This is a genomic window from Nonomuraea sp. NPDC003201, from assembly GCF_053590415.1.
This window is the reverse complement of record NZ_JBSFTC010000045.1, coordinates 1-53,461: the sequence shown is the minus strand read 5'-3', so window position 1 is coordinate 53,461 and position 53,461 is coordinate 1. Positions and strand designations below refer to the sequence as shown.

At 70.2% G+C, this 53,461-nt stretch carries 56 protein-coding genes and 1 tRNA gene; 27 read left to right on the top strand and 30 right to left on the bottom strand.

Annotated features, from left to right (window positions below):
* Nucleotides 1-58: 58 nt before the first annotated feature.
* Nucleotides 59-1,036 carry a helix-turn-helix transcriptional regulator gene (locus ACWDX9_RS19150; RefSeq protein ID WP_449955483.1) on the bottom strand — a complete coding sequence of 326 codons (978 nt, stop codon included), beginning with the start codon at nt 1,034-1,036 and terminating at the stop codon, nt 59-61.
* Nucleotides 1,037-1,082: 46 nt separating this feature from the next.
* On the opposite strand from ACWDX9_RS19150, the gene ACWDX9_RS19145 reads away from it, so the two are divergent.
* The gene (locus ACWDX9_RS19145; protein ID WP_449955480.1) at nt 1,083-1,535 is read left to right on the top strand and encodes a hypothetical protein; all 453 of its coding nucleotides are present in this window, start codon (nt 1,083-1,085) and stop codon (nt 1,533-1,535) included.
* On the opposite strand, the gene ACWDX9_RS19140 is transcribed toward ACWDX9_RS19145, so the two are convergent.
* The 8 genes from ACWDX9_RS19140 to ACWDX9_RS19105 form a co-directional block, all read right to left on the bottom strand.
* Nucleotides 1,532-1,765, bottom strand: coding sequence for a hypothetical protein (locus ACWDX9_RS19140; RefSeq protein WP_449955478.1), 234 nt, complete (start codon nt 1,763-1,765; stop codon nt 1,532-1,534). The two genes, ACWDX9_RS19145 and ACWDX9_RS19140, sit on opposite strands and share 4 nt — an antisense overlap.
* A gap of 257 nt (nt 1,766-2,022) precedes the next feature.
* Nucleotides 2,023-2,424: a hypothetical protein gene (locus ACWDX9_RS19135; RefSeq protein ID WP_449955475.1), complete on the bottom strand. Its 402-nt coding sequence runs from the start codon at nt 2,422-2,424 to the stop codon at nt 2,023-2,025.
* A gap of 77 nt (nt 2,425-2,501) precedes the next feature.
* A complete protein-coding gene (nhaA, locus tag ACWDX9_RS19130; RefSeq protein WP_449955472.1) occupies nt 2,502-4,298 on the bottom strand; it encodes a Na+/H+ antiporter NhaA in 1,797 nt (598 codons plus the stop codon).
* A gap of 40 nt (nt 4,299-4,338) precedes the next feature.
* A complete protein-coding gene (locus ACWDX9_RS19125) occupies nt 4,339-5,022 on the bottom strand; it encodes a GAP family protein (protein ID WP_449955469.1) in 684 nt (227 codons plus the stop codon).
* Between the two features lie 121 nt (nt 5,023-5,143).
* The gene (locus tag ACWDX9_RS19120; protein ID WP_449955466.1) at nt 5,144-6,514 is read right to left on the bottom strand and encodes a Dyp-type peroxidase; all 1,371 of its coding nucleotides are present in this window, start codon (nt 6,512-6,514) and stop codon (nt 5,144-5,146) included.
* A gap of 152 nt (nt 6,515-6,666) precedes the next feature.
* A complete protein-coding gene (locus ACWDX9_RS19115; protein ID WP_449955463.1) occupies nt 6,667-7,671 on the bottom strand; it encodes a lytic polysaccharide monooxygenase auxiliary activity family 9 protein in 1,005 nt (334 codons plus the stop codon).
* A 41-nt stretch (nt 7,672-7,712) separates the two neighbouring features.
* Nucleotides 7,713-9,011: a sensor histidine kinase gene (locus tag ACWDX9_RS19110; RefSeq protein ID WP_449955461.1), complete on the bottom strand. Its 1,299-nt coding sequence runs from the start codon at nt 9,009-9,011 to the stop codon at nt 7,713-7,715.
* 63 nt (nt 9,012-9,074) lie between these two features.
* Nucleotides 9,075-9,752 (bottom strand): response regulator transcription factor, encoded by a 678-nt coding sequence (locus tag ACWDX9_RS19105; protein WP_363966498.1) that lies wholly within the window; start codon nt 9,750-9,752, stop codon nt 9,075-9,077.
* A gap of 40 nt (nt 9,753-9,792) precedes the next feature.
* Between ACWDX9_RS19105 and ACWDX9_RS19100 the strand changes: the two genes are divergently transcribed.
* The gene (locus ACWDX9_RS19100) at nt 9,793-10,272 is read left to right on the top strand and encodes a hypothetical protein (protein ID WP_449955458.1); all 480 of its coding nucleotides are present in this window, start codon (nt 9,793-9,795) and stop codon (nt 10,270-10,272) included.
* 93 nt (nt 10,273-10,365) lie between these two features.
* Nucleotides 10,366-10,815: a hypothetical protein gene (locus ACWDX9_RS19095; RefSeq protein ID WP_449955455.1), complete on the top strand. Its 450-nt coding sequence runs from the start codon at nt 10,366-10,368 to the stop codon at nt 10,813-10,815.
* Here the strand turns inward: ACWDX9_RS19095 and ACWDX9_RS19090 are convergent.
* Both ACWDX9_RS19090 and ACWDX9_RS19085 read right to left on the bottom strand, forming a co-directional pair.
* On the bottom strand, nt 10,760-11,254 hold the full coding sequence (locus tag ACWDX9_RS19090) for a DUF523 domain-containing protein (protein WP_449955452.1): 495 nt from the start codon (nt 11,252-11,254) through the stop codon (nt 10,760-10,762). The two genes, ACWDX9_RS19095 and ACWDX9_RS19090, sit on opposite strands and share 56 nt — an antisense overlap.
* Nucleotides 11,224-12,579 carry a DHA2 family efflux MFS transporter permease subunit gene (locus ACWDX9_RS19085; RefSeq protein WP_449955449.1) on the bottom strand — a complete coding sequence of 452 codons (1,356 nt, stop codon included), beginning with the start codon at nt 12,577-12,579 and terminating at the stop codon, nt 11,224-11,226. The genes ACWDX9_RS19090 and ACWDX9_RS19085 overlap by 31 nt, the downstream gene beginning before the upstream one ends.
* Before the next feature lie 43 nt (nt 12,580-12,622).
* Between ACWDX9_RS19085 and ACWDX9_RS19080 the strand changes: the two genes are divergently transcribed.
* The 7 genes from ACWDX9_RS19080 to ACWDX9_RS19050 all read left to right on the top strand — a co-directional run bounded on the left by ACWDX9_RS19080 (nt 12,623) and on the right by ACWDX9_RS19050 (nt 17,168).
* On the top strand, nt 12,623-13,312 hold the full coding sequence (locus ACWDX9_RS19080; RefSeq protein ID WP_449955446.1) for a TetR/AcrR family transcriptional regulator: 690 nt from the start codon (nt 12,623-12,625) through the stop codon (nt 13,310-13,312).
* A gap of 66 nt (nt 13,313-13,378) precedes the next feature.
* Complete coding sequence (locus ACWDX9_RS19075; RefSeq protein WP_350740632.1) at nt 13,379-13,741, top strand: hypothetical protein; 363 nt, start codon at nt 13,379-13,381, stop codon at nt 13,739-13,741.
* A complete protein-coding gene (locus ACWDX9_RS19070) occupies nt 13,738-14,118 on the top strand; it encodes a hypothetical protein (RefSeq protein WP_449955444.1) in 381 nt (126 codons plus the stop codon). The genes ACWDX9_RS19075 and ACWDX9_RS19070 overlap by 4 nt, the downstream gene beginning before the upstream one ends.
* A 140-nt stretch (nt 14,119-14,258) precedes the next feature.
* Nucleotides 14,259-15,488 (top strand): CynX/NimT family MFS transporter, encoded by a 1,230-nt coding sequence (locus tag ACWDX9_RS19065; protein ID WP_449955441.1) that lies wholly within the window; start codon nt 14,259-14,261, stop codon nt 15,486-15,488.
* Complete coding sequence (locus ACWDX9_RS19060) at nt 15,485-16,315, top strand: metal-dependent hydrolase (protein ID WP_449955439.1); 831 nt, start codon at nt 15,485-15,487, stop codon at nt 16,313-16,315. Before ACWDX9_RS19065 ends, ACWDX9_RS19060 begins: the two co-directional genes overlap by 4 nt.
* Before the next feature lie 102 nt (nt 16,316-16,417).
* Complete coding sequence (locus tag ACWDX9_RS19055; protein ID WP_449955436.1) at nt 16,418-16,633, top strand: RNA polymerase subunit sigma-70; 216 nt, start codon at nt 16,418-16,420, stop codon at nt 16,631-16,633.
* Nucleotides 16,634-16,637: 4 nt separating this feature from the next.
* Nucleotides 16,638-17,168, top strand: a complete 531-nt coding sequence (locus tag ACWDX9_RS19050; protein ID WP_449955433.1) for a Clp protease N-terminal domain-containing protein — start codon at nt 16,638-16,640, stop codon at nt 17,166-17,168.
* An 11-nt stretch (nt 17,169-17,179) separates the two neighbouring features.
* On the opposite strand, the gene sigJ is transcribed toward ACWDX9_RS19050, so the two are convergent.
* A complete protein-coding gene (gene sigJ, locus ACWDX9_RS19045) occupies nt 17,180-18,070 on the bottom strand; it encodes an RNA polymerase sigma factor SigJ (RefSeq protein WP_449955431.1) in 891 nt (296 codons plus the stop codon).
* A 75-nt stretch (nt 18,071-18,145) separates the two neighbouring features.
* Here sigJ and ACWDX9_RS19040 point away from each other — a divergent pair.
* Nucleotides 18,146-18,218 (top strand) — tRNA-Ala (locus ACWDX9_RS19040).
* Nucleotides 18,219-18,465: 247 nt separating this feature from the next.
* Here the strand turns inward: ACWDX9_RS19040 and ACWDX9_RS19035 are convergent.
* The 6 genes from ACWDX9_RS19035 to ACWDX9_RS19010 all read right to left on the bottom strand — a co-directional run bounded on the left by ACWDX9_RS19035 (nt 18,466) and on the right by ACWDX9_RS19010 (nt 24,309).
* A complete protein-coding gene (locus ACWDX9_RS19035; protein WP_449955428.1) occupies nt 18,466-20,004 on the bottom strand; it encodes a TfuA-like protein in 1,539 nt (512 codons plus the stop codon).
* A complete protein-coding gene (locus ACWDX9_RS19030; RefSeq protein WP_449955425.1) occupies nt 20,004-21,188 on the bottom strand; it encodes a YcaO-like family protein in 1,185 nt (394 codons plus the stop codon). The genes ACWDX9_RS19035 and ACWDX9_RS19030 overlap by 1 nt, the downstream gene beginning before the upstream one ends.
* A gap of 48 nt (nt 21,189-21,236) precedes the next feature.
* On the bottom strand, nt 21,237-21,377 hold the full coding sequence (locus ACWDX9_RS19025) for a hypothetical protein (RefSeq protein ID WP_431916418.1): 141 nt from the start codon (nt 21,375-21,377) through the stop codon (nt 21,237-21,239).
* 117 nt (nt 21,378-21,494) lie between these two features.
* A complete protein-coding gene (locus ACWDX9_RS19020) occupies nt 21,495-22,544 on the bottom strand; it encodes an L-histidine N(alpha)-methyltransferase (RefSeq protein WP_449955421.1) in 1,050 nt (349 codons plus the stop codon).
* 364 nt (nt 22,545-22,908) lie between these two features.
* Complete coding sequence (locus ACWDX9_RS19015; RefSeq protein ID WP_449955417.1) at nt 22,909-23,982, bottom strand: pentapeptide repeat-containing protein; 1,074 nt, start codon at nt 23,980-23,982, stop codon at nt 22,909-22,911.
* Between the two features lie 147 nt (nt 23,983-24,129).
* On the bottom strand, nt 24,130-24,309 hold the full coding sequence (locus ACWDX9_RS19010; RefSeq protein WP_350740609.1) for a hypothetical protein: 180 nt from the start codon (nt 24,307-24,309) through the stop codon (nt 24,130-24,132).
* Nucleotides 24,310-24,487: 178 nt separating this feature from the next.
* Here ACWDX9_RS19010 and ACWDX9_RS19005 point away from each other — a divergent pair, with 178 nt between their 5' ends.
* Nucleotides 24,488-26,212 (top strand): BTAD domain-containing putative transcriptional regulator, encoded by a 1,725-nt coding sequence (locus ACWDX9_RS19005; protein WP_449955414.1) that lies wholly within the window; start codon nt 24,488-24,490, stop codon nt 26,210-26,212.
* On the opposite strand, the gene ACWDX9_RS19000 is transcribed toward ACWDX9_RS19005, so the two are convergent.
* Genes ACWDX9_RS19000 through ACWDX9_RS18990 form a run of 3 tightly spaced genes read right to left on the bottom strand, consistent with a single transcriptional unit; the run spans nt 26,196 to nt 28,998 of the window.
* Nucleotides 26,196-26,618, bottom strand: coding sequence for a S26 family signal peptidase (locus ACWDX9_RS19000; RefSeq protein ID WP_449955411.1), 423 nt, complete (start codon nt 26,616-26,618; stop codon nt 26,196-26,198). The two genes, ACWDX9_RS19005 and ACWDX9_RS19000, sit on opposite strands and share 17 nt — an antisense overlap.
* Nucleotides 26,615-28,444 carry an ABC transporter ATP-binding protein gene (locus tag ACWDX9_RS18995; protein ID WP_449955408.1) on the bottom strand — a complete coding sequence of 610 codons (1,830 nt, stop codon included), beginning with the start codon at nt 28,442-28,444 and terminating at the stop codon, nt 26,615-26,617. The genes ACWDX9_RS19000 and ACWDX9_RS18995 overlap by 4 nt, the downstream gene beginning before the upstream one ends.
* Nucleotides 28,445-28,446: 2 nt before the next feature.
* A complete protein-coding gene (locus ACWDX9_RS18990) occupies nt 28,447-28,998 on the bottom strand; it encodes a TlpA family protein disulfide reductase (protein ID WP_449955405.1) in 552 nt (183 codons plus the stop codon).
* A 147-nt stretch (nt 28,999-29,145) separates the two neighbouring features.
* Here ACWDX9_RS18990 and ACWDX9_RS18985 point away from each other — a divergent pair, with 147 nt between their 5' ends.
* Nucleotides 29,146-29,328, top strand: coding sequence for a hypothetical protein (locus ACWDX9_RS18985; protein WP_185078139.1), 183 nt, complete (start codon nt 29,146-29,148; stop codon nt 29,326-29,328).
* A 55-nt stretch (nt 29,329-29,383) separates the two neighbouring features.
* On the opposite strand, the gene ACWDX9_RS18980 is transcribed toward ACWDX9_RS18985, so the two are convergent.
* Nucleotides 29,384-30,316, bottom strand: coding sequence for a hypothetical protein (locus ACWDX9_RS18980; protein ID WP_449955403.1), 933 nt, complete (start codon nt 30,314-30,316; stop codon nt 29,384-29,386).
* A 130-nt stretch (nt 30,317-30,446) separates the two neighbouring features.
* On the opposite strand from ACWDX9_RS18980, the gene ACWDX9_RS18975 reads away from it, so the two are divergent.
* Entirely contained in the window at nt 30,447-30,959 is a 513-nt protein-coding gene (locus ACWDX9_RS18975; protein ID WP_397372275.1) for a SigE family RNA polymerase sigma factor, read from the top strand.
* The gene (locus ACWDX9_RS18970) at nt 30,946-31,692 is read left to right on the top strand and encodes a hypothetical protein (RefSeq protein ID WP_449955400.1); all 747 of its coding nucleotides are present in this window, start codon (nt 30,946-30,948) and stop codon (nt 31,690-31,692) included. The genes ACWDX9_RS18975 and ACWDX9_RS18970 overlap by 14 nt, the downstream gene beginning before the upstream one ends.
* Before the next feature lie 9 nt (nt 31,693-31,701).
* Here the strand turns inward: ACWDX9_RS18970 and ACWDX9_RS18965 are convergent, their stop codons facing one another.
* On the bottom strand, nt 31,702-32,802 hold the full coding sequence (locus tag ACWDX9_RS18965; protein ID WP_449955397.1) for an SGNH/GDSL hydrolase family protein: 1,101 nt from the start codon (nt 32,800-32,802) through the stop codon (nt 31,702-31,704).
* Nucleotides 32,803-33,000: 198 nt separating this feature from the next.
* Here ACWDX9_RS18965 and ACWDX9_RS18960 point away from each other — a divergent pair, with 198 nt between their 5' ends.
* A complete protein-coding gene (locus ACWDX9_RS18960; RefSeq protein ID WP_449955394.1) occupies nt 33,001-33,432 on the top strand; it encodes a GNAT family N-acetyltransferase in 432 nt (143 codons plus the stop codon).
* Between the two features lie 4 nt (nt 33,433-33,436).
* On the opposite strand, the gene ACWDX9_RS18955 is transcribed toward ACWDX9_RS18960, so the two are convergent.
* Nucleotides 33,437-33,826 (bottom strand): VOC family protein, encoded by a 390-nt coding sequence (locus tag ACWDX9_RS18955; protein ID WP_449955391.1) that lies wholly within the window; start codon nt 33,824-33,826, stop codon nt 33,437-33,439.
* A 90-nt stretch (nt 33,827-33,916) separates the two neighbouring features.
* On the opposite strand from ACWDX9_RS18955, the gene ACWDX9_RS18950 reads away from it, so the two are divergent.
* Nucleotides 33,917-34,861: a helix-turn-helix transcriptional regulator gene (locus ACWDX9_RS18950; RefSeq protein ID WP_449955387.1), complete on the top strand. Its 945-nt coding sequence runs from the start codon at nt 33,917-33,919 to the stop codon at nt 34,859-34,861.
* A 19-nt stretch (nt 34,862-34,880) separates the two neighbouring features.
* Here the strand turns inward: ACWDX9_RS18950 and ACWDX9_RS18945 are convergent, their stop codons facing one another.
* The 3 genes from ACWDX9_RS18945 to pdxR all read right to left on the bottom strand — a co-directional run bounded on the left by ACWDX9_RS18945 (nt 34,881) and on the right by pdxR (nt 38,191).
* Nucleotides 34,881-36,344 (bottom strand): pyridoxal-dependent decarboxylase, encoded by a 1,464-nt coding sequence (locus ACWDX9_RS18945; RefSeq protein ID WP_449955385.1) that lies wholly within the window; start codon nt 36,342-36,344, stop codon nt 34,881-34,883.
* 101 nt (nt 36,345-36,445) lie between these two features.
* The gene (locus ACWDX9_RS18940) at nt 36,446-36,649 is read right to left on the bottom strand and encodes a DUF4236 domain-containing protein (protein WP_355204864.1); all 204 of its coding nucleotides are present in this window, start codon (nt 36,647-36,649) and stop codon (nt 36,446-36,448) included.
* 51 nt (nt 36,650-36,700) lie between these two features.
* Nucleotides 36,701-38,191, bottom strand: a complete 1,491-nt coding sequence (gene pdxR, locus ACWDX9_RS18935) for a MocR-like pyridoxine biosynthesis transcription factor PdxR (RefSeq protein ID WP_449955382.1) — start codon at nt 38,189-38,191, stop codon at nt 36,701-36,703.
* 78 nt (nt 38,192-38,269) lie between these two features.
* On the opposite strand from pdxR, the gene ACWDX9_RS18930 reads away from it, so the two are divergent.
* A complete protein-coding gene (locus tag ACWDX9_RS18930; protein WP_449955379.1) occupies nt 38,270-39,043 on the top strand; it encodes a metallophosphoesterase in 774 nt (257 codons plus the stop codon).
* Between the two features lie 39 nt (nt 39,044-39,082).
* Here the strand turns inward: ACWDX9_RS18930 and ACWDX9_RS18925 are convergent, their stop codons facing one another.
* Genes ACWDX9_RS18925 through ACWDX9_RS18915 form a run of 3 tightly spaced genes read right to left on the bottom strand, consistent with a single transcriptional unit; the run spans nt 39,083 to nt 41,401 of the window.
* Complete coding sequence (locus ACWDX9_RS18925) at nt 39,083-39,289, bottom strand: alpha-L-arabinofuranosidase C-terminal domain-containing protein (protein WP_449955376.1); 207 nt, start codon at nt 39,287-39,289, stop codon at nt 39,083-39,085.
* 57 nt (nt 39,290-39,346) lie between these two features.
* Nucleotides 39,347-40,732, bottom strand: coding sequence for an RNA-guided endonuclease InsQ/TnpB family protein (locus ACWDX9_RS18920; RefSeq protein ID WP_449955373.1), 1,386 nt, complete (start codon nt 40,730-40,732; stop codon nt 39,347-39,349).
* Between the two features lie 39 nt (nt 40,733-40,771).
* Nucleotides 40,772-41,401: a beta-xylosidase family glycoside hydrolase gene (locus ACWDX9_RS18915; protein ID WP_449955370.1), complete on the bottom strand. Its 630-nt coding sequence runs from the start codon at nt 41,399-41,401 to the stop codon at nt 40,772-40,774.
* 336 nt (nt 41,402-41,737) lie between these two features.
* Between ACWDX9_RS18915 and ACWDX9_RS18910 the strand changes: the two genes are divergently transcribed.
* The 9 genes from ACWDX9_RS18910 to araB all read left to right on the top strand — a co-directional run.
* Nucleotides 41,738-42,709 carry an ABC transporter substrate-binding protein gene (locus tag ACWDX9_RS18910; protein ID WP_350741722.1) on the top strand — a complete coding sequence of 324 codons (972 nt, stop codon included), beginning with the start codon at nt 41,738-41,740 and terminating at the stop codon, nt 42,707-42,709.
* 265 nt (nt 42,710-42,974) lie between these two features.
* Nucleotides 42,975-44,486: a sugar ABC transporter ATP-binding protein gene (locus ACWDX9_RS18905; RefSeq protein ID WP_449955367.1), complete on the top strand. Its 1,512-nt coding sequence runs from the start codon at nt 42,975-42,977 to the stop codon at nt 44,484-44,486.
* Nucleotides 44,483-45,496 carry an ABC transporter permease gene (locus tag ACWDX9_RS18900; RefSeq protein ID WP_355204847.1) on the top strand — a complete coding sequence of 338 codons (1,014 nt, stop codon included), beginning with the start codon at nt 44,483-44,485 and terminating at the stop codon, nt 45,494-45,496. The genes ACWDX9_RS18905 and ACWDX9_RS18900 overlap by 4 nt, the downstream gene beginning before the upstream one ends.
* A complete protein-coding gene (gene yjfF / locus ACWDX9_RS18895) occupies nt 45,493-46,476 on the top strand; it encodes a galactofuranose ABC transporter, permease protein YjfF (protein WP_185078126.1) in 984 nt (327 codons plus the stop codon). Before ACWDX9_RS18900 ends, yjfF begins: the two co-directional genes overlap by 4 nt.
* 193 nt (nt 46,477-46,669) lie before the next feature.
* Nucleotides 46,670-47,785: a multiple monosaccharide ABC transporter substrate-binding protein gene (chvE, locus tag ACWDX9_RS18890; RefSeq protein WP_363966434.1), complete on the top strand. Its 1,116-nt coding sequence runs from the start codon at nt 46,670-46,672 to the stop codon at nt 47,783-47,785.
* 59 nt (nt 47,786-47,844) lie between these two features.
* A complete protein-coding gene (gene mmsA, locus ACWDX9_RS18885; RefSeq protein WP_350741732.1) occupies nt 47,845-49,377 on the top strand; it encodes a multiple monosaccharide ABC transporter ATP-binding protein in 1,533 nt (510 codons plus the stop codon).
* Nucleotides 49,374-50,633, top strand: a complete 1,260-nt coding sequence (gene mmsB, locus ACWDX9_RS18880) for a multiple monosaccharide ABC transporter permease (protein WP_449955363.1) — start codon at nt 49,374-49,376, stop codon at nt 50,631-50,633. Before mmsA ends, mmsB begins: the two co-directional genes overlap by 4 nt.
* Nucleotides 50,634-50,697: 64 nt before the next feature.
* Nucleotides 50,698-51,681, top strand: coding sequence for a LacI family DNA-binding transcriptional regulator (locus ACWDX9_RS18875; protein ID WP_449955489.1), 984 nt, complete (start codon nt 50,698-50,700; stop codon nt 51,679-51,681).
* Between the two features lie 58 nt (nt 51,682-51,739).
* Nucleotides 51,740-53,461, top strand: a 1,722-nt coding sequence (araB, locus tag ACWDX9_RS18870; RefSeq protein WP_449955486.1) for a ribulokinase, incomplete at its 3' end; no start/stop codon positions are given.

The window sequence follows — 53,461 nt, the reverse complement described above, 5'->3', positions numbered from 1 at the left end:
GCTCAGGTGGGGCGGCGGCTCAGGCGGCGGGGAGCGACGGCTCAGGTGGGGCGGCGGCTCAGGCGGGGCGGTAGCGGGCGGCGAGCTCGGCGGCGGTGGTGGCCATGCGGTCGCGCAGTTCGGCGGGGGCGAGCACCTCGGCGTCCGTGCCCAGCCGCAGGAACTCGGCGAGCGCGTGCTCGATCGACTCGATCGGCACCGTGACCCGCGTCCAGCCCTCCTCGTCGGGCGGCTGCGCGCTCTCCCTGGCCGCCGCCACCACGCCGGGGGTCATGAGGTCCGGCACGCGTTCGACGCCGCGCGGCGACAGCCGGAGCACCGCCTCGCCCCGCCGCAGCCGGGCCTCGAACTCGGCCAGGTACCCCTGCCAGTAAGCCGCCAAGTCGAAGCCGTCCGGCCTGGTGAAGCCCTCGGGGAGCGGGTGCAGGTCGAGGATCTGCGAGACGCGGTAGGTGCGCACGTCCTCGCCCGTCCGCGCGACGAGATACCACCGCCCGGCCTTGACGACCAGCCCGTACGGGTCCAGCCGCCGCTCCACCTCCTGGGGCGCCTTCCAGCGGCGGTATCTGACCTGGATGCGGCGCTTGTTCCAGACGGCGTCGGCCACGGCGGACAGGTAGGTCACCGGCTCCTGGTCGCGGTACCAGGTGGGCGCGTCGAGGTGGAAGCGCTCCTGGATGCGCCCGGCGCGGTCGCGGAGCTCGACCGGCAGCGCGGCCATGAGCTTGAGCTGCGCGGCCGTGACCACCGCGCCCAGCCCCAGCTCCGCCGCCGGACCCGGCAGGCCGGCCAGGAACAGCGACTCGGCCTCGTCGGTCGTCAGCCCGGTGAGCCGGGTGCGGTAGCCGTCGAGCAGCTGGTAGCCGCCCTTCGGGCCCGCGTCGCCGTACAGGGGGATGCCGGCGGAGTGGAGGGACTCGACGTCGCGGTAGATGGTGCGTACCGAGACCTCCAGCCGCTCGGCCAGAGCCTGCGCCGTCATCCGCCCGCGCGTCTGCAGGAGCAGGAGGATCGAGACCAGGCGGGAAGCACGCACATTCACTGACACTACCTGTCAGTGACCACCGCCTACCGTCGCCCGCATGAACGATTTCGACTTTCTCGCCGGCCACTGGAACGTCGACAACCGCCGGCTCGTGAAGTCGCTCGCCGGCAGCGACGAATGGGACGAGTTCCCCGGCCGTTCGGTCGCCACCCGGCACTTCGACGGGGCGGCCAGCTTCGACGAGATCACGTTCCCGACCAAGGGGTCCAGCGGGCTGACGGTGCGCGTGTACAACCCCGAGTCGCGGCAGTGGGCCATCTACTGGGCCAGCAGCACGAGGGGCACGCTCGACAGCTCGCCCATGGTGGGCGAGTTCGAGGGGGACCGGGGCGAGTTCTACGGGGAGGAGACGTATGAGGGCAGGCAGGTGCGGTGCCGGTTCATCTGGACGGTGCTCGGCCCGGACGCGGCCCGCTGGGAGCAGGCGTACTCGGCGGACGACGGCCTGACCTGGGAGACGAACTGGACGATGGACTTCAGCCGGGCCTAGGCGCCGGAGCGGGCCCACAGGACCGCCGCCACCGCGACGGCCGCGATCAGCAGCACCAGCGACCCGGCCACGATCGCCCACCACCAGGCCGATCGAGGCGGCTTGGTCTCGTAGTGGGACACGTCGGGCAGCATGTCCGGCGTGTAGGGGAGCCGCTGCGTGGAGGGCGGATCCTGCGGCCGTCCGGGCCGGGGCACGCGCACGGTCGGCGGAGCCGGGGGTGGCGGCACGCGCACGGTCGGAGGGCCCTGCGGGGGCGGGTGCCCGTGCCGCGGCGGCGGGACCTGTCCGGGAGGTCCCTGCCGGGTGGGCTGTGTCGGGTTGGGCTGTGTCGGGAAGGGTCGGCTGTGCCTGATCGTCTGGTGGGGATCCTGTCCCTGCGGGTCAGGTTGCTCTCGAGTCATGATCTCCTCAGGAGCCGCTGCGGAGAGTGGGGGCGTGCCCTCCCATTGTCACACCTCGCCGGGGGACCCGTCCCGCGGGTTCGTCAGCTCTGGCCCTGGCCCTGGCCGTAGGGCGGCTGCGGCGGGTTCTGCCAGCCGGGCTGCTGCTGGTACGGCTGCTGCGGATAGGGGGGTTGCTGCGGCCAGCCGGGGCCCTGCGGCGGCTGGGCGGGCTGGGTCGGCTTGCGCCGGGCCACCACGGCCCAGATCAGCAGGGCGGTGCCGCCCGCGTCGAAGAGCAGGGAGACCAGGCTGGTGACGGCCACGGTCGTCTGAATGTCCGTCGATGAGGTCATCTGCGGGAACAGCACGTACGAGCGGAAGATGTTGAACAGCAGTCCCAGCAGAAGCAGGATGCAGCCCGCCATGCCGATCATCGCGGCCGAGCCGTGCTCGCGCCGGGCCATCGCGGTCATGACGACGCCGAGGAGCAACAGGATGCCCATCACGGCAAAGGTGAGGATACCGGCGATCGTTGATATCACAGGGAACTCCGTTCGAGGACAAGCCGGATGCGACGACGCTACGGGGATTCGCGTAGATCGTCCAATGCTCTGCTGATCGACCCCTCGTCCAGGCCACCCTGGTGGCGCACGCCGTTCAGGAAGAGCGTGGGGGTGCCGCGCACGCCGCTGTCGCGGCCGGACTCCTCGTGCAGGGCGATCCGCGCGGCGTGGCCCGGCACGTCGGACCAGGGGTCGATGCCCAGCTCGGCGGCGTAGTGCTCGAGGTCGGCGTCGGTGAGGAAGCGCTGGTTGTCGTAGAGGATGTCGTGCATCTCCCAGAACCTGCCCTGGTCGGCCGCGGCCTCGGAGACGATCGCGGCCGACGCGGCCCGGGGGTGCAGCGTGCGGATCGGGTAATGCCGGAAAGCCATCCGTACGTCAGGATTTTTCCGGAGGATCTCCTCCAGGACCGGGTGCAGTCGCCCGCAGTACGGGCACTCGAAGTCCCCGTACTCGACGATCGTGATCTTGGCGTCCTCGGGCCCGCGCACGTGGTCCGCCGGCCCGACCGGCACCGTGAGCCGATCGGGCAGCTCCTCGGGCGGCTCGGCCTCGGGCGGCGCGCACACCCCGCCCCGATCCCACGCCAACCGGAAGATCACCCACCCCAGCAGGGCGGACAGCAGCGACCCGGCCAGGATGCCGATCTTCGCCTGGGCGTGGATGGGTGACCCGTCGAAGGCCAGGTCCACGATGAACAGCGCCACCGTGAACCCGATCCCGGACACGGCTGCCCCGCCCAGCAACTGCCCCCACACCAGGTTGCCGGGCAGGATCCCCCAGCCGAACCGCAGCGGGAGCCACGTGCCGAGGGAGATCCCGACGAACTTCCCGACCACCAGCCCCAGCGCCACCCCGATGGAGACGGGCGAGGTGAGGGCGGCCCGCAGGGTCTCGCCGTCGAGCCGCACCCCGGCGTTGGCCAGGGCGAAGATCGGCACGATCACGTAGCTGCTCCACGGGTGCAGGCGCAGTTGCAGCCGCTCGTTGACGGAGACGGCCCGCTGGACCCGCCGCGTGGCCTCCCTGGCGGCCCGCGCGCTCGGCTCGCTGGTGAACTCCTGCACGGCCTCGCCGGCCAGCAGCAGCTTCTGGTCCGTGGGCGCGTAGACGAAGACCAGCAGGCCCAGCGCGATGCCGACCAGCGTCGGGTGGATCCCGCTCTCAAGGGTGGCCACCCAGAGCGCGAACCCCAGCACGACGTAGGCCGGCGCCCGCCAGATCCTCAGCCACCGCAGGGTCACGATGGCCGCGAGGAGCAGGACGGCGGTGATGAGCGCGGGGATGGAGAGGCTGGCCGTGTAGAAGATCGCGATGATCATGATCGCCAGCACGTCGTCCACAATGGCCAGCGTCAGCAGGAACGCCCGCAGCGGATCCGGGCACCGGGCCCCCACGACGGCGAGCACGCCCAGCACGAACGCCGTGTCGGTGGCGATGGGCACGCCCCACCCGCCCGCGCCCGGCCCGCCGAAGTTGAGCAGGAGGTAGACGCCGGCCGGCACCAGCATCCCGCCCAGGGCCGCGACGGCGGGCACGGCGATGAGCCGCCGGTCCCTGAGCTGCCCGAGCCGCACCTCGTACGAGACCTCGAGGCCGATGAGGAAGAAGAAGACGGACATCAGCCCGTCGTTGACCCAGTGCCGCAGGTCCAGCGAGAAGTCGGCGTCCCCGAAGGAGATGCCCATGGGGGTGTGCCAGAACGCCTCGTAGGTGTCACCCCATGGCGAATTCGCCCAGAGTAGGGCAAGCACCGTGGCCACCAGCAGCACGGCCGTGCTGCCTGCCTCGGTCCGCAGGAACGCCCGCAACATCACAGATCTCCCCCCGAAGATCCAGCGGAGGCATCCGATCCTACGGTGTCCGGAAGAACAGATAAAACGCCGCATCCCGGACAAGCAGGAACCCGACGATGGCAAGGCCCCAGCTCAGGGCCGATGCCGCGTGCTTGCTCATCCAGGCCCGCAGCCGCTCCAGCTTCGGCTCCAGCCAGGCTCCGGCCACGGCGCGCAGCCCCATGAGCGCCAGCGGCGGCAGGATCATGACGAGCACGTACGCGCCCAGCACCGGCACCCACTGCCCGACGGTCAGCCCCGCCGTGGTCATGATGCCGATCGCGGCGAGGTAGGGCACCATCGTCGCCACTTCCAGCACCCCGGCGGTCAGCCCCAGCAGCACCATCACGCGCGGCCCGCCGACCCGGGGCTCGAAGCGGCGCTCGGGCTTGCCCCGCTTCGCGCGCCGCTTGGGGTCGAGCCTGAAGCTCAGCGCGAACAGCCCCACGCCCAGCACGAGCTGCACCCAGTACGCGGGACCGCTGCGCAGCACGTCGCCGAAGCGGTCCATCACCGTGGACAGCCCCAGCATGAGCGCGACCCCCACCAGGAAGTAGAAGACCGTGATGGTGGCCAGATAGATCAACAACCCGCGCGACCGTTTAGAGGCCAGCAGCAGGTAGACGGGAATGCCGAGGGTGCCGAAGCTGGTGCTGTCGACGAGGGCCAGGGCGGCGAGGGCGAGCAGCAGTCCGATGGTCATGCTCTCGATCGTGCTGGTTCGCGAGCGCCGGCTCCTCCTCCGGCGGGGTGAACCGGGCGTACATACTTCTTCGTATCGCGCCGGAGAAGGCCGGGCCGCGGACGGGCCCGGCCTCTCCCGGTTACAGGTTCCGCAGGTACGCCAGCGACGGCGCGAAGAAGTACTCGCCGCCCTTCATCGTGACCGTCTGGGCCACCTGGGCCTGCGGCGCCGACAGCTCCGGCTTGCCCCAGACCTTCGGGAACGCGACCTTGATGTCCCGATCGCCCTGCCCGATCACCGGGTCGTGCCCGGTGGCCGGGTTCTCGAAGTCGGGGTTGTCGGCCCACGACTGCTGCGTGAACTCGAACTGGCTCAAAAGGCTGCCGTTGAACGCCATGAACAGCAGCCCGACCTCGCCGCTCGGCCGGGTCTCCGGCGGCGAGTCGTCCCACGGCTCGTCGGTCCGCTCCCCGTACGTCTGGCCGCGCCGCGCCATGAGCACCTCACGCCCGAACGAGCGCGGGTTCGTCTTCCTGATGTGCCCGCTGAACGGGCACTTGCTGCCGTCGTCGCCGTCGAAGGTGAAGTCGTTGCTCACCGGCCCGCCGCCCGCCTCGGGCCTGCTGGTCAGGGGCGTGCCGTCCCTGAACCGGCCGACGATCATGGCGCCCGCCCGGTCGCGGTCGGCGCCGACCAGGCCCAGGCCGTCGGCCAGCTCCTGCTCGATCGTCTTGAACGCCCGTACGTTCTGCTCCAGCTTCCTGAACACCAGGTAGCTGCCGTGGTGGCGGACGGGGTTCGGCGCGAAGGGGTCGGGCACGAGCACGTTGCTCAGCGGGAACGCCGGGTTCCAGTGCTTCTTCGGCTCCTTGTCCACCTCGTCCTTCACGAACAGCGGCTGGCTGCGGCCGTCCACGTACCCGAAGTGCTCGATGCCGTCGCCGGCGGGGTTGCGCATGCCCTGCCCGGTCTCCTCACCGAGCAGCCGCGCGCTCTCCGGCAGCTCGCCGAGGATCTCCTCGCGCAGCGCCGCCACCGGCTCGGGCTCCGCGTCGCCGATCAGGATGACGGCGTGGATCTCCCGCTGGTACGCGCGCTCCCACGTCTCCACGGGCGGGTCGGCGACCTCGGCGACGCGCCGCTTCATGCCGTCGCGGAACACCCGGTCCTCGAACTTGCGCACGTCCTCGACCGAGTGGCCGAGGTCCCGGTAGCCGGCCTTGCTGATGCCGATGCCCACGTACGGCGTGCCGCGGCTGCCTTTCGCGTTGAAGTCGTGCACCTCCTGCAGGTGCCGGCGGGCCGACTTCATCTTGGTGGTCGCGACGTGCCGGAGGAACGCCTTTCCTTCCGCCGCGTCGTTGAACCGGACGAACAGCACGGACAGGTGCTCGCGCACGTGGGCGCGCAGGATGTTCGGCTGGAGATTGTCGAGCATCGCCTTGGTGTCCGCGTCGAGCGTGGCCGAGTCCCAGGCCAGAGGTTGTGCGTTGTTCAGGTCGACAGGCATTGCCGAGTCCCTTCCCCGTTTCGATGTGAAATCGGGCCCCCTAACGCGCGGTACGGGGAACGCCAAATCCCCCGTGTTCCAACGCGCCCCACCTGTACGACTCCTGGGAACGCGAGAAGGTTTCCGGCAAAACGGTCGGGTTGCTTTCCCGATCAGCCGACGGTGAGAGCGGTACGCGCCACGCCGCCGTTCTCGCAGCGCACCGTCACCCCGAACCGGCCCGCCTTGACCGCCTTCAGGGCCGACGACCAGGTGGCCGTGGGCGCGGTGGGGCGGTTCCGGACGGTGGCGAAGGCGTTCGAGGTCACGTCACGCACCGTCGATCCGCCGCAGACCGCCGTCACCCTCACCTGCCGGCCGACCTTGGCCGCGGCGGGGGCGACGCCGACGCCCGCGTTGACGGCCGGCACGTCCCCGGACGGCTGCGTGGGGGCGCCCGTGGGGGAGGCTGTGGCCGTGGGGGTGGGCTTGGGGGTCGCGGTGGGGGTGCCGGTGGGCGTGGGGGCCGGGGCGGGGTTGGCCTGCCCGAAGACCACGTCCGAGCAGGAGTAGAACGCCTCGGGGCTGTCGCTGCGCTGCCAGATCGCGTAGATCAGGTGCCGTCCCTGCCGGGCGGGCAGCTTGGCGTTCATCGTGTAGAAGCCGTCCGTCACCACCGGGTTCTGCACGGTCTGGAACGGCTTGGCCTCCAGGTCCGACCACTTCAGCGGCCTGGCCGGGTCGTAGCCGTCCTTGGTGATGTAGAGCTCGAACGATCCCTTGTGCGGCGCGGTTGCCCGATACCTGAACGTGTGGGACGCGCCGCTCGCCAGGGTCGTCGCGGGCCAGTCCGCCCGCGCCTGGTCGAACCCGCGGTATTTGTCCCGCCCCGCGCTGCACAGCTTCCCGTCCGGGATGATCTGGCGGTGCCGGCCCGCCGCGTCGGCGATGTTGACCTCGTTCCAGTCGTAGAGCGGCTGGGTGCCGCCGATGGCCACGGCCTGCTTGCAGGCGGCCGACTTCGGGTTCTCCGGGCCCTCGCTGTAGCAGACCATGGTGCGGCTGGGCGGGTTGCTCATGGTGCCGTGCGCGGAGGCCGTGCCGGGGGCGACGGCGAGCACGAGCAGCGTGGGGGCGGCCAGGGTGGTGGCGACGAGCGCCTTGCGGGTGATCTGCATGTAGATCACCTTGATGCACCCGAAAGAGCGAAACTTCGGGCTTAAGTGTCCTTTAGGGCTGGCTTAGCTGCTATTTCAGTACGCAGCCACACCTGCACCTGGGCCCCGCCCATCGACGACCGGTCCAGCCGCAGCCGGCCCCCCGTCGACTCGGCGAGCCGGCGCGCGATGTCCAGCCCGAGCCCGGTGGACCCGCTGCCGCTGCTGCCCCGCTCCATCGCCGAGTCCGGGTCCGCGATGCCGGGCCCCGCGTCGGCGATCAGGATGCCGACGGTGTCCTGGCCCTCGTGCAGGGTGACGCCGAACGCCGTGCCCTCCGCCGTGTGCCTGAACACGTTCCCGAGCAGCGCGTCCACCACCGCCGTCAGCTCACCGGCCGGTACGGGCACCCGTACCGGAAGCGTGGCCCCGACCAGCTCCCACGGGCGCCGCTGGTCCTCCGCCAGCGCCGACCAGAACGTCAGCCGCTCGCGCAGCACCTCGGCCGCGTCGCACGACCTGGCCGCCCGCGACGGCCGCCGGGCCGCCGCGATGATCGTGTCCACCTCGCCTTCCAGCCTGGCCAGCGCCTGCCTGCCGGGCTCCGCCCGCGGGCCGAGCTGGTCCAGGCTGAGCTTGAGCGCGGTGAGCGGGGTGCGGAGCCGATGGGAGAGGTCGGCGGCCAGCTCCCGCTCGGCGGCCACGAGCTGGGTGACGCGGTTCGCCATGGCGTTGAACGCGGTCGCCGCCGCCTTGAGCTCGGGCGGCCCGTCGGGGTAGACGCGTTCGCTCAGGTCACCGGCTCCCAGCGCGGTCGCGGCGGTGCCGAGCCGGCGCGCCGAGCGTACGACCCGCGCCCCGAGCCGGTCGCCGACCAGCACCGAGCCGAGCACCAGCGCCACGGCCACCCCGGTCAGCACCGCCCATGACGTGAAGACGCCCCGGTTGAGGTCGGCGGCCGGGACGAACACCTCGATCACCGCGCCCCGGTCCTCGTCCAGCGCGACCGGGCGCAGCAGCACGTATCCGCCGTCCAGTTCGACGGTGCTCGCCCTGGTCTCGCGGGCGGCCCTGGCCACCTCGGCGGCGGGCGCGCGGGAGGTACCCTGCGTCGCGCCGCCCTTGACGTGGACGGCCAGCAGGCCGCGCCGCCCTGCCTCGGTGCGGGCCATGGCGTGCCCGAGGTCGTCGCTCCTGGTCGTCAGCGCCAGCACCGGGACCAGCGCGGACGCCTGCCGCTCGGCGCCGGCCAGCGCCCTGGTCTGCGCGGTCTCCTTGACGATCAGCGCGAGCGGCACGAGGAAGGCCAGCGCGACCATCGAGGTGACCGCGACCATCAGCACCGCCAGGGTGCGCCTCATCGGCATGCTCTCATCGGGCCGCTCTCACCGGGCGCCTTCACCGGGCGCTCTCATCGGGCGCTCTCATCGGGGTGCCGACAACATCACGCCGACGCCCCGGACGGTGTGCAGGTAGCGCGGCTGGGAGGCGCTCTCGCCGAGCTTGCGCCGCAACCACGACAGGTGCACGTCGATCGTCTGGTCGTCGCCGTACGACTGCCGCCAGACCTCGGCCAGCAGCTCCTGGCGGGTGACGACGCGGTCGGCCCGGGCGGCGAGGTAGGCGAGCAGGTCGAACTCGCGCCTGGTCAGGGAGAGTGGACCGCCGTCGAGCGCGGCCTCGCGCCGGCCCACGTCCACCTCCAGGCCGCCCACGCGGAACAGCTGGGGCGCGGGCGCGGACCTGGCCCTGCGCAGCACGGCGTCCAGCCGGGCGCTGAGATGGTCACCGGAGAACGGTTTGACCAGGTAGTCGTCCGCGCCCGCCCGTAACAGCCGGACGATCTCGGCCTCCTCGTCGCGGGCCGTGGCCACGATGACCGGCACGTCGGAGACGCCGCGGACCATGCGCAGTGCCTCGGACCCGTCCAGGTCGGGCAGGCCGAGGTCGAGGACGACGGCGTCCGGCGGGCGCTGCGAGATCTCCCTGAGCGCGTCGAGCGCGCACCCGGCGCTGCGGACGGCATGCCCGCGCCGGCCGAGCTCGTGGATGATCGCTGATCTGACGAATTCATCGTCTTCCACTACGAGAACCGTCGCCATGCGCCCAACCGTACCGACGAAACCGTACATAATTCGTCTCATGCGTCGAGCCCTTCGATACGCGGCGATCTGGTGCGGGGCGACCGCGGTGGCCGTGTCGGTCTCGTGGTTCGGCGTACGGGGTGTGCTGCGGGACGAGTTCGTGGACGACGTGGACGTGGAGCCGTTCGTCGCCCAGACGATCGCGGCCGACGAAGCCCCGCTGACCCTCACCAGCCCCAGCCCCACCCCCAGCCCGAGCCGTGCGCCGAGAAAGCCGGTCGAGAGCCCGGTGAAGAGCCCGACGAAGAGTCCCGCGCCGAGGAAGCCGCTGAAGGTGGTGAAGGTGAAGGGCGGCGAGGTGGCGTTCACGCTCGGCCCGGAGGGCTGCCGCCTGGTGTCGGCCACCCCGGTCAGCGGCTACACCGCCAAGGTCGCCCGCGCCACCGGCTGGATCAGGGTGGACCTGGTCAAGGGCGAGCACGGCACGGGCGTGTTCTGCATCAGCCACGAGCAGCGCACCGACACCTGGGAGTACTGACGGGCGGCGGCCGCCGGGCTACGGCGGGCGTGGTATCCGCACCGCCTCCCTGGGGACGATTCGCCGGCCCACCCCGGGTGCGAGGGTGATCACATGGACGCACTTCGCAGGGCCCTGGGCTGGCTGTCGCTGCTGTACGCGCTGATCTTCCTCTCGTTCGGGCTGCTGCACGCCGGGATCGCGTTCGGCCCGGTACGCGAGCCCGTGATCGTGCCGGCCGCGATCGTGGAGACGTTGTGCGCCGGGGCCACGTTCGCCGGCGCGTACGGCGTGCTGGCCAAGCGCCGTTGGGCCTGGGACGGGCTCATCTACGGCCACGCGGCCGCGCTCGGCGGGGTGCTGATGGGGATCCTGGCGCTCGCGCTCGGGGCGGGCCCGGCGAGCACGCTGCTGAGCTGGTATCACAGCGTGATCGCGGTCCTGCTCGCCACCGGGCTGGCGGGCTCCTTCTACATGTCCAGAGTGCGCGGGGCCACGGGCAGCGGGGCTACGGCTCCAGGGTCCGCAGATAGTCGGCGGCCTCGTCGACCTGGTCCTCGGTGAACACGCGGATGCCGTGCTGCTCCAGCAGCGCCGTCGTGACGCCCTGGCCGGGGCCGCGCCGGCCGCTGAACGTACCGTCGTAGATCGACAGCGCGCCGCACGACGGGCTGCCCTCCTTCAGCACCGCCAGCCGGATGCCGTACGAGCGCGCCACGGCCAGCGCCGACCGCGCGCCCGCCAGGAACTCGGCCGTCACGTCGGACCCGTCGCTCGCCAGCACGCGGGCGGCCCCGGACAGGACGGCCGCCCCGCCCGCGCCATCCTCGATCTCGGCGGCGGGACGCGGGATCGGCAGCCCGCCCGACACCTCCGGGCAGTGCGGCACCAGCCGCCCCTCCTCGCGCCACGCGGCGAGCCGGGCGTCCGAGCTGGTCTTGGCGCGACCGTCGTAGCGGACCCGGCGGCCCATCAGGCAGGCGCTGACGAGGATCCTCTCCATGCCTTCGATCCTATGAGCGCGATCGGCACCAGCGAGACGGCCGCCAGCGCGATCGCGACGCCGAACGCGTACGTGAAGGGCCGCTCCACGCCCGTCCTGGTGAACACCTGCAACAGCACGGCCAGCACCGCCACCCCGAATGGGGAGGCGAGCCGCACCGCGATCGTGCTCAGCGTGGTCGCGGCCGGGATGGCGACCGGCTCCAGCGTCTTGAACGCGGCCGCCATCACCGACGTCGACACCAGCCCGTGCCCGAGCCCCAGGACGAACATCGGCACGAGACCCCCGAACGCCGCGAATCCCGCGATGCCCGCCACCGCCACGACCACGCCCGCCGCGCCGACGCCGCGCGGCCCCTTGCTGTCGGTCAGCCTGCCCGCGACCGGCATCGTGATCGCCGCGCCGATCCCCATCGGGGCCAGCAGCAGGCCCGCCTCCAGCGCGCTCCCGCCCTGCGCGAGCTGGCTGTAGAGGGGCACGAGCACCGTGAAGCCGAACATGGCGGCCGAGTAGCACACGAGCGCGCCCACCGCGGCGGCGAACTGCCTGTTCCCGAACAACCGCAGATCCAGCAGCGTGCCCGTCGTCCGCAGCGCCCGCACGGCGAACGCGGCGACCAGCGCCACGCCGATCCACAGCGCGGGGTGGAACGGGGAGGCCCCGTCGCCGATCTCGGACAGCCCGTAGACCAGCGCGGCCAGGCCGGGCGAGAGCACCGCGAGGCCCGGCACGTCGAGCCGCTGCGGGGTCGCGCCCGGCTCGCGGGGGAGCAGCAGGAACGCCGCCAGCAGCGCCACCGCGCAGAACGGCACGTTGATCAGGAACAGCCACCGCCAGCCGAGACCCTCCACGATCACCCCGCCCAGCGGCGGCCCGAGCACCGGCACCAGCATGGCCGGGAGCGAGATCATGGCCATCGCGCGGCCCATCCGCTCCTGGCCGGCCGCCCTGGCCAGCATCATCTGGCCGACCGGCAGGAGCAGGCCCCCGCCCAGCCCCTGCACCGCGCGGAAGGCGACCAGGCTCCCGACCGACCACGCGGCGGCGGTGAGCGCGGAACCCGCGACGAACAGCGCGAGCGAGACCAGCCAGACGTTCCTGGCGCCGAACCTGCCCACGGCCCAGCCGGTGACCGGGACCGTCATCGACAGGGCCAGCAGGTAGCCGGTGACCGCCCACTGCATGGTGGCGAGCGTGGTGTGGAAGTCGCGGGCCAGGGTGCCGAGCGCGACGTTGACGATCGTGGTGTCGAGCATCGTCATGACGACGCCCAGGAGGACGACCAGGCCCGTTGTCCAGAGTGAACTTCGTACGCTGTATCGCATGTCGTACACCGTAGCACTTTCGTACAGTGTCTAGGATCTGGGCGTGAGTTCGATCTGGTCCCGCCCCACGCCGCCCCGCCGCCCGGTCCTGACCCGGGAGGCGATCGTGGCCGCCGCCATCGCCGTCGCCGACGCCGAAGGGCTGGCCGCGGTCTCGATCCGGCGGGTGGCCGCCGAGCTGGAGGCGCGGGCGATGACGCTGTACTCGTACATCGAGCGCAAGGAGGACCTGCTCGCGCTGATGCTCGACGAGGTCAGCGCCGAGGTGCTCGTAGAGGAGCCGCTGCCGTCCTCCTGGCGCGAGGCGCTGCTGCTGATGGCGCGGCGGGAGCGCGAGCTGGTGCTGCGGCATCCGTGGCGGGTGGAGCTGATCTCGCAGCGGGTGGCCGTGGGGCCCAACGCGCTGCGGCACGTGGAGCAGAAGCTGGCCGCCTTCGACGGGCTCGGGCTCGACCGGCTGACCCGGTGGCGGTTCCTGGCGGTGTTCAACGACTACATGACCGGGTTCGTGGTGCGGGAGGCGCAGGAGCGCGGAGCGCCGCGGTCCCAGGGGATCAACGAGGCGGAGCGGACGGCCGTGGCGGAGCCGTACATCAAGGAGCTGGTCGAGAGCGGGGAGTTCCCGCGGCTCGCGCCGATGATCGAGCAAGGGGTACGCGGGGCGGACGACAACTTCGAACGCGGCCTCAACTGGGTCCTCGACGGCATCGAACGCGCCATCCCGCAGCGGTAGCGCCGCCCTCGCTTCCGGCCGCCGCGAAATGGGGACCGGGACACCCTGGGGATAGCCTTGGCCCCGATGAACACCGTCATCTCCACGATCGTCATCGTCGTCTCGCTGCTGCTCATGCTGGCGAGCCTGATCGTCGCCGTCCGCAACCGGCCGATGGGCATGGTGCTGCTGGTCGGGTTCGCCGTGCTCGAGGTGGCCGTGCTGGTGCAGGCGGGCTTCGTGATCGCGGCGGTGGCCGGAGGGCAGGGGCCCGCCGAGAAGGTCACGCTCTTCGGCTACGTCGGAGGCCAGGTGGTGATCCCGCCCGCAGGCGTGTTCCTGGCGCTGGCGGAGCGGAGCAGGTGGGGGTCGGCGATCCTGGTCGTGGCGGGGTTCGCGATCGCGGTCATGACGGGGCGGATGCTGCAGATCTGGGCGGGGGGCGCGTGACCGCCTCCATCAGCACCGGGCCCGGACGTGCCCTGATCGCGGTCTACGGGCTGTTCTCGCTGGCCGCCGGGGCTCGCGCGGCGGTGCAGATCGTCTCCAAGTTCGACCAGGCGCCGCTGGCGTACTCGCTGTCGGCCTTCGCGGCCGCCGTGTACATCGCCCTCACCGTCGCGCTCTGGCGCGGGGCACGGCTCCTGGCGCTGGTGGGGCTGGGGATCGAGCTGGTCGGAGTGCTGGTCATCGGCACGCTCAGCCTCCTCGACGCGGCCGCCTTCCCCCACGCGACCGTGTGGTCGGCGTACGGGAAGGGGTACGGGTTCATCCCGCTCGTGCTCCCGGTGGTGGGCCTCTACTGGGTGCTCCGCCACAAGCGCTGACTTCCCCGGTCGTCCCCGTGCGCCGTCCGTTGGGTCGTCGTGCTGCCCGCAACCCACACAGCCAGGAATAAATGCATATTTCGGCCCTGTTAAGATGGCGATTCGTCCTATGACTTGATGAGTGGAGGACCGCCCCCGACATGAGCGTGCTGACCCAAGAGGCGCGAGGCCGTACCACCGGACCCCTCGCCTGGCTCCTCGTCCTGGGGATCGTCCTCGCCGCACTCAACCTCCGCACCGCCGTCACCAGCGTCGGTCCCCTCCTCGACCAGTTGACCGGCGCGCTGGGCATGTCGAGCGTCGGCACCGGCCTGCTCACCACCCTCCCCGTCCTCGCCTTCGCCAGCGTGGGTGCGATCACGCCCACCCTGGCCCGCCGCGTCGGCGAGCACCGCCTGCTCCTGCTGGCCCTCGTCACGCTGGGCGTCGGCATGCTGGTCAGGTCGCTCGTCGGCTCCGCCCCCGTGTTCCTGCTGAGCAGCGCCGTGGCGCTCTCCGGTGGCGCGGTCGGCAACGTGCTCATCCCCACGCTGATCAAGCGCCACTTCCCGGCCCGCACCGGGATCATGACCACCGTCTACACCACGGCCCTGGCGGTCGGCACCATGCTGGCCGCCGCCGCGACCGTGCCGATCGAGCGCGCGTCGGGCGACTGGCACATCGCGCTCGGCGTGTGGGCGGCCCTGGCCGCCGTCGCCGCCATTCCGTGGCTCGCGCTCCTGCGCAGTGAGCCGGAGCGGGACGCGGGCAGCCGGGACGCGGGTCTCCGCCGCCTGCTCGGCAGCAAGCTGGCGTGGATGATCGCGATCTACTTCGGCACCCAGTCGATGATCGCGTACATGATGTTCGGCTGGCTCGCCACCATGCTCACCGACAGCGGCTTCAGCACGTCGGAGGCCGGGGTGATCCTCGGCGTGTTCACCGCGCTGAACATCCCGGTCTCGATCGTCGTCCCCATGGTCGCCTCCCGCTTCCGCGACCAGCGTCCCGCCGTGGTCGGGCTCGTCGCGTTCTACGCGGCCGGGTTCCTGGGGCTGTGGGCCGGGCCGACCGACCTGGCGCTGCTCTGGGTCACGCTCGTGGCGGTGGGCATGGGGTCGTTCCCGCTGGCGCTGATGATGCTGGCCCTGCGCACCCGTACGGCGGAGGCCACGGCCGCGCTGTCGGCGTTCGGGCAGAGCGCGGGATATCTCATCGCCGGCGCCGGTCCGCTGCTGGTCGGCGTGCTGCGCGACGTGACCGGCGGGTGGACGCTGCCGTACATGCTGATCTTCGTGGTGCTCGTCGTGCAGCTGTTCACCGGCCTGTACGCGGGCCGCAACCGCTACCTGGAGGACGAGCAGGCGGTCCCTGCGAGAATGACCGGATGAAGTCCACCATCGTCACCTTTCCCGACGGCCGGACCAGCGGCCGTTCCGAAATCGTCGGGACCGTGCCGGTGGGGGACCGGCACGGTCTCGTCGTCGCCGAGACGCCGTTCCACCCCCTTGACCACACCTGGCCCGACCAGCCCGCAGACCGGGGCACGATCGGAGGCCTGCCGGTCATCGACTGCGTGACAGGGGCCCAGTCGAGCACCGGCGAGGTCTTCGTCGGCGACGCCATCCCGGTACGGCGCGGCACGGAGGGCTGGGAATGGCTGGTCGTCCACGTCACCGAGACGCCGCTGCCCGTCGGGGCGGAGGCCGAGCTCGAGGTGGACGCCGGATTCCGGGCGGCGCTCTCGGCGGGTCACACCGCCTGTCACCTGGCCGCGCTCGCCGTGAACGCGGCCCTGGCCGGCCACTGGCGCAAGGAAGTCACCTCCGACCCGCTCGGGCACCCCGACTTCGACCAGACGGCGATCGCCTCGTCGCGGATCGAGCCGTACGGCAGCGTGGACGTCTACCGTCTGGGCAAGTCGTTGCGCAAGAAGGGGTTCTCCGCCGAGGGCCTGGACTTCGGGAAGGTCGCCCAGCACGCGAACGAGCAGCTCGCCGCGTGGGTGGCCGCCGACGCGCCGGTCCGCCTGGACATTCCGGGGCGGGGGCTGACCGCCCGCCGCACGTGGCACTGCTCGCTGCCGGAGGGCGAGGCGTCCATCCCGTGCGGCGGCACCCACGTGGGGAGCACGGCCGAGCTGGGACGGGTCGAGGTCGCGTTCTCGCTGGAAGAGGCCGCCCTGACCATGCGCACCACCTGCGGCGCCCCGAGCTAGCCGGCCGCCGCGCTGCCCGTCCTCGTCGTCCTGGCCGAGCGGCTCTGATCGTTGTGTCAGCAAGTGTTGACAAGCGGGTGCTTGTCAGCACATGCTGACACCATGGAAGTCACCGAGCTGGCCGCGGCGGCCGCCGATCACGATCCCGGAGTGGGGCTGGCGGCCGTGGCCGCGCTCAGAGCCCTGCTGGAGGAGCTGGAGGCGACGCACGTGTCGAACGCCCGCGCCCAGGGCTGGTCGTGGGAGCAGATCGCGGACGCGCTGGGGGTTCGGCGGCAGTCGGCTCATCGCAAGCATGCTCGCAGGACGGGGAGGTAGCCGCGTGTTCGCCAGGTTCACCGAGGGGGCCCGCAGGGCCGTGGTCAAGGCCGGGATACTCGCGCTCGACGCGGGCCGGCCCGCGCTCGACGCCGAGGTGCTGCTGCTGGGGGTGGCCGAGGTCCGGCCGTTCTCGCTGGCGGCGTTCACCGCCTCCGAAGCCGACGTGCGGGCGCGGGTGGACGTGGGCGACGCGCGGTCGCTGCTGGCCACGTTGGGGATCGACCTCGACGCCGTGCACCGCCGCACCAGGGCGGGCCTGGACGCGCCCGGGCTGTGGAGCCTGCGGCGGTCCCGGGTGCGCCCGCTGCGGGTGACCCTGTACGGGCCGCTGGGGGAGATCCCGCTGGCCATGCACTCCAGGAAGGCGATCGAGGTCGCCATGTGGCGTCCCGGGCCGGTCACGGGTGAGGACCTGCTGTGGGGACTGCTCGCCGACCACGCGAACGGCGCCGCCGCGATCCTCCGGGGCGCCGGGGTGGACCTGGCCGCGCTGATCCGCGAGGCCCGCGTCCCCACCCGGCGCACGGCCTGATCACACCGGCGTCAGACGGGCTCCAGGTGCGCGATCTTCTCGGGATTCGCGATGAGGTAGATCGTGTCGATCTTGCCGTCCGAGATCAGCAGCGAGGCGACCGTGATCACCCGTCCACCCGCGGAGATGACCATCGCGGGGGCGTGGTTCATGGTCGCCAGCCCGATGGACAGGTCGGAGATCCCCGCCATGCCGATCGAGGCCATGAAGGCCGCGATGTTGGCGGGGGTGTTGATCGACAGCAGCCAGCGGCTGACGTTGTCGGCGCCGGTGATGACCCGCAGCGCGGCCCGGGCCTTGCCGCCGCCGTCGCTGACCATCGTGACCTCACTCGCGAACAGCTCGATCAGCCCGTCGAGGTCGCCCTCGGCGGAGGCGCTGATGAACCGCTCGGTGATCCGCCGCCGCTCCTGCCTGTCCACGTCGAACCGGGGCCGCCTCTCCCGCACGTGGTCCCGCGCCCGCCGCGCGAGCTGCCTGGTCGCCGGCTCGGCCCGCCCGATGATCTCCGCGATCTCGGAGAACGGCAGGTCGAACGCCTCCCGCAGCACGAACACGGCCCGTTCGAGCGGCGACAGCGTCTCCAGCACCAGGAGCAGCGCCAGCTCGACAGACTCGGCCAGCTCGGCGTGCTCGGCGACGTCGGGCGCCGTGCTGATCGGCTCGGGCAGCCACGGCCCCACGTACGACTCCCGCCGCGACTTCGCCCACCGCAGCCGATCGATGGCCAGCCGCGAGGTCACCCTCACCAGGTACGCCTTGGGCTCGTCAACGGTCGTCTCGTCCACCCCCGACCAGCGCAACCACGCCTCCTGCACGACGTCCTCGGTGTCGGCGGCACTGCCCAGGATCCGGTACGCGACCCCGGTCAGCAGGCTTCGGTGGTCTTCAAAGGTCGGCATGAAACCATAGACGTATCACAGGGCTCTCGGTGTGACACAGGGGCTCCCGATCTCCGATACACTTGGTGATCGCAAGGGGCTATGGCGCAGTTGGTAGCGCGCCTCCATGGCATGGAGGAGGTCTGGGGTTCGAATCCCCATAGCTCCACTCTGGGCCGTTCTTGAAACGGCTGGACTGAGGTTGACGGGATCCCGTCTGATCATCGCGATCAGGCGGGATCTTGTCGTTTCAGGGGTTTCCGAATTGGGTTCGTCCTGCTTCGGGGACTGCGGAGTCGGCGTCTGGCAAGGCCCGGGTGGTGTCAGGCTGCTGGTGGGGGAGCGAGATCCGGCCATTGGGCATGGCGAGGCCGACGGTGAGCGGGGCGCTGCGACAGGGTGGCGGGTTGTGCGGCTTATGGGGCGGGTGGTGGCCTGCTCTGGCCTGCGGGTGGTGTGCCGTCGAAGGGCCGGGCTGGAGTCTGCGGCGTGTCGGCGACTGTGACGGGCTCGTCTTGGGGCTGGTGGGTGTGAGTCTCCGCAGGCGGTGAAGGGCTCACGTTCGAGTGGTCGATGTGCAGGTCCATGAGGTCCGGGTTGTACCTTGCCAGGAGGTAGTACGGTCGGGCCGCAGCGACCAGGACGTCCCGGGAGCCTATCCCCCGGTCCAGTGCGTGTAGTTCCAGGGCTCCGGGTTCGGCGCCCCATCGTTCGCTGATATGGGTCAGAATGCGGTCCGCCGACAAGGTATGGATGTCGAAGATGGACTGAGTCTGCTGTGCGTGCTCGTTCACCGACTTCGCGGCGTTGACGAGCTTCGCCGCTGTCGAGACAATTGGCCGCCGGCGCAGCGCGTCCAGCGCCAGGCCGTCCGCGGGAGCCCCAGGCGTCAGCTGGAAGCTGCGCACCAGGAAGGTGCCGAGCTGGTCCTTCAGCGGGCGTGAGGTTCGCTCTGACGGGGTCAGCCACAGGTCGAGGAAGCTCAGCTCTTCGAGGTTGTCAGATCGGGGATCCGGGATGACGTTGCGATGCCGTGCGTGCTCCAGCGCTCTGTCGAGGGTCGCCTCCGTGTGCTGGGTCCGGCAGTTGGAGGCACATTCCTGGACCAGATGGTTGAAGACCAGGTCCCGGTAGAAGTCTGGGTAGTCCCGGGCGAAGAGCTGACACATCCGCAGGACGCTCATCTCGGCGGTCCGGCCGTCCTCGGTGTCGACGCTGCGTGCTCCCAGCTGCCAGCGGTGCACGTAGATGGTGGGTGCCATGGTGAAGTTGGGCGAGGGGTGCGTGGTGCCGTTCGCGCGGCTTTCGTGGGGCATGCGTAATCTGTGGACCAGTTGCAGTGCGTCGTCGCGTTTGAGGTTGACGGCCCGGGTCGCGCACAGATGCCGTAGCGCTTCGACCTTTGCGGCTGGTACGGCCGCCTCGCGGGCGAGCTGGATGAGTTCCGGGTAGGAGCGCAGGCGGTACGGCCGCCGGGCCAGCACGGCGACGAGGTGAGCGGCGGTGGGCTCGTCGAGGATCCCTTCCTGTGTGCACAGGCTCAGGGTCGCGCGTATGTTGACGAGGGCTTCGGAGAGCGGCCGGTAGCGTTCCTCCGCTGGACCGTGCAGGAGGGCCACCTCGTCGTCGGCCGTCAGCCGGCCTTCCAGGTAGTCGCGGTAGATGCGTCCCACGCCGTGCATGCCGAAGGTGTCGAGTTCGGCTGCGCGCAGAGCGCCCATGCTGGCAGCGCCGAGGACTGTCACGCCGGTCTGGATGAGGGAGAGGATCTCTTTGTGCCGGACGGCGCGGGTCTGGCGGAAGTAGCCGTCGATGATGCCGACGACGTCTCCCTGCTGGGGCGCGAGTTTCAGCAGGTCTCCTGCCGCTACCGGTGGGAGGACGGTGATGTCGTCCGCCGCGAGCAGGTCGGCGGCCTCCGGCAGGCTGGGGCCGACGAAGAGGTACCGGGTCATCACATGAACGCCGGTTCGCAGAGAAGCCCGGGGCAGACCACTCGTACGACGGGGATGCCGAGGTCGGGCCTGGTATGGTCCGCGACCAGCGGAGATCGCCCGGTCAGGGCGAGGACGCGGGTGACCGTGGTGCGCAGGTCGTCCGCGAGGGTTTCGTTGCGGACGGAGGCGATCTCGTCGTAGCTGAGCCGGTCGGCTTTCGAGAGCGGTGCGGGACGCGCGGACCCGCTCGAGACGGCGCGCCGGTAGGCCCCCGTGGTGAGGTCGTCCCGGGCTCCGGCGATCTGGGTGGCGCGCGACTGCGCGGCTTCGGTCAGGGCGCGGCACAAGGCGACGTCACGGTCAAGGTGGGCACCCGCGCCGGCGAAGAGCACCGGGAACTCTTCGCTCCAGATGGTGGCCAGGAAGCAGGCGAGCCCGGTGGGCGACGGGAGTACTTCGACCCGGACCTCGACCGCGGCCGCGTCCATGAGGCCCAGCAGCTCCTGGGCTGGACCGTCCACGGTGGCCAGGTCCAGGGCCGGTGATGGGTTCCTCTTGGCGCGGGTCAGACAGTCGCGTTCGATGACCTCGTAGATGCCGTGGAGTGCCGCTTCGGCGAAGGTGTTACCGCTGGCGAGTCCATTGCTGTTCTGGGCGAACAGGGGTGGTGCCCAGGTGTCGCGCACACGGCCGTCAAGGCGCAGCAGGTCGGTCGGCAGGAAGGTGTCCGTTCCATCGTCCAGGCGGCTTGCCCTGGTCCATTCAAGCTCCAGGCCCGGCCGGAGGTGGTGGCGGGGTTCCAGGGGCAGTTCGTGGACGCGGTAGCCGCACGCGCGTTCCATGTCGGCAACGGTCGCGGTCGTCTCGCCGGGATCTAGGCGCTCGGCGTGCCAAGATTCGATCGATTCCATGGCAGCCGAGACCTGGGCGAGGTCGTGAGTGAGGCCTTTGCCCTGGCTCACCGACACCGTCCGGGAATTCGGGCGGACGGCCTGGTGGACCGGTATGCCGATCTCGTCGAGCCAAGTGACGTCGGCGACCCGGGTGATACCGACGATCGGGAAGAGTGGCTGGATCCGGCGCAGCGTGTCTGTGGGGGTCAGGACGCGGTGGGTGCCGGACACGCAGGCTTTGCGGATCTCGTCGAGGGCGGGAACGGGGTGTGCGAGCACTCCGTCCCCGCCCGACAGGTTGTCCGCCATGCCGCTGTCGGTGTGGTCAACAGTGGTGAGACGGCTCAATCTGAACCGTCACGCGCCGTGGACGTCGGCGGGCTCGAGGTCGTCGTTGTCCTTCAGCTTGACGCTCCAGACGGTGTCCTTGCTCGTCATCTGGAGCAAGTTGGTCAGCTCGCCACGGAGTTGGGTTGCGGTGGGCATGTTGAGATTCATCCGCCAACCTTTCTGTCGTCGGCCGGTAGCGCACCGGCGATCCCACGCTGAGCGTAGCCAAGCCTGATCTTCCTGAGAAGATCTTTCCCGTCGGAATCCGGGCGCGGGCTTCGACGTTCACTGCGCCGGCGTCGCGGCGACGAGGACCACCTGCCTGTCCTGACCGTGTTCGAAGAGGCGCACCTGGAGCCCACAGCGGGTGAGCTGGTCGGCCACCGCCGCGCTGTCGTGGTAGAGGTAGCGCCAGACGAGCACTGTGTCGCCCGGCTCGAACGACACTCTCCTCTGGTCATCTCCGACGTCGAAGGTCACGGTGACCGGCTCGATGAACCGTGCCCGGACGAAGACTTCGCTGCGAACGCGGTCGAACCCTGTTTCCGTGACGTACCAGGAGCGGTCGATGGCGAGCAGGTCCAGTCCCACCAACTGCTGGGGCTTGTACGGGCCGCCGACGCTGACCTGATCCATGAACGGGGGCCTGTCGACGCCGGTGTCGATGCGCAGCGTCAGCAACAGCACGTCGTGGTCGCTCATGGCATGACATACGTGGCGCAGGACCTGGGCCGGCTCGGCGAAGTTGTACGGCGTCCCGCCGGCCAGGACGACGAAGCGGACCGGATCGGCACCATCGTGGCCGAGCATGGGCTTGGCGGTGAGGACGCGGGCGAGATCGGGGCCGGTGAAGTCGCCGCGGCACAGCTCGAAGCGCTCCACATGAGCGGGGAAGCCAGCTCGGAGGTTCTCCCTGGCCAGCTCAAGGATCTCTGCGCTGATGTCGATCGCGCGATAGCCGGTCAGGCGGGACCTGTCCAGCAGGTGGCGGATCAGTCCGCGCACGGGACGCGTCGTTCCCGGCCCCAGATCGACGATCTGCACCGGCGATGATGACGGCGCAAGGGCGAGGAGCTGCTCGGCGTGGCAAGTCAGGAGCGTGTCGAAGTCGCTCAGCATCGGTGCGAGTTCGGGGTTGGACGGCACTTCGCTTTCGCGCCACATCTCGCTCCCGTCGCCGAGGTAGGTCAGTTCGTACGGAAACTCGGCACGGTCGTTGAGCGAATCGACGATGGCACCCACCTGTGTCGTCGAGTAGGCGCGATAGAAGTTCTCGTGCGGCGACACCGCATGCTGCTGTACACCCATCACGTCGGACAGTACATCGCCGGCCACATACGTCCGTCTACTCCTCCACAGCCCCGGCTCCAGACGGGTCACCGCCGTCAACGCTGACGGTGACGGATCCTGCGGATCAGGAACGCCGAATCAGCTGTTCTTTATCCGCCGAATCGTCGTGCTGAGCGGAGGTTCGATCATTTCGCGGTGCAGGCCATGGCACCAGCGCCGGCGTCCGGCGGAGCGTGCCCGTCTCCTGATCTCCGAGCTGCACGATGCCTTGAAACAGGAGGGGCTCGGTCGCGCCGAGAGGTCAGATGTACTCGTGAACAGCCCACTCTCATCAGACCGCCTCCGACCTGCCGAAACGGCTCAAGGTCGGGGGCGGCTCCGCGTCTGGGGACGCACGCCGGATGCCCGGTCAGAGCCGGGTCTTGTCGTCCATCAGCGCGATCTTCTTCAGGACGTCTTCTGACGGGACGCCCTTGGCTCCGCTGAGGTCGGCCCCGCGCAGGTCGATCTTCCCCTGGCCGCTGGGCCATTTCGCGCCGGTGAGGTCGGCCCCACGGAAGTGGGTGCCCGTGAAGTCGACGCCGCCCAGGTCGACGCCCGTGAGGTCGGCACCGTCCAGGTCCGCGTACCGGACCTTCGCGTCGATGAGGCTCGCGCCGGGAAGCCGTGCCCCGCTGAGGTCGATGTTCGTCAGGTCGGACCCGGCGAAGCTCGCCCCGGTGAGGTTCGCCCCGGACAGCGACACCCGGATCCAGGTCGAGGAGCCGATGTCCGCGTAGGCGAGGTTCGCGTGATCGAGGAAACTGCGAACCCATCTGATGGAGCCGTCCGCCTTCTCTATGTATTCGCGGTGGCCGAAGTCGGTGTCGGTGAGGTCCGCGCCGGACAGGTCGGCGTTGACCAGCGTCAGGGCCGTGGCGCGGATGCCCGACAGGTTCACCCAGTGCTGCGCGGCCCACGGCGGCCCTGTCGGCGGCGACGTGCCGGCGGGCTTGTTCCTGGCGATCACCGCGAGCGCCGCCTGGATGTCCGCCGGGATGCGCGGCTCCTTCTCCTTGACCTTCTTCGGGGAGCGCTCGCGTACGTACGTGGCGAGCACGTCCACGACGGTCCGCTGATCGCGCGGCGAGTCGCGAGAGATCCTCTCCAGGGCGTAGATCGCCCCGACTCTCCCCTCCAGCGTGTCCGAGCCGATCTGCTCGATGGCCCGCGTGTAACGCTCGGTGATCTGGCCTTCCTGCGTGGTGTCGAGCGAGCGGGCGGTGTAGAACAGCCCCGCCGCCGTGAACAGCAGCCCCAACAGCACCCCCGACGTGGAGAGTAACTGCATTCTGTGCTGCGTGGCGAGCGCCCTGATCTCGATGCGCTCCTTCACGGGCAGCGCCTCGAACTCCGCGCGGGACACCCCCTTGATCGACGGATGTCGGCTGTCGGAGAAGGTCCGCTCAAGACCTTCGATCAACCAGTCCGCGAGCGTGCGCATGCGCTGCATGAAGCAAGTAAAGCCGACAAGGGCCTGCGTGGGGATGGTCCGCCGCACGCGTGGCCGGACGCCCGCGGCGGCAGGTCGCCTGCCTGGCCGATCCGCGGGCGTCCGGCTGTGCGACCTATTCGTGGCCCGTGGGTGTGGCTAGGCGCCGCACATCTGGCAGGAGCAGCGAAGGCAACTCGTGTGGCCGTCGTCGTACCGGTAGATGCACATGCAGGAGTCGCAGCACCCGATCCACGTCGCGGGCAGGGCGTGGGCCTCCTTCCTGGGGACCAGCAGTCCCAGCATCGCGTCACTGACCTTGCCGAACAATCTGTTCATGGTGTACCTCCAGGTACGACGCGGATGTGTTCGGATTCGACCGTAGGGGTGCTGCCGATAGGGCTGATACACGAATGTGTATGCGTGCCCCGCGGGAAATGTCCGCTCAATGTCCGGTGGCTGACCTTGTTGCGGGCCTTTTCGTTTCCGAGGATTCGAGGTGATGACCCCTGGTTCAATGGAATTCACGGTGCTGGGCGGGCTGGCGATACGGGCGAATGGGCGGTTGCTCAGGCCGGGAGCCCCCAAACAACGCACACTCACGTCCCTTCTGCTGGTGCGGGCCAACTCGCTTGCCCCGCTTCACGAGATCACCGAGGAATTGTGGGGATCGGCTCCCCCCAAATCCGCCACCGCCAATCTCCGCACTTATGCGGCGCGGCTTCGAGCCGCGTTTCCGCCGGGGGAGCGAGATCGCCTGGTCGTCCGCCCGCTCGGCTATCAACTGCGGGTCGAGGCGGCCGAACTCGACCTGAAGGCGTTCGAGGAAAAGGCGGCGTCCGGTCGCGCGGCGCTCGAAAAGGGACGCGCCGAGGAAGCCCTGCGGCAATGCGAAACGGCGCTCGCCATGTGGCGCGGGCGGCTGCTGGAGGACGTCCCCCACGGGCCGGTCATCGCCGCCCGTGAGGTCGCGATCGACGAGCAGCGCCGAGCGGTCCAGGAGGACCGCTGCGAAGCACTGCTGCTGCTCGGCCGGCCGGCCCCCGCCATCTGGCCTCTCCGTTCGCTCGTCACGGAGCTGCCGCTGCGGGAGCGGGCGTGGGCGCTGCTGATGCGCGCTCTGTACGCCGACCACGACGTCGCCGGGGCGCTCGACGCGTACGAGCAGGCCCGCACCGCCATCACCGGGTCCCTGGGCATCGATCCGGGCGAGGAGCTGCGGCGCCTCCACCAGGCGATCCTGCGCCGGGACCTGCGCCCGCCCCGCGCGGTCGCCTCGGTCTCCCCGCCGTGCCGGCTACCGCGGAAGCCGGTCATCGTCGGGCGCGAGCCGGAACTCTCCTTTCTCACCCAGCGGCTCGGCGCCGCCGGCGGTGTGGTGGTGGTGCACGGCCCAGCGGGAGCCGGCAAGTCCTCGTTGGCCCTGCACGCCGCCCATCTGGTCGCGGATCGCTATCCGGACGGCCAGCTGTACGTGGACCTGCGACCGCGCCGCCGGCCCGTGAGCGACGCCGATGCCGCCCTCGCGCGACACCGGTCGCTCCTGGCGGAAGGCCGCATGCTCGTGGTGCTGGACAACGCGCCCGAGGTCGCGCACGTCCGCCCGTTCCTCACGGCCGCCCGGCTCTGCACGTTCCTCGTCACGAGCTGTCCGATGCTCACGACGCTGGACGGCGCGCTGCACCTTCGGCTGGACAGGCTGGGACGGCAGGAAGCGATGGCGTTCCTCGCGCACCATGTCGGTCAGGAAAGGCTGCGGGAAGATCCCGGCGCCGCCGCCGAGGTGGTACGGCTGTGCGGCCGGCTGCCGCTCGCCCTGCGCATCGTCGCCGCCCGGCTGGTCGCGCATCCCGGCTGGTCCGTCCGCGAGCTGCTGGAGCGGATGGCCGACGACCGGCACCGGCTCGACGAGCTCCAGGCCGGTGACCTGTCGATGCGGGCCAGCATGTACGCGCAGGTCGAGCACCTCAGGGCAAGTGAGCACCCGATGGATCGGCTGGCCATCGAGGTGTTCCGGCAGCTCGGCTCGCTTCCCGCCGCGGAGATCAGCACGGGGGAAGCTGCCCGGAGGCTCCATGCGCCTGTCAGGAGCATCAGCCGGGCGCTCGATCGGCTGGTCGAGATGGAGCTGCTCGACTTCCACGCGCGTGACCGCTACCGGCTGACGGAGTTGCCCCGGCTCCTGGCCCGGGACATCGCCACGGTGTCCCGGGGCGCCCTGAGGCTCATGCCCGGCGTATGACCGTCGTCCCGAGCAGGCTCTCGCCGTCGAAGAAGCCCACCGTCCGGGAATCCAGGCTCCAGTCGGAGTTGTCGCCCAGCACGATGAACTTCCCGGCGGGGATGGGCGTGCCCGCGGGCCGGCTGACGGCGGTCGCCACATCGGCGGGGATGGGGTCACCGGCGACCCCCGCCACCCGTTTGATCAGCAACAGCGGGATCGAACCCGTCGGGGCCCACCGCACCACGACGATGTCGCCCCGGCGCAGGCGGTCGACCCCGCCGCGTACCACCAGCACGCGTTCACCGCCGCTGTAGGTGGGCGCCATGCTCGTGCCGGTGATGGTCACGGCGACGAACCGGCGCCTGACGTACGCGAGGCCGAGCGCCACGGCGCCGCCGACGACGGCGAGAATCCAGCCGTTCACGACGGCACGCTCTGCTCGTCGGGCCGGTATCCCCGCGCCTGCCTGGTGAACAGCCGCGCGTAGGTGCCGCCCAGCGTGAGGAGCTCCTCATGGGTTCCGTACTCGGTCACCTGCCCGTCCTCCAGCACGGCTATGGCGCTCGCGTCCGTCATGGCACCGAGCCGGTGGGACACGAGCACGCTCGTACGGCCCGCGCGATATCGCCGCAGCCGCTGGTGGATCTCGTGTTCGGCGTCGGCGTCGAGCCCCGAGCTGGGTTCGTCGAGGATCATCAGGTCGCAGTGGTCGCGGAGCATCGCACGGGCGAGCGCGACGCGCTGCCACTGCCCGCCGGACAAATAGACCCCCGTGCTCGCGTCGGTCTTGTCGGCCTCGCTGAAGAACAGCCGCGAGAGCAGGGTCTCGTAGCCGTCGGGCAGACCGGCGAGGAGGGAATGGGCGCCCGCCTCGCGTGCGGCGGCCTCGATGCGGGGCCGGTCTTGGAGCGCGCGGACGTCACCCAGGCCGACATTCTCCGCGGCCGTCAGGTCATAGGCCATGAAGTCCTGGAACACCGCGCTGATCCTGCTCCGCAACGTCTCCGGCGGCACCTCGCGGATGTCCACGCCGTCCCAGAGGATGACGCCCCGGTCGGGGTCGTAGAACCGGCACAACAGCTTGACGATCGTGCTCTTGCCCGCGCCGTTCACGCCGACCAGACCGAGTACGGAGCCGTACGGAATGAACAGGTTGACGCCCCGCAGCGCCCAGGGATGCTCCGGCGAGTACCGGAACCAGACGTCGCGGAGCTCGATCCCCTGCCGCAGCCCCGCCAGCGGACGCCGGCGCGACGGCGCGGGGAGGTCGGGCCCGGCGTTCACGACGGCCCGGTAATGGTCGAACATCAGGAGCTGGAAATGAGCCCCCGCGACCTCGGTGACCAGGCGTCCGAGCGCGAGCCCCACGCCCGCCACCGCGGCCGCGAACATCGTGACGTCGCCCACGGACAGCTGCCCCGAGCCGGCGGCCCGGACGGCCCAGACGAGGCCCGCGCCGGACACCGTCGCGCTGACCAGGCCGAGGCCGCCCTGCGTGAGCATTTCGCGGCTGCCGGTGCGCCGCTCGGCCGCGTTCGCGGAAAGCCTGTCGGCGCGCATCAGGCCGCGCAGGTGACCGCCGATGCCGAACAGCCGCACCTCCTTGGCGGCGTCCACGCTTCCCAGCAGGTCCCCGAAGAAGATCTCCCGCCTCTGCAGCGGCCCGATGTGCCAGAACATCCGGGCCCGCCGCCGGGACAGCAGGAATTCGGCGATCGTCATCGGAATCGCTCCCATGAGCACCGCCACGACCATCAGGGGACTGATGACGATGAGCGAGCCCAGAAAGCCGGCGACGCTGATCGCCGCCTGGACGAGGGAGAGCACCGCGGCGACGACCCGCCCCGGGGCGACCCCGCCGGACTGTTTGGCCATGCGCAGCCGGTCCAGGAAGGCGGGATCCTCGAAGCGCCCGAGCCCGGCGAAGGAGTTGACCACCGCGTACAGGCGATCATCTGCCAGCAGCGCCACGGAGCGGCCCAGCTCCTCGGTGACATATTGGGCGGCGCGCGGCAGGACGGTGACGACGGCTCCCGCTGCCGCCAATCCGGCGCCGAGACCGGTGAGCGTCGTCGCGTCGGCGTGGCCGGTGGCGATCTGGTCCAGGATCAGCTTGGTCAGCCACGAGACGGCGACGGGAACGGCGCCGCTCACGACGGTGAGGCCCACGTACACCAGCAAGGTCGCCGGCCCGGCCCGCCAGGCCAGGCCGAGGGCATGGCCGACGCCACCCAGACGAGGCAGCCGCACCGTCAGGCCGTTGCGACGTCGTGCGGCAGCAGCGCGGCGGGGGCCGACTCGGATCGGAGCACCTGCCCCGAGGAGTCCACCACCCCGAAGAGCGGGTACGCCGTCACGCCGAACCCCGTGGCGATCGGCCCGTCGGGCGCCTCGACCACGGCCCTCGCCACGGGGGTCAGCCGCTCGACGTACGCGGCGGCGCGGTCGCGTTTGCCGATGACGACCACCAGGGTGTTCTGCCTGCCGCCCGGCCACTTCTTCGCGGCTTCGACGAGGTGGGGCAGGCTTTCCTCGCACGGTTCGCAGCCGGGGGTCAGGAAGGCGACGAGGGTGTCGCCTGCGAGCAGCGCCCGCGCGACCGGCTCGCCGTCGGTCGTGGTGGCGGCGAAGTCCCCGACCTGGCTGCCCACCGGCAGAGAGGGAGCCTCGCCCGTGATCGGGGTGGCCCGGCCGGCGAGCAGCTCCGTGTGCTCGCGGAGCCGCCGGATCACACCGAACGTGAGCAGCAGATTGAGCACCGTCAGCACGCTGACGAACGCAAGGATCGCGACGAGACCTGACATGGGGACCTCTCCCTTTCGCCGTGGCCGGGCATCGGAACCCTAGGAACCGCGGCGATAGACCCCGCATACGCACTCGTGTATCGGCCCGATCGGTGGCCTCTCTACGGTCGACTCCGAGAACCGTCGGTGTTCCGCTTGGAGGCGGGAATGAACAGATTGTTCGGCAAGGTCAGCGATTTCATGCTCGGCCTGGTGGTACCGAGGGCCGAGGCGGCGGCGTACGCTCCGCCCCCGGAGTGGATCGGGTGTTGCGACTTCCAGATCTGCAAGTTCCGGAGCGGGAGCGGCGTGATCGCGTGCGCCCAGTGCCTGGACCCGCGCTGCCGATGACCGCGTAGGCGCGAAGGCCCGTCCGGACGGGCCTTCGCGCCTGTTCTGTCCCGCTCTACGGCAGGGCGGGCACGGCCGGCTCGGCGTTGGTCCAGCCGGCCTGGAGCACGGTCTGGGTCATGGTCTTGTTCGGGAACACCTTGCCGCCCTTCAGGGCCGTCTGGCTCTCGGACAGCAGGAGCATCGTGCCGGTGTCGACCACCAGGTCGGTCGTGACCTTGATCGTCTCCTCTTTCCGGCCGGTCGGCTCATGGCCGATCGAGACGACCGCGCCGGTTCTGCCGGCGCCGTCCACGGACTTTCCGCGCGAGCTGACGCCGGGCATCGTCAGCAGGGCCTGGTAGGCCGCGGCGCGGACCTCCTTCGGCGCCGGGAGCTGGTGGAGCAGTCTGGGCAGCTCCGAGGTGACGTACCTGTCCACGCCGTTGTCCGGCACCTGTGAGACCCGCGCGGCCTGCGCGAGCCAGGACTTCAACGCGTCCGGGTTCGCGGGCAGCCGCTGGACCTCGTCGTACGTCAGCCGCTGCCCGGCCACGAAGAACGTGTTCTCACGTCGTACGGGGGTGACGTGGCCCTTGGCGGGCGTGGAGGACAGCGACACGGTCTGGCCGTTGGCGGTGCGGGTCCACTTGGTGGGGGAGCCGTCGCGGCGCCACGCCGCGCGGTCCGCCGCGCTCCGCGGGTACGCCCCCAGCTCCCGCGATCCGACCCAGCGTCTGCCGTCGGGCGCCGTCCATTCCTCGGTGAGCGACTGCTGGACCACCGAGTAGCGGTTCGCGCCGCTGCCGACCTGACGGGGCTCGGGGCGCTGCGACAGCACTCTCGTATGCCAGTACGCACCCTCCGGCGGAGCCGACGCGGCGGCCGTGAGCCGTGCCTCCGGTGCCTTGGTGAGGCTCGGCAGACCCAGCAGTGCGGCGGTGCCCACGGCGGCCAGGCCGGCCCCGAGGGCGATCAGCGGCCGGGCCGGTGCGGTCGCACGCTTCATGTGCTTCCTCCAGAATTCCGATTCGATGTCCCCCAATACGCCTGGGCGCCGGGCAAGGTTGCCCGCGGCGCCTGGCAACTGTTCGGAGCGGCCGAGGCGTATTAGGAGGCGTGAAACTGGACAGACAGCCGTGAGCGGCGCGGAGCATGACTTCGGCGCGTTCGTGGCCGCAAGGGCCACGACCCTGTTGCGGGTCGCCTACCTCGCCTGCGGAGACGAGGCGGAGGCGGAGGACCTGCTGCAGACGGCGCTGGAGCGCACGTACAAGAACTGGGACCGCGTGCGGCGCGACACCGTCGAGCCTTATGTGCGCCGCGTCATCATCAACACCGCCATCAGCCGGGCCCGGCGCCGGGCGATCCTGAACATCATCCCGATGCGCGTGCCGCCGGAGAGAGCGGCCCGCTCGACCGACGTCGACCTGCGTCACGTGCTCATGGACGCGCTGCGCGGCCTGCCTCCCCGGCAGCGCGCGGTGGTCGTCCTGCGGTACTGGGAGGACCTCAGCGAGACGCAGACCGCGGAGGTGCTCGGGTGCACGCTCGGCACGGTGAAGAGTCAGGCGTCGAAGGCGATGGCCAAGCTGCGGACGGCACTCGGCGAGGAAGCCGTGGAAGGAGTGATCGGGAATGCCCATGCTTGAGGACCAGCTCCGCCAGATCATGGCGGAGGAGACCGCACGGCTGCACGCCGCGCCCGACCTCGTGGAGCGGGTCGTCCGGTCCTCGCGGCGGAAGCGGAACCGCGGCCGGATCGCGACGGTGGCCACGTCGCTGGCCGTGGCCGCGGCGGTGCCCCTCTACCTGACGGCGGCCCCGGGCGCCGTGCAGACGTCCGTCGTCTCCGAGACGCCGGACCCATCCGCCTCCGAGACGCTGGGTCCGCCCGCCATCGACGACACCCCGCCGGTGCGGTCCGAGCCCCCGAACCTCGGGGACCTGGGCGACGGAAGGGCGTTCAAGCACGTCAGGGTGGGTTACCTGCCCGACGGCCTGCGGTGGTCCAACTGGTCGCTGGACTTCGGCGAGAGCTACACGACCTCGTGGAACTACGACGGCGACAAGACCGGCTTCTACTGCGTCCAGATCTACGTGTACGAGGGCGAGACCATCCAGGAGATCGACGACCGCGTGCAGGTGCACCGCGACGAGGGGGAGGGCGAGGAGGTGACCGTCGGCGACCGGACCGGGTACCTGATCGTCGAAGGGGTCGGCGAGGACGGCATGAAGGGCACCCCCACGCTCTTCCTGAACATGGGCGAGCAGCGGAGGGCCGAGATCATGTTCAGCCCGGTGTACGTGAAGAAATTCCCCGACGCCAAGGCCGTCGACCGCGAGCTGATCAAGATCGCCGAAGGGCTCACCGCCGACGACTAGGGGCTTGAACTACCAGCGCAGCGGGAGGGTGGCGATGAACTCGCCGAGCCGGTCGGCGATGATCCGGTGGTCGTGGACGGACGGGTGCCAGTGGCAGCCGAGGTAGTCGAGGCCGGATTCGCTGTAGTACCAGTAACGGATCCGGTCGTCGCCCCCGCTGTTGCGCTCCTGGACGATCTGCCGCGCGGTCTCGGCGAACACGGTGGTGTTGGACATGTAGGTGGCGCTGACCACGATGGTCGTGCGGGGGCCGTACCGGGCCCGGAGCTTGTCGAGGAAGCCCTGGTATGCGGTGCGGTAAGCGGCCAGCAGAGTGTCCGGCGTCCACTGTTCGCCCGGGTTGATGGCGGTGGAGAAGTCGTTGATGCCCAGGCCGACCACGACCAGCTGGGGATGCCAGGTGCCCGGGTTCTGCCAGACGTCGCCGGGGACGTTCAGCAGGGCCCGGTCGTAGTAGGTGCGGTAGTCGGTGCCGGGGTCGCTGCCGTTGTAGTTGCGTACCATGCCGCGGCCGGAGAAGGCGTTGAGCTGGTAGTCGGCGTTCAGACGGCGCGCGGTGAGGGCGCCGAAGCTGAGGTTCGCGTCGGTGGTGCGGGCGACTTTGTCGGTGGTGCAGTCGCGGCTGTCGGAGCGGTTGCCGTAACCGACGGTGTAGGAGTCGCCGATGAACTCGATCTGCCGGTGGCGCGCGGCGGGCCTGCCGAGGATCGCGCCGCCCGGGGCGGCGACGAAGCCGCCGAAGGCGCTCGTGGCCCACGGGCTCTCGGTGCGTTTGACCAGCCGTACGCGGTGCACGCCCCGCGTCAGGCCGTTGACCCAGTACGTGGTCCGGCCCGGGGTCACCAGGGTGGCGACGGTCGAGCCGTCGACCTCGACCTCGTAGTCGTTGTCGGAGTCGTCGAGGACGATGCCGACGCCGGTGCCGCGGAAGCGGCCCTCGAAGTAGACGCCGGGCCAGCTGTAGTGGAGGGAGTCCCCGCCGGCCTTGACGCGTCCGGCGGTGTGCACCTTGGCGAGGGCGCCGGACGAGGGGGTCGCGCTCGCGACACCGGGCAGCACCAGGGCGCCCGTCAACGCGGCCAGGACTACGGTCACACGCACAGTTCGCACGGCTTCTCCTTCGCGGCTGGGCGATTGTAACGAGCGCCCGCCCGGACGCCGCAAGATCTGTTTCCGCCCCCTGCGCGCCGACCTGGGCTTTCACCGTCAGCCCGATGAATGGATCCTGAAACTAACCACACCCTCCCGAATCCGGCGGCCCGAATAAGCTGGAAAGCGTCGACTTTATACAGGGGAGTCCCATAAGTGGTGAGCATCGCTCAGGAGACGTCGTTCGACGAGGCCGAGATCCACGAGCTGTACGACTCGGTCGGCTGGCAGCCCTGGACCCGCGACATCGCCAAGGTGTGCCGGAGCCTGGCGAACTCGCATCTCGTCCTCGTCGCCAGGGACGCGGACGGGCGGCTGCTCGGCCTGGCCCGGACGGTGTCCGACGACGAGATGGTCTGCTACGTGCAGGAACTGCTCGTCAACAAGAGGTTCCACGGCCAGGGGATCGGCCGGCTGCTCCTGGAGCGGTTGAAGGAGCGGTACGCGCACTGCCGCTACTTCATGCTGACCACCGACCACGAGTCCACCCCGGAAGGGGTCGCCAATCATGCCTTCTACCGGCGGATGGGCCTGATCGAGCACCACGAGCAGGGGCTGTCGGCCTTCGGGCTGAAGGTCGACAACTCCTGAGCGGTCACTTGGCGAGCATGTCCAGGTAGTGCTGGTTGTACATGACGCCGAGGATGTTGCCGAACGGGTCGATCACGGACGCGGTGACGAACCCCTCGCCGTGCTGCCTGATCCCCTGGTGCTCCTTGGCCCCCAGGGCGACGAGCCGGTCGAGGGCGGCCTCCAGGTCGTCCACGTGCCAGTACGTGATCGAGCCCGCGGGCCCGTCGGTCGCGCCCGCCGGGGCGTAGCGGGCGTCGATGATGCCCAGCTCGTGCTGGTGGTCGCCGACGCGGAACTCGATGTAGCCCGGCACCTGGTAGTAGGGCTCGATGCCGAGCAGCTCGGCGTACCAGGCCTTGGCCGCCTCGAGGTCGGCTGCGTAGAAGCTGATCGTGGCGAATCCGCGGAGCATCTGTGTGGTCCTTCCTTCTGGTTGATGTCTATGATTCTTCCGGTCAAAGTGCTCATCCAATGAGCACTTTACGGAGGAGAATTTCCAGCCATGCGAGCCGATCGACTTGTGGCCGTCCTGCTGCTCATGCAGTCGCGCGGCCGGGTGACCGCGGCCGAGCTGGCCGCGGAGCTGGAAGTGTCCGTGGCCACCGCGCGCCGGGACCTCGAGGCGCTGTCCGCGGCGGGCGTGCCGGTATATCCGCAGCCCGGGCGCGGGGGCGGCTGGTCCCTGCTGGGCGGCGCCAGGACCGACCTCAGCGGCCTCAGCGCCAACGAGGCCGAGGCGCTGTTCCTGCTGGCCGGCCCGGCCGCGGCCGCCACGCCCGAGGTCAAGTCCGCGCTGCGCAAGCTGGTGCGGGCGCTGCCCCAGACGTTCAGGGACGACGCCGAGGCCGCCGCCGACGCCGTGGTGATCGACCCCACCGGCTGGGGCGAGCGCGACCCCGACCGGCCCGAGCCGGTGCGGGTCCTGCAGAGCGCCACCGTACGACGCCGCAAGGTCAGGCTCGGGTACGAGGGCCGCTCCGGCGAACGTACGCACCGGCTCGTCGACCCCTGGGGCTTGGTGGACAAGGACGACGTCTGGTACCTGATCGCCGGCACCGATGCCGGGCAGCGCACGTTCCGGGTGGACCGGATCGCCGAGGCCGAGGTGACGGAGCTGACCTTCGAGCGGCCGGAGGGGTTCGTGCTGTCGGAGGCGTGGGGGAAGGTCGTGGACGAGATGGAGCGGCGGCGCTCGCTGCTGCCCGCGACCGTGCTCATCGCCGAGCGGTTCCTGCCGGTGCTGCGCCACCAGTTCGGGCGACACTGCGAGGTCGAACGCGTCGAGGAGGACGGGCGGGTCAGGGCACGCGTGGCGGCGCCGATGGCGTTGACGATCGCCGAGCAGCTGGCCGGATGGGGTGCGACGGTGGAGGTCGTGGAGCCGGAGGAGGTCAGGGTCCAGCTGGCCAGGATTGGGTCCGAGCTCGTGGAGCGCTACCGCGTCTGAGCTGTGAGGGCCTGAGCCGTCAGGGGAGCGTGGCCGACAGGGTCGCGTGCTCCCACCGGATCTGCTCCCACGCCTGCTCCACGTGCCGCCGCTCCGTCGCCACGCCGCCGATGGCCATCCGCAGCACCACCCGGTCATCGATCCTGGTGTGCGTCATGTACATGGAGCCGCCGGCGTTGAGCAGCTCCAGCAGCCGCATCGTGGCCCGGTCCGCCTCGTCCGCCGCCAGGCCCGGCCACACCGGGCGGAAGCACACGAGCCCGAGCGGGTGCGGCTCGTGCACCTCGAAGCCCGGGTCCGCGGAGACCCACGACGCCAGCTCCTGCGCCAGCGCCACTCCCTTGCGAATGTGCGCGCGCAGCCCCTCGGCCCCGTACCAGCGGATCACCGACCACAGCTTCAGCGCCCTGAAGCGCCGGCCCAGCGGCACCTGCCAGTCCCGGTAGTCGACGACGGAGCCGGTCGCGGTGGCGGGGTTCCTGAGGAACTCGGGCATGACCGACAGCGCGTCGAGCAGCGGGGCGCGGTCGGCCGTCCAGAGCACGGTGCAGTCGAAGTTGGTCAGCAGCCATTTGTGCGGGTTCGTGGAGTAGGAGTCGGCGTACTCGGCCACGCCCTCGTTCAGCCACCGGAGCTCGGGGCAGATCGCCGCGACCCCGGCGTAGGCCGCGTCCACGTGCAGCCAGATCCCGCGTTCGCGGCACAGCTCGCCGATCGCGGGCACCGGGTCGACGGCGGTGGTGGAGGTGGTGCCGACGGTGGCGCACACCATGACCGGCACGGCGCCGTCCGCTTCGTCCTGGTCCAGCAGGGTCCGCAGGTGGCCGGGGTCCATGGCCAGCGTACGGGGATCGACGTCCACCACCCGTACGCCCGCCGCCCCCAGCCCCGTGATCCGCGCCGCCCGCTCCAGCGACGAGTGCGTCTGGGAGGACACGTAGATCGTGTACCTCCGGGTGACGCCGTCGGAGGCGACCCGGCCGCCGCTCGCCCGGTGCAGCGCGGCCAGCAGCGCGACCAGGCAGGCGCTCGATGCCGAGTCCTGGATGACGCCGCCGCCCGCCCGGTCCGTACGGAAATGCTCCGGCAGGCCGAGCAGCCCGGCCAGCCAGTCGACCACCACCGTCTCCAGCTCCGTGCACGCCGGGCTGGTCACCCAGAGCATGCCCTGCACGCCGAGCCCGCCGGACAGCAGGTCGCCCAGGATGGCCGGGCCGCTGGCGTTGGAGGGGAAGTAGGCGAAGAAGCCGGGATGCTGCCAGTGCGTGATGCCGGGCAGCAGGATCCGCCCCAGGTCCGACAGCACGGCCTCGAACGGCTCGCCGTGCTCGGGCGCCGCGGCCGGCAGCGCGCGGCGGATGTCACCCGGGCTCACCTGGGACATCACGGGATGGGACTCGATGCCGGCGAGATAGTCCGCGATCCAGTCGACGACCTGCCTGCCGTGGTGGCGGAACTCCTCGGGGCTCATGTGACCGCTCATCCGCCCACTCTGATCGCCTGGCGGGCGTCGGGAAAGGGGACGGGCCGGAGGCTTTCCGCCTCCGGCCCGTCTATGTCGAGCGGTCGATCGACCGCCTTGGGTCAGTAATGTCCGCGGTGGCGCCGGCCGCCGAACGACTTGCCGAGGTGGAAGCCGCCGGGCAGGTGCACGGAGACGTGGCGGCGGCCGTCGGGAGTGGTCGTGACGTGGAAGCGGCGGTTGCCGTAGCTGTGGCCGACGCCGCGACGTGACAGGTTGATCCGGAACGGGCCCACCTTGATGGTCTTGCGGTAATGCCAGCCCATGTCCCTCCTTCGCCGTTCCTGCGCTCACCCTGACAACGGACGGGGCCGCCGTCAGGTTCCGGCGAGTACTCGGGCCAGGGCTTCGAGGGCGTGCGGGTAGGCGCGTTCGGAACCGGCGGCGTACCCGATGAGCAGGCCGCCGGGGCCGTCGCCGCGCCAGAGCGGGGAGGCGGGGCGCAGCGCGATGCCCCTGCGCTCGCACTCGGCCAGCAGGTGCCCTTCGGCGGGACCCCTCTCCGGGAGCAGGAGGAGCGCGCGCAGCCCCGCGGCCACCCCGGGCAGGGCGACGCCGGGCAGCGGCTGGCCGGGCCCGGGGCCGAGCCGGGCGAGCAGCAGCTCGCGGCGGCGGCGGTAGCGCAGGCGGGCGGCGCGGATGTGGCGGTCGTAGTCGTGGGTCTCGATCAGCCTCGCCAGCACGAGCTGGCCGAGCACCTCGGTGTGGGTGTCGGCGTACAGCTTGGCCTCGGCCACGGGGCCGATCAAGGAGGGCGGCACCGCCATCCAGCCCAGGCGCAGGGCCGGGGCGAGGGACTCGGAGGTGGTGCCGACGTACACGACCCGATCGGGCGCGGTCCCCTGGAACGCGCCGACCGGCTGCCGGTCGTAGCGGAACTCCCCGTCGTAGTCGTCCTCCACGACGAGCCCGCCCCACTCGCGCAGCGCGCGGCGGCGGGCGGGGTGCAGGGGCACGCCCGTGGGGTACTGGTGCGCGGGCGTGACGACGGCCGCCGCGGTCGCGCCGGTGAGCGTGTCCACCTGGGCGCCCAGCCCGTCCACGGGCAGCGGTACGGTCTCGCGCCCGGCACGGCGCAGCACCTCGCGGTAGAAGTCGTGCCCCGGCTCCTCCGTGGCGATCGGGCCGTCGATCACCTGGACGAGCAGGTTGAGCGCCTGGACGAACCCCGTCGTGACCACGATCAGGTCCGGCGTGGTGATCACCCCGCGCGTCCTGGCGAGATAGCCCGCCAGCGCCGCCCGCAGCTCGATCCGGCCGCGCGGGTCGCATGGGCCGAGGACCTCGGCGGGCGCGGTGGAGAGCACGTGCCGGGTGGCCCGCAACCACGCCCGCACCGGAAACGCCGACACGTCGGGCTGTCCCGGCCGCAGGTCATGGAGCGGCGCCGCAGAGGGTCCGGCCGGCAGCCGCAGGTCATGGAGCGGCCCTGGGGAGGGCTCGGACGCCGGCCGGCCCGGCCGTGGGGAGGGCTCGGACGCCGGCCGGCCCGGCCCCGGGGAGGGCTCGGGCGGCGGTTCCGGACGGGACGGCGTGGCGGGGGACACGTCGGCGACCTCGGTGGCCGAGCCCGGCCGGGTGGCCAGGTAGCCCTCGGCGACGAGCTGGTCGTAGGCCGCGCTCACCGTGCCGCGCGACAGCCCCAGCTCCGCCGCCAGCGACCGCGTCGAAGGCAGCCGCGTGCCGCGCGGCAGCCGCCCGTCCCGGACCGCCTGCCGCAGCGCCTCCTCCAGCCCGCGCCGCCGCCCACCGCCGGTGGAGACCTCCAGGTGCAGGTCCACCCCGAAACCGGCCCAATCTTTTCGCACGGAACCGGATCTTACGCATGGTCCGGTACCCGGGCCTACGGTAGGTGAGCAGGCAGAACCCGGAAGGACGACGTCAACATGATCGTGATCGCTCACCTGAGCGACATCCACATCGGCGCGACGCCCCAGAGCGTCGACCGCGCCACCTCCGTCATGCGCTACCTCGACGCGCTCCCCGCCGACCTCGACGCCGACCTCGACGCCGACCTCGACGCCGTGCTCGTCACCGGCGACATCGCCGACCACGGCCTCCCCGAGGAGTACGAGGAGGCGCGCAAGCTGCTCTCCTCCCGCCACCCGGTCCTGGTCGGCCCGGGCAACCACGACGTGCGGGAGCAGTTCCGCCGCGTCCTGCTGGGCGACCGGAGCGGCGGCGCGGGGCCGATCAACCAGGTCCTGCGCACGGACAGGGCCGTCTACGCCATGTGCGACTCCTCCATCCCCGGCGAGGACTCGGGCCACCTGGACGACGAGACGCTGGCCTGGCTGGACGACGTGCTCGCGGGCGCGGACCGGCCGGTGTTCGTGGCCTTCCACCACCCGCCCACGCTGCTGCACAGCCAGGTGGTCGACGGCATCAGGCTGCACCGGTCCGAGCCCCTTGAAGAGCTGCTCGGGCGGCATCCGGACGTGCCCGCCGTGCTGGTCGGCCACGCCCACACGGGCGCCGCCACCACCTTCGCCGGCCGCCCGCTGCTGGCCGCCCCCGGCGTCGTGTCCACGTTGAAGCTGCCGTGGGAGGGCGGCACGACGTTCGCCAACTGCGCGGACTACGACCTCCCGCCGGCGATCGCGTTCCACGTGCTCGACGACACGGGCCGGATGACCACGCACTACCGGGTCGTCGCGTAGCCGCCGGGCGGGCCTCCAGGAGGAGGCCCGCCCGCGCCGTCATCGCCCGGTCAGCCGCACGAACGTCACCGAGTGCGCGGGGAAGTCGTAGGTGAAGGCCGAGGAGAAGCCGTGCACCTGTCGCTCCACCGGCGCCACCCGCTCCGGCTCGGACAGGGAGTTCGTGTCGGACGGCGAGCCCGTCAGCGTGGTCACCGTGGCGACCGGCCGGAACCGCGCCGGGCCCAGGTCCACGCTGCTGCGCACGGCGGTTTCCTCCGCGTTGACGACCTTATCCGTCTGGTGAACGGAGGAGATTCCCTCCTACCTTGCGGTGGCGGGCTTGACGCGGCGAGCGCGCCTGACGACTGCCCTCCCGGCAGCCGGGACGAGCGCAAGGCCCATCCGATACAGATGCAAGGTGTTCCGGGCGGCGTTGTAGTCGGCATTGCCGGACCAGCCGCAGTCCGGGTTCTTACACACGAACATGGCCTGGCTCTCCCGGCTGCCCGGGGTGGTGAACCCGCAGGCCGAGCAGCGCAGAGAGGTGCCCGGAGCGGGAACCTTGTGCAGCGCGCCGCCATAGCGTGCAGCCTTGTACGTCAGCAACGTCACGGTGCGGCCCCAGGCCTCCTGGCTGATGGAACGGTTCAGGCCGGTCTTTTGCGCGACGTTCGTCCCCGGGTTCTCGACGGTGCCCTTGGCGCTCTTGGTCATGTTCGCGATGGGCAGATCTTCCACCACGATGACGCCGTAGGTGCGAGCGATCTCGGTGGTGGTCTGGTGCTGCCAGTCGATCGTCCGGCGCTTGGCTCTTGCACGCAGGCGCGCGATCTGGTCGTAGGTGGCCCGCAGTCGGCGCGAGGTGCGCTCGCCCGGGTTGCGGAAGCTCTTGCGGTGGGCCGCCCGCCGCTCCAGAGCGAGCAGCGTGGCCTGTTCCTTGTCGGTTAGCCAGGCGTTCGGCTTGTCCTTGGTGGCCTTCCATTTCTCGTGGGTGTGATGGTTGCCATCCGATAGGGCCAGCGGCACGGCCACGCCGGCGTCGATGCCGATGTCCGGCCCCTGGTGGGGCTCGGACTTGGGGGCGATGGTCTGGATGCGGAAGGCGATGTGCCAGCCGAGCGCGTCCTTGACCAGCCGGGCACCGGTGATCCGGTTGCCGGCATCGGCTTCCTTGCCGACGGGTAGGTCCTTGGTCCAGCGGAACCGGACCCGGCCGACCCGGGGAATATTGACCATGCCCCAGCGGCGGTGCGCCCGCGTGACCTGCAGGTCGCGGCCTTGCGGGATGTCCACTGCCATTACCGATCGGAAGCGGGCCTTGAAGGTTGGCGCCTCGGCCCGGCCCTCCCAGCAGTTCTTCCACGCCTGGAAGTACGTCTTGAGGACGCCCTGCGCGGCCTGGGCGGGCAGCACGGCGAGCCAATCGATGTCCTGGCGGGCCTGCCGGATCGCAGCATCCGCCGCGGCCAGGGACCTGCGGCACGTCGGCAGCATCGTCCACCACTCATGCAACAAATTCCACAGCGCCCGGGCCGCGTGCGCCTGGTCGTCGATAAGGCGAACCTGGGCGGGTGTCAGCGCCAGCCGGGCGCGGTGCGCGAACCGCCGCTTCTCCAGGCGAGGGTCCTGGGCCGGGGTGGCGGCGAACTGCGGTTGTGCCACCGGCGGCAGGTCCTGCTTGTTGGTGGTGGAGCGGCGGATCGCCATTACGCACTTCCTGTCACGCGGCCATCACTCACCGAAATATTACCTAGCGTCACCGAAGTTTTCCATAATGTTTTCGAAAGCAGGGCGGGCCTGCTTTGCCCGTCCTGAGCGACCAGTTCTCCGCGCCGCGCTTCGGGTGAAGTCCTTGACCTTCCGGTACGCACGTTGCCGGGAGTTGCGGCGAGGTATCGCTGACGTCGAGCCGGGCCTGGCCGCGAAGCTCGCGTTGAACGAGGCCCCGACCTCGGTGTCCGTCTCGATCACCGGCCCGCCCGCGGATCCGACGTGGGCGAGCCCGGCGCGTACGTAGTTGTCCCAGTCCTGCCAGGCCAGCAGGCCCGCGCTCTGGTGGTCCAGTGCGACCGGGGCGCTCAGCTTGGTGACCACCTCGAAGTCGCCGGCGGGGACGTCCACGAGGTTCCTGGCGGTGTTGGTGCCCTGGTACGTGTCGCCGGTCAGGCTCTCCACGCGCAGCGCGCCGCCCGACAGCGACCAGCGGGAGCTGTCCGGCGACAACACCGTCCAGTCCTCGCCGAGCGTGGTGCCGTCGAACTGGTCGACCACGGCGCCGTCCGGGATGGTCTCGGCAAGCGAGGCCGCCGCGGTCGCCGGCGGTGGCGCCACCAGCGAGGCCGCCAGGAGCAGGGCGGATAAGGCGATTCGCGTCATGAGTGGGGGGCTCCTCAAGGTTGTTAGCGTTAACAAGGCAAGTGAGCGTTAACAACGGCGATCCGCGACAAGTTAAGGAATGGCCCAGACCCTCGTCAAGGCCCAGCCCATGTGATCCGACCGTAATCAGGCGGCCCCTTGACGAGACCGGTTGTTAACGTTCACAGTCGGGGCGAGCTCACCAAGCACTTCAAGCATCCTCAGCACATCGAAAAGTAGGCGTCGGCGACGCCCTCGGGGACCGGTGTGGCCGGTGCGTAGGCCGTTGCGCAAGGCAGGAAGGCGCCGGCGTCCCGCATTGGGATGTTAGCGCTCACATGAGAAGGGAACCCCCACGTGTTGAAGAGGATCTCGGCTTTAGTTCTCGCCGGTCTGACCGCGATGTCCATGACCGCCTGCGGCAGCGGCGGTGGCGGCGGCGGTGGCGGCGGCTCGATCACCATGGGCTTCTCCCAGGTGGGCGCGGAGAGCGGGTGGCGCACCGCGAACACCAAGTCCGTGCAGGACTCGGCCAAGACCGCGGGCATCACGCTCAAGTTCTCCGACGCCCAGCAGAAGCAGGAGAACCAGATCAAGGCCATCCGCTCCTACATCCAGCAGAAGGTGGACATCATCGCCTTCTCGCCGGTGGTGGAGTCCGGCTGGGACACGGTGCTCAAGGAGGCCAAGGACGCGAAGATCCCGGTCATCCTGACCGACCGCGCCGTGGACTCCAAGGACACCTCCCTCTACAAGACCTTCCTCGGCTCGGACTTCGTCGAAGAGGGCAAGAAGGCCGGCCAGTGGCTGGTGAACGAGTACAAGGACGCCAAGGACCCGGTGAACATCGTCGAGCTGCAGGGCACGACGGGCTCGGCCCCGGCCAACGACCGCAAGTCCGGCTTCCAGGGGGTCATCGGGGCAGATCCCAAGTTCAAGATCATCGCCTCGCAGACCGGTGACTTCACCAGGGCCAAGGGCAAGGAGGTCATGGAGGCCTTCCTGAAGTCGAACCCGGACATCGACGTCCTCTACGCCCACAACGACGACATGGGCCTGGGCGCGATCGAGGCCATCGAGGGCGCGGGCAAGGTGCCCGGCAAGGACATCAAGATCATCACCGTGGACGCCGTCAAGGACGGCATGCAGGCGCTCGCCGACGGGAAGATCAACTACATCGTCGAGTGCTCGCCGCTGCTCGGCCCGCAGCTCATGGACCTGGCCAAGAAGGTCGTCAAGGGTGAGCAGGTGCCGGCCCGGGTGGTGACCGAGGAGACCACGTTCACGCAGGAGCAGGCCAAGCAGGTCCTGTCCTCCCGCCAGTACTGACCCGCCTGCCGGTCGCGCGCCTTCGTACTCCGGCCGGGGTCCCTTGGGATGAGGGAGGGGCGAAAGCGCCCCCGTACTCCGGCTCGGGTCCTGAGATGGGGAGAGGCGACGGCGCCCCCGTACTCCAGCCGGGGTCCTGGGCTTTCCACCAGCCGGAGTGCGGGGCGCGGCCGTCCTTCTGAACTCCCCCGGGCCCTGGACCGGGGCGCCGGGGAGGCGTAGTGACGAGGCAAGGCGGCGGTTTCCCTGCCATATGAGGAGAGACATGGTCACACCCGCGCCGGTCCTGACGATGAGCGGGATCGGCAAGCAGTTCCCTGGCGTGAAGGCCCTGGACGGCGTCGACCTGCGGCTGCTACCGGGCGAGGTGCACGCGCTCATGGGAGAGAACGGCGCGGGCAAGTCCACCCTGATCAAGGTGCTCACCGGCGTCCACCCCGCCGACGCGGGCACCATCGAGCTGGGCGGCGCGCCCGTCGCGTTCGGCAGCCCCCTGGAGGCGCAGCAGGCCGGCATCAGCACGGTCTACCAGGAGGTCAACCTCTGCACGAACCTCTCGGTGGCCGAGAACATCTTCATCGGCCGCGAGCCCCGGAGAAGGGGTCGCATCGACTGGAAACGGATGCGCGCCAGGGCCGCCGAGCTGCTGTCCCGGCTGGAGCTGAGCGTGGACGTGTCGGCGCCGCTGTCGACGTACTCGCTGGCCGTCCAGCAGATGGTGGCCATCGCGCGGGCGATCGACATCGAGGCGAGGGTGCTCATCCTGGACGAGCCCACCTCCAGCCTGGACGCCGACGAGGTCGAGCAGCTCTTCCGGGTGATGAGGAGGCTGAAGGAGGAGGGCATCGCCATCCTCTTCGTCTCCCACTTCCTCGACCAGATCTACGAGATCTCGGACCGCATGACGATCCTGCGCAACGGCAGGCTCGTCGGCGAGTACCTCACCGATCGGCTCCCGCAGGTCGAGCTGGTCGCCAAGATGATCGGCCAGGAGCTGGCCGCGCTGGAGCGGCTGCACGGCGAGGCCAAGGTCTTCGACCGGCCGCTGGTCGAGGCGCGCGAGCTGGGCCGGCCGGGAGCCATAGAGCCGTTCACGCTCACGATCCACGAGGGCGAGGTGGTGGGCCTGGCCGGGCTGCTCGGCTCCGGCCGTACGGAGATCGCGCGGCTGCTGTTCGGCGCCGACCACGCGGGCACGGGCGAGATCGCGGTCGGCGGGACCCCGGCGTCGTTGCGCACGCCCCGCGCGGCCATGAACCACAAGATCGCGTTCTGCTCCGAGAACCGCAAGGCCGACGGCCTCATCCCCGACCTGACCGTGCGCGAGAACATCATCCTCGCCCTCCAGGCCACCAGGGGCTGGACCAGGCCGGTGCCGCGCGAGCAGCAGGACGAGCTGGTCGGCAGGTACGTCAAGGCCCTGAAGATCAACCCGCCCAACCCCGAGCACCTCGTACGCAACCTCAGCGGCGGCAACCAGCAGAAGGTCGTGCTGGCCAGATGGCTCATCCTCGAGCCGCGCCTGCTCATCCTGGACGAGCCCACCCGGGGCATCGACGTCGGGGCGAAGACCGAGATCCAGCGCCTGGTGGCCGAGCTGTCCGACGGCGGCATGGCGGTGCTGTTCATCTCGGCCGAGCTGGAGGAGGTGCTGCGGCTCAGCCACAAGGTCGAGGTGCTGCGCGACCGGCGGCTGGTGGCCGAGCTGCCCAACGACGACGAGCTCACCACGGACGTGCTCATGGAAACGATCGCGAGCGGAGGCCGGGCCTCATGAGACGGCTGCTCTGGCCGGTGGTGGTCCTCGTACTGCTGCTGGCGCTGAACGTGTTCTTCACACCCAGCTTCTTCTCGATCCAGGTCAGGGAAGGCCACCTGTACGGGAGCCTGATCGACATCCTGCGCTTCGGCGCCCCGCTGATCCTGGTCTCGCTCGGGATGACGCTGGTCATCGCCACCGGCGGCATCGACCTGTCGGTGGGCTCGGTGGTGGCGATCTCGGGGGCGCTGGCCTGCCTGCAGATCAGCGAGGACGCGAGCGTGTTCACCGCCGTGGCGGCCGCGCTCGGGCTCTGCCTGGTGCTGGGCGCCTGGAACGGGTTCCTGGTCGCGACCGTCGGCATCCAGCCGATCATCGCCACGCTCATCCTCATGGTGGCCGGGCGCGGCCTGGCCCAGCTCATCACGGACGGGCAGATCATCACCGTCAACAGCCCGGCGTACAAGGTGATCGGCGGCGGCTACTGGCTGACCGTGCCGTTCGGCATCATCATCGTGCTCGGCGTGCTGGCGATCACGGCGTTCCTCACCCGGCGGCTGGCGCTGGGCATGCTGATCGAGTCGGTCGGCGGCAACGCCGAGGCCAGCCGGCTGGCGGGCATCAGGGCGCGCGGGATCATCATCATGGTGTACGCGTTCGCCGCCCTGTGCGCGGGCGTGGCCGGGCTGATGATCAGCTCGAACGTCTCCAGCGCCGACGGCAACAACGCCGGCCTGTGGATCGAGCTGGACGCCATCCTGGCCGTCGTGATCGGTGGCACGTCGCTGTCCGGCGGCCGGTTCTCGCTCGGCGGCACCGTGCTGGGCGCGCTGATCATCCAGACCCTGACCACGACGATCTACTCGATCGGCGTGCCACCGGAGACCACGCTGCTGTTCAAGGCGCTGGTCGTGACGGCGGTCTGCCTCATCCAGTCCCCGTCCTTCCGCGAGAAGGCGTTCCGCAGACGCGGCCGCGCCGCGCCCGCCGGTCCGGTGGCCGAGGAGAAGGTGCGAGTGACCACATGAGCACGCTGACGATCGGGCGGGCGAGCGTGCCCGCCAAGTATTTGCCGGTCCTCGTGACCGGGTGCCTGTTCCTGGCCATGTTCGTGGTCGGCGGGATCCGCTACGAGGGGTTCGCCAGCGGGCAGGTGGTGCTCAACGTCTTCATCGACAACGCCTTCCTGCTGGTGGTGGCCGTCGGGATGACGTTCGTGATCCTGACCGGGGGCATCGACCTGTCGGTGGGGTCGGTGGTGGCGCTGTCCACGATGATCTCGGCCAGCCTCATGGCGGGGCCCGGGTGGCCGCCGTACCTGGTGATCCCGCTGGTGCTGGTCATCGGGTCGGGGCTGGGGCTGGTGATGGGGTACATCGTGCACGCCTTCGACATCCAGCCGTTCATCGTGACGCTGGCGGGCATGTTCCTGGCGCGGGGGCTGTGTTACACGATCGGCACGGACTCGATCCCGATCAACGATCCCACCTTCACGGCGTTCGCGCAGGCGAGGATCGACCTGTTCGCCGACATGTGGATATCACCCAGTGTGATCGTCGCCGTGGTGGTCGTGCTGGTGGCGGCGTACGTGCTGCACTACACCCGCCTCGGCCGCGCGGTGTACGCGACCGGCGGCAGCGAGCAGTCCGCGCTGCTGATGGGGCTGCCCGTGGGCCGGACGAAGATCGCGGTCTACACGATCAGCGGGTTCTGCTCGGCGCTGGGCGGCGTGCTGCTGTCGTTCTACATGCTCTCCGGTTACGGGCTGCACGCCGTGGGCATGGAGCTGGACGCGATCGCGGCGGTCGTCATCGGCGGCACCCTGCTGACCGGCGGCAGCGGCTTCCTGCTGGGCACCGTCCTCGGGGTGCTCGTGCTGGGCCTGATCCAGACGATCATCAGTTTCGAGGGGACACTGTCCTCATGGTGGACCAAGATCTTCATCGGAATGTTGCTCTTCGTCTTCATCTTGCTGCAGCGCCTGTTTTCGGCCCGATCGAGGCGCTGACCTGCTGGGGAAAGTTACTCGAAAGTTTCCGGTAGGTTATGCGCGCCCGTTGACACGAGCGTTGTTAGCGATAACAATCGGCGGAAGCGAACGAGAATTTTGTTCTGATTCGTTACTTTGTGTAATCGAATCCCTCGCTCTACCGGCAGCCGCCGCGTCCAGCGCTGCCGGACCCCCATCGCAAGGAGATGACATGAGGTTGGGACGAATCGGGGGCGTGGTATCCGTCATCGCGCTCGCCGCGACGATGACGGCCTGCGGGTCGAGCACGAAGACCGTCGACGCCCAGGCTTCCGCCTCGGCCTCCGCCGGAAGCGGGGGCGCCCTGATCGGCGTCACCATGCCCACGAAGTCGTCGGAGCGCTGGATCCACGACGGCGACAACGTCAAGCAGCAGCTGGAGAAGCTGGGCTACAAGGTCGACCTCCAGTACGCGGAGAACGACATCCCGACGCAGGCCAACCAGATCGAGAACCAGATCACCAAGGGCGCCAAGCTCCTGATCATCGCCTCGATCGACGGCACCGCCATCACCTCCCAGCTCCAGCAGGCCGCCGACAACAAGATCCCGGTCATCGCCTATGACCGTCTGATCCGCAACAGCCCGAACGTCGACTACTACGCCACGTTCGACAACTTCAAGGTCGGCGTGCAGCAGGCGACCTCGCTGCTCAAGGGCCTCGGCGTCGAGGACGGCAAGAAGGGCCCGTTCAACGTCGAGCTGTTCGGCGGCTCGCCCGACGACAACAACGCCACGTTCTTCTGGAACGGCGCCATGTCGGTGCTCAAGCCGAAGATCGACGACGGCACCCTGAAGATCGCGAGCGGTCAGACCGACTTCAAGCAGGCCGCCATCCTGCGGTGGGACCCCGCCACGGCGCAGAAGCGCATGGAGGACATCCTCACCAAGACCTACGGCGGCAAGAAGGTGGACGGCGTGCTGTCGCCGTACGACGGTCTGTCGATCGGCATCCTGTCGGCGCTCAAGAGCTCCGGCTACGGCACCAGCGGCCAGCCGTACCCGATCGTGACCGGCCAGGACGCCGAGCTCGCGTCGGTGAAGTCGATCATCGCCGGTGAGCAGTACTCCACCATCTTCAAGGACACCCGCAAGCTCGCCGAGCAGACGGTGAAGATGGCCGACTCCGTGCTCAAGGGCCAGAAGCCCGAGGTCAACAACGAGAAGGACTACGACAACGGCAACAAGGTCGTCCCGTCGTACCTGCTCGACCCGGTGATCGTGGACAAGAGCAACTACAAGGAAGTCATCATCGGCGGCAACTACTACACCGAGGACCAGCTCAAGTAAGGGCCAGAGCCCCGGGGACCCCAGGGGTCCCCGGGGCTTCCTCTCTGAGCGAGGGAAATATGACCGAGCACATCTTGCGGATGAGCGGGATCACCAAGACCTTCCCCGGCGTCAAGGCGCTGCAGAACGTCAACCTGTCCGTCCGGCGGGGCGAGATCCACGCCATCTGCGGCGAGAACGGCGCCGGCAAGTCGACGCTGATGAAGGTGCTTTCCGGGGTCTACCCGCACGGCGAGTACGAGGGCGAGATCACCTTCGAGGGCAGGACGGTCGAGTTCGGCGGCATCCGCGACAGCGAGCACGCCGGCATCGTCATCATCCACCAGGAGCTGGCGCTCAGCCCCCAGCTGTCGATCGCCGAGAACATCTTCCTCGGCAACGAGCGCGCCAAGCGCGGCTTCATCGACTGGAACCGCACCAACTACGAGGCCGGCGAGCTGATGAAGCGGGTCGGCCTGCGTGAGAACCCGACGACGCCGATCGCCGACATCGGCGTGGGCAAGCAGCAGCTCGTCGAGATCGCCAAGGCGCTCTCGAAGGAGGTGAAGCTGCTCATCCTCGACGAGCCGACCGCCGCCCTCAACGACGACGACTCGGCCCACCTGCTCGACCTGCTGCGCGGCCTGCGGGACGAGGGCATCACCTGCGTGATCATCTCTCACAAGCTGAACGAGGTCACCGCCATCGCCGACTCCGTCACGATCATCCGCGACGGGCAGACGATCGAGACCCTCGACATGGCCACCGACGACGTCACCGAGGACCGCATCATCGCCGGCATGGTCGGCCGGGCGCTCGACAACCGCTTCCCGCCGCACGAGCCGACCATCGGCGACGAGGTGCTGCGCATCGAGGACTGGACGGTCTACAGCCCCAGCCAACCGGGCCGGAAGGTGGTCGACGGCGCCGCCCTCACGCTGCGCCGGGGCGAGATCGTCGGCCTCGCGGGGCTGATGGGCGCCGGGCGCACCGAGCTGGCGATGAGCGTGTTCGGGCGCGCGTACGGGGTGCACATCTCCGGCAAGATCTTCAAGGACGGCAAGCCGATCGAGATCCGCAACGTGCAGGACGCGATCAAGCACGGCATCGCCTACGCCACCGAGGACCGCAAGCGGTACGGCCTCAACCTCATCGAGGACATCAAGCGCAACATCTCGGCGGCCGGGCTCACCGGGCTGTCCAAGCGCGGCTGGGTCAACGAGAACGAGGAGTACAAGGTCGCCGAGCAGTTCCACAAGAGCATGAACATCAAGGCGCCCACGGTCAACAGCATCGTGGGCAAGCTGAGCGGCGGCAACCAGCAGAAGGTCGTGCTCTCCAAGTGGATCCTGACCGAGCCGGACGTGCTCATCCTCGACGAGCCCACCAGAGGCATCGACGTGGGCGCCAAGTACGAGATCTACACGATCATCAACCGGCTGGCCGACCAGGGCAAGGCCGTGCTCGTGATCTCCTCTGAGCTGCCCGAGCTGCTCGGTCTGTGCGACCGCGTCTACACCCTCTCCGAGGGCCGGATCACCGGCGAGGTGCCGCGCCAGGAGGCCACCCAGGAACACCTCATGTACCTGATGACCAAGGGACAGGAAAAATGAGTAGCATCACGCCCACCGACGTGGAGGTCGGCGCCAAGGGCGACGGAGGAGCTCCACGGCAGCCGGGCAGGGTGTCGCTCGGCGGAGTGTCGCTCAACCTGCGATCCAGCGGCATCTACATCGCCTTCGCGCTGATCGTCGTGCTGTTCTCGGTGCTGACCGACGGCGCGATGCTCACGCCGCAGAACATCTCCAACATCATCGTCCAGAACTCCTACGTCCTGATCCTCGCGATCGGCATGATCCTGATCATCATCGCCGGGCACATCGACCTGTCGGTCGGCTCGGTGGTGGCCGTCACGGGAGCCCTGGCGGCCGTGCTCATGGTGAACATGGGCTGGCCCTGGCCGCTGGCCCTGCTCGTCACGCTGGTGGCCGGGGCGCTGATCGGGGCCTGGCAGGGCTACTGGATCGCGTACTTCGGCATCCCGGCGTTCATCGTGACGCTGGCCGGCATGCTGCTGTTCAGGGCGCTGACCCTGACCGTGCTGGGCAACCAGGGCATCGGCCCGTTCCCCGACCAGGTCCGCACGCTGGCCAACGGCTTCACCAACGGCTACCTCAAGAACGTCGGCCTCGGCCCGCTCGGCGGCGCCGACCTGTTCAGCCTGCTGATCGGCATCGTGGCCATCGCCGGCATGGCGGTCGCCCAGTGGCGCACCCGCAACGCGCGCCAGGGCTACGGGCAGGCCGTGGAGCCGATGGCGCTGTTCGTGCTGAAGCTGGCGGCGGGGGCCGCGCTGATCCTCTTCCTGGTCGTGCAGCTCGCCCGCTTCAAGAACCTCCCGTGGGTGCTGGTGCTGCTGGCGGTGCTCGTGCTCGGCTACTCGCTGATGGCCAACCGCACGGTCTTCGGCCGGCAGATCTACGCCATCGGCGGCAACCTCCAGGCGGCGGTCATGTCCGGCGTGAAGGTCAAGTCGGTGGTCTTCTGGATCTTCGTCAACATGGGCGTGCTGTCGGCCATCGCCGGCATCATCTTCGCCGGCCGGCTCAACCAGGCGGGTCCCACCGCCGGTAACAGCTTCGAGCTGGACGCCATCGCCGCGGCCTTCATCGGCGGCGCGGCCGTCCAGGGCGGCGTCGGCAAGGTGGTCGGCGCCATCACCGGCGGTCTGATCATGGCGGTCATCAACAACGGCATGTCCCTGATCGGCTCGCCCAGCGAGCGGGTCATGCTCGTCAAGGGAGCGGTCCTGCTGGCGGCCGTCGCGTTCGACGTGTGGACCAAGCGCAGGGCAGGTGCCGCGCGTTAGTTAAGATCCCCTGAGCCCAGCGAAAGGAGAGACCGTGACGACCCCCAAGCGCCGCCTGCCGGTCATGGCCGATGTGGCCAAGGAGGCGGGCGTGTCGCACCAGACGGTCTCCCGGGTGCTCAACGACCACCCGAACGTCCGGGCGGACACCCGCGCCCGGGTGGAGGAGGCGATCACCCGGCTGGGCTACCGACGTAACCTGGTCGCCCGCGCCCTGGTCACCAAGCGGTCGAGGACGCTCGGCGTGGTGAGCTTCGACACCACGCTGTACGGCCCGGCCAGCACGATCTACGGCATCGAGCAGGCGGCCAGGACCGCGGGCTACTTCGTGAGCATCGTCAGCCTGAAGTCGATCGACGCGGCCAGCGTGCGCGACGCCATCGACTACCTCGCCGAGCAGGGCGTGGACGGGGTCGTGGTGGTCGCGCCGCAGCGCTCGGCCGGGCGCGCACTGGAGAACCTGCCGAGCGGCATGCCGGCGGTCGCGGTCGAGGGCACTCACGCCGCCGACGTGTCGGTGGTCTGCATCGACCAGGTGCAGGGCGCCAGGCTCGCCACCCGCCACCTCCTGGAGCTGGGCCACGAGACCGTCTGGCACGTCAGCGGCGCCGCCGACTGGCTGGAGACCGAGGGCCGGATCGAGGGCTGGCGCGCGGCCCTGGAGGAGGCGGGCCGTCCGGTGCCCGAGCCGCTGGCCGGCGACTGGAGCCCGCGCGCCGGCTACGAGGCCGGCAAGAGCCTGGCGGCGATGGAGGGCGTCACGGCCGTGTTCGCCGGCAACGACCAGATGGCGCTCGGCGTGCTGCGCGCGCTCAGCGAGGCGGGCGTGCGGGTGCCCGACCAGATCAGCGTGGTGGGCTTCGACGACATCCCCGAGTCGGAGTTCTTCTCGCCGCCGCTCACCACGGTCAGGCAGGACTTCGACGTGGTGGGCAGGCACTGCATCGAGGTGCTGCTGCGCCAGATCGACGCCGGGCCCACCGCGTACGAGCGCCTGGTCGTCCCTCCCAGCTTCGTCGTGAGGTCGAGTACCTCGGCTCGGCGGTAGATGATGTGCAGGCCACAGAAAAAATCCCCTGGAGTGGAATGTGAACGCTAACAGTTACGTGGTCGGAGTCGACTTCGGCACGCTCTCGGGGCGTGCCGTCGTCGTCCGCGTGAGTGACGGCGCGGAGCTGGGCAGCGCCGTCCACGAGTACGCCCACCGCGTCATCGAGCACAGCCTGCCGGGATCCGACGAGAGGCTGGGCCCGGACTGGGCGCTGCAGTCGCCGCAGGACTGGATCGACGTGCTGAAGATCGCCGTACCCCAGGCGGTCGCCGCCTCGGGCGTCGCGCCCGAGCAGATCATCGGCATCGGCACCGACTTCACCGCCTGCACCGTGCTGCCCACGACGGCGGACGGCACGCCGCTGTGCGTCGAGACCCCGTCCGAGCCGCATGCGTGGCCGAAGCTGTGGAAGCACCACGCCGCGCAGTCGCACGCCGACCGGATCAACGAGCTGGCCGCGCGCCGGGGGGAGAGCTGGCTGCCGCGCTACGGGGGCAAGATCTCCTCGGAGTGGGAGTTCGCCAAGGGCCTGCAGGTCCTGGAGGAGGCCCCCGAGGTGTACGCCAGGGCCGAGCGCTGGATCGAGGCCGCCGACTGGATCATCTGGCAGCTCACCGGCGTCGAGAGCCGCAACATCTGCACTGTGGGATACAAGGGGATCTTCCAGGACGGCTCCTACCCGTCCGAGGAGTTCCTCGCCGAGCTCAACCCCGGATTCGCCGGGTTCGCGAGCAAGCTCGCCACCGGTCAGGTCGGCGACCAGGTCAACGGCACCACGCTGGCCCCGCTCGGCGGCCTCGCCGGGCGCCTGACCGCGCAGGCCGCGCAGTGGACCGGCCTGTCCGAGGGCGCCGCCGTGGCCGTCGGCAACGTGGACGCGCACGTCACCTCGGCCGCCGCCGACGCCGTCAGGCCCGGCCAGATGGTGGCCATCATGGGCACCTCCACCTGCCACATCATGCCCAGCGACCAGCTGGCCGAGGTGCCCGGCATGTGCGGCGTCGTACGCGACGGCATCGTGCCCGGCCTCTGGGGCTACGAGGCCGGCCAGTCCGCGGTCGGCGACATCTTCGCCTGGTTCGTGGACAACTTCGGGGGCGACCTCGACCACGAGAGCCTGACCGCGCTGGCCGAGAAGCAGGCGGTCGGCGAGCACGGCCTGGTCGCGCTCGACTGGTTCGGCGGCAACCGCTCGGTGCTCGTGGACCACAACCTCTCCGGCGTGATCATCGGCCAGACGCTGGCCACCAAGCCCGAGGACGTCTACCGGGCGCTCATCGAGTCCACCGCGTTCGGCGCCCGGATGATCGTGGAGACGTTCGAGAAGTCGGGCGTGCCGGTCGAGGAGTTCGTGGTCGCCGGAGGCCTGCTGAAGAACCGCTTCCTCATGCAGGTCTACGCCGACGTGCTGCGCCGCCCGCTGTCGGTCATCGGCTCCGACCAGGGCCCCGCGCTCGGCTCGGCCATCCACGCGGCCGTCGCCGCCGGCGCCTACCCGGGCATCCAGGAGGCCGCCGCGGCCATGGGCAAGCGCACCGAGGCCGCGTACGTGCCCGACGAGGCCAGTGCCGACGCCTACGACCGGCTCTACGCCGAGTACCACAGGCTCCACGACTTCTTCGGGGACGGGAAGATGCTGCACACCCTCCGCGCGATCAGGAACGAGGCCCGCGAGGGAGCGCCGCCGCCTGGACTGAGGAGCGGCGGGAGCGAAGCGACCATAGCGACGAGGGAAGGCGGCGGCTCCGGAGCGACCGAGCCCGCCTCCGCGGAGTGG

Excerpts from the sequence above, each read along its gene's own strand:
- ACWDX9_RS19145 (WP_449955480.1), top strand. The coding sequence starts at position 1,083 with ATGAACGATTTCGACTTTCTCGCCGGCCACTGGAACGTCGACAACCGC.
- ACWDX9_RS19135 (WP_449955475.1), bottom strand. The coding sequence starts at position 2,424 with ATGGGCATCCTGTTGCTCCTCGGCGTCGTCATGACCGCGATGGCCCGG.
- nhaA (WP_449955472.1), bottom strand. The coding sequence starts at position 4,298 with ATGTTGCGGGCGTTCCTGCGGACCGAGGCAGGCAGCACGGCCGTGCTG.
- ACWDX9_RS19125 (WP_449955469.1), bottom strand. The coding sequence starts at position 5,022 with ATGACCATCGGACTGCTGCTCGCCCTCGCCGCCCTGGCCCTCGTCGAC.
- ACWDX9_RS19120 (WP_449955466.1), bottom strand. The coding sequence starts at position 6,514 with ATGCCTGTCGACCTGAACAACGCACAACCTCTGGCCTGGGACTCGGCC.
- ACWDX9_RS19115 (WP_449955463.1), bottom strand. The coding sequence starts at position 7,671 with ATGCAGATCACCCGCAAGGCGCTCGTCGCCACCACCCTGGCCGCCCCC.
- ACWDX9_RS19110 (WP_449955461.1), bottom strand. The coding sequence starts at position 9,011 with ATGAGGCGCACCCTGGCGGTGCTGATGGTCGCGGTCACCTCGATGGTC.
- ACWDX9_RS19105 (WP_363966498.1), bottom strand. The coding sequence starts at position 9,752 with ATGGCGACGGTTCTCGTAGTGGAAGACGATGAATTCGTCAGATCAGCG.
- ACWDX9_RS19100 (WP_449955458.1), top strand. The coding sequence starts at position 9,793 with ATGCGTCGAGCCCTTCGATACGCGGCGATCTGGTGCGGGGCGACCGCG.
- ACWDX9_RS19095 (WP_449955455.1), top strand. The coding sequence starts at position 10,366 with ATGGACGCACTTCGCAGGGCCCTGGGCTGGCTGTCGCTGCTGTACGCG.
- ACWDX9_RS19090 (WP_449955452.1), bottom strand. The coding sequence starts at position 11,254 with ATGGAGAGGATCCTCGTCAGCGCCTGCCTGATGGGCCGCCGGGTCCGC.
- ACWDX9_RS19085 (WP_449955449.1), bottom strand. The coding sequence starts at position 12,579 with ATGCGATACAGCGTACGAAGTTCACTCTGGACAACGGGCCTGGTCGTC.
- ACWDX9_RS19075 (WP_350740632.1), top strand. The coding sequence starts at position 13,379 with ATGAACACCGTCATCTCCACGATCGTCATCGTCGTCTCGCTGCTGCTC.
- ACWDX9_RS19065 (WP_449955441.1), top strand. The coding sequence starts at position 14,259 with ATGAGCGTGCTGACCCAAGAGGCGCGAGGCCGTACCACCGGACCCCTC.
- ACWDX9_RS19060 (WP_449955439.1), top strand. The coding sequence starts at position 15,485 with ATGAAGTCCACCATCGTCACCTTTCCCGACGGCCGGACCAGCGGCCGT.
- ACWDX9_RS19055 (WP_449955436.1), top strand. The coding sequence starts at position 16,418 with ATGGAAGTCACCGAGCTGGCCGCGGCGGCCGCCGATCACGATCCCGGA.
- sigJ (WP_449955431.1), bottom strand. The coding sequence starts at position 18,070 with ATGCCGACCTTTGAAGACCACCGAAGCCTGCTGACCGGGGTCGCGTAC.
- ACWDX9_RS19035 (WP_449955428.1), bottom strand. The coding sequence starts at position 20,004 with ATGACCCGGTACCTCTTCGTCGGCCCCAGCCTGCCGGAGGCCGCCGAC.
- ACWDX9_RS19030 (WP_449955425.1), bottom strand. The coding sequence starts at position 21,188 with ATGGCGGACAACCTGTCGGGCGGGGACGGAGTGCTCGCACACCCCGTT.
- ACWDX9_RS19025 (WP_431916418.1), bottom strand. The coding sequence starts at position 21,377 with ATGAATCTCAACATGCCCACCGCAACCCAACTCCGTGGCGAGCTGACC.
- ACWDX9_RS19015 (WP_449955417.1), bottom strand. The coding sequence starts at position 23,982 with ATGCGCACGCTCGCGGACTGGTTGATCGAAGGTCTTGAGCGGACCTTC.
- ACWDX9_RS19010 (WP_350740609.1), bottom strand. The coding sequence starts at position 24,309 with ATGAACAGATTGTTCGGCAAGGTCAGTGACGCGATGCTGGGACTGCTG.
- ACWDX9_RS19005 (WP_449955414.1), top strand. The coding sequence starts at position 24,488 with ATGGAATTCACGGTGCTGGGCGGGCTGGCGATACGGGCGAATGGGCGG.
- ACWDX9_RS18990 (WP_449955405.1), bottom strand. The coding sequence starts at position 28,998 with ATGTCAGGTCTCGTCGCGATCCTTGCGTTCGTCAGCGTGCTGACGGTG.
- ACWDX9_RS18985 (WP_185078139.1), top strand. The coding sequence starts at position 29,146 with ATGAACAGATTGTTCGGCAAGGTCAGCGATTTCATGCTCGGCCTGGTG.
- ACWDX9_RS18980 (WP_449955403.1), bottom strand. The coding sequence starts at position 30,316 with ATGAAGCGTGCGACCGCACCGGCCCGGCCGCTGATCGCCCTCGGGGCC.
- ACWDX9_RS18970 (WP_449955400.1), top strand. The coding sequence starts at position 30,946 with ATGCCCATGCTTGAGGACCAGCTCCGCCAGATCATGGCGGAGGAGACC.
- ACWDX9_RS18955 (WP_449955391.1), bottom strand. The coding sequence starts at position 33,826 with ATGCTCCGCGGATTCGCCACGATCAGCTTCTACGCAGCCGACCTCGAG.
- ACWDX9_RS18950 (WP_449955387.1), top strand. The coding sequence starts at position 33,917 with ATGCGAGCCGATCGACTTGTGGCCGTCCTGCTGCTCATGCAGTCGCGC.
- ACWDX9_RS18945 (WP_449955385.1), bottom strand. The coding sequence starts at position 36,344 with ATGAGCGGTCACATGAGCCCCGAGGAGTTCCGCCACCACGGCAGGCAG.
- ACWDX9_RS18940 (WP_355204864.1), bottom strand. The coding sequence starts at position 36,649 with ATGGGCTGGCATTACCGCAAGACCATCAAGGTGGGCCCGTTCCGGATC.
- ACWDX9_RS18930 (WP_449955379.1), top strand. The coding sequence starts at position 38,270 with ATGATCGTGATCGCTCACCTGAGCGACATCCACATCGGCGCGACGCCC.
- ACWDX9_RS18920 (WP_449955373.1), bottom strand. The coding sequence starts at position 40,732 with ATGGCGATCCGCCGCTCCACCACCAACAAGCAGGACCTGCCGCCGGTG.
- ACWDX9_RS18915 (WP_449955370.1), bottom strand. The coding sequence starts at position 41,401 with ATGACGCGAATCGCCTTATCCGCCCTGCTCCTGGCGGCCTCGCTGGTG.
- ACWDX9_RS18905 (WP_449955367.1), top strand. The coding sequence starts at position 42,975 with ATGGTCACACCCGCGCCGGTCCTGACGATGAGCGGGATCGGCAAGCAG.
- ACWDX9_RS18900 (WP_355204847.1), top strand. The coding sequence starts at position 44,483 with ATGAGACGGCTGCTCTGGCCGGTGGTGGTCCTCGTACTGCTGCTGGCG.
- yjfF (WP_185078126.1), top strand. The coding sequence starts at position 45,493 with ATGAGCACGCTGACGATCGGGCGGGCGAGCGTGCCCGCCAAGTATTTG.
- chvE (WP_363966434.1), top strand. The coding sequence starts at position 46,670 with ATGAGGTTGGGACGAATCGGGGGCGTGGTATCCGTCATCGCGCTCGCC.
- mmsA (WP_350741732.1), top strand. The coding sequence starts at position 47,845 with ATGACCGAGCACATCTTGCGGATGAGCGGGATCACCAAGACCTTCCCC.
- mmsB (WP_449955363.1), top strand. The coding sequence starts at position 49,374 with ATGAGTAGCATCACGCCCACCGACGTGGAGGTCGGCGCCAAGGGCGAC.
- ACWDX9_RS18875 (WP_449955489.1), top strand. The coding sequence starts at position 50,698 with ATGGCCGATGTGGCCAAGGAGGCGGGCGTGTCGCACCAGACGGTCTCC.